The 56,006-nt window shown below is 64.4% G+C and carries 56 protein-coding genes (1 of these 56 only partly in view); 27 read left to right on the top strand and 29 right to left on the bottom strand.

Going from position 1 to position 56,006, the window contains the following annotated elements:
* On the top strand, nt 1-266 hold the 3' portion of the coding sequence (locus IVB31_RS18170; protein WP_247324722.1) for a hypothetical protein. It extends 289 nt beyond the left edge of the window; the window shows 266 of its 555 coding nt (coding positions 290-555); its start codon lies off the left edge, out of view; it ends in the stop codon at nt 264-266.
* Nucleotides 267-275: 9 nt separating this feature from the next.
* On the opposite strand, the gene IVB31_RS18165 is transcribed toward IVB31_RS18170, so the two are convergent.
* Together IVB31_RS18165 and pcaB are read right to left on the bottom strand one after the other, a co-directional pair.
* The gene (locus tag IVB31_RS18165; RefSeq protein ID WP_247324721.1) at nt 276-1,532 is read right to left on the bottom strand and encodes an aminopeptidase; all 1,257 of its coding nucleotides are present in this window, start codon (nt 1,530-1,532) and stop codon (nt 276-278) included.
* Between the two features lie 111 nt (nt 1,533-1,643).
* Nucleotides 1,644-3,005, bottom strand: a complete 1,362-nt coding sequence (gene pcaB, locus IVB31_RS18160; RefSeq protein ID WP_247324720.1) for a 3-carboxy-cis,cis-muconate cycloisomerase — start codon at nt 3,003-3,005, stop codon at nt 1,644-1,646.
* A gap of 366 nt (nt 3,006-3,371) precedes the next feature.
* Here pcaB and IVB31_RS18155 point away from each other — a divergent pair, with 366 nt between their 5' ends.
* A complete protein-coding gene (locus tag IVB31_RS18155; protein WP_247324719.1) occupies nt 3,372-4,931 on the top strand; it encodes a winged helix-turn-helix domain-containing protein in 1,560 nt (519 codons plus the stop codon).
* A gap of 47 nt (nt 4,932-4,978) precedes the next feature.
* On the opposite strand, the gene IVB31_RS18150 is transcribed toward IVB31_RS18155, so the two are convergent.
* Entirely contained in the window at nt 4,979-5,401 is a 423-nt protein-coding gene (locus tag IVB31_RS18150; RefSeq protein WP_247324718.1) for a GFA family protein, read from the bottom strand.
* Between the two features lie 229 nt (nt 5,402-5,630).
* A complete protein-coding gene (gene mddA, locus IVB31_RS18145) occupies nt 5,631-6,416 on the bottom strand; it encodes a methanethiol S-methyltransferase (RefSeq protein WP_247324716.1) in 786 nt (261 codons plus the stop codon).
* 134 nt (nt 6,417-6,550) lie between these two features.
* Between mddA and IVB31_RS18140 the strand changes: the two genes are divergently transcribed.
* The 7 genes from IVB31_RS18140 (at nt 6,551) to IVB31_RS18110 (ending at nt 14,322) form a co-directional block, all read left to right on the top strand.
* Entirely contained in the window at nt 6,551-8,101 is a 1,551-nt protein-coding gene (locus IVB31_RS18140; RefSeq protein ID WP_247324714.1) for a winged helix-turn-helix domain-containing tetratricopeptide repeat protein, read from the top strand.
* 415 nt (nt 8,102-8,516) lie between these two features.
* On the top strand, nt 8,517-10,067 hold the full coding sequence (locus IVB31_RS18135; protein ID WP_247324712.1) for an ABC transporter substrate-binding protein: 1,551 nt from the start codon (nt 8,517-8,519) through the stop codon (nt 10,065-10,067).
* 267 nt (nt 10,068-10,334) lie between these two features.
* The gene (locus IVB31_RS18130) at nt 10,335-11,306 is read left to right on the top strand and encodes an ABC transporter permease (RefSeq protein WP_247324710.1); all 972 of its coding nucleotides are present in this window, start codon (nt 10,335-10,337) and stop codon (nt 11,304-11,306) included.
* On the top strand, nt 11,303-12,142 hold the full coding sequence (locus IVB31_RS18125) for an ABC transporter permease (protein WP_247324708.1): 840 nt from the start codon (nt 11,303-11,305) through the stop codon (nt 12,140-12,142). The genes IVB31_RS18130 and IVB31_RS18125 overlap by 4 nt, the downstream gene beginning before the upstream one ends.
* Nucleotides 12,143-12,145: 3 nt before the next feature.
* Nucleotides 12,146-13,765 carry an ABC transporter ATP-binding protein gene (locus IVB31_RS18120; RefSeq protein WP_247324826.1) on the top strand — a complete coding sequence of 540 codons (1,620 nt, stop codon included), beginning with the start codon at nt 12,146-12,148 and terminating at the stop codon, nt 13,763-13,765.
* Nucleotides 13,766-13,951: 186 nt separating this feature from the next.
* Nucleotides 13,952-14,116 carry a hypothetical protein gene (locus IVB31_RS18115; protein WP_247324706.1) on the top strand — a complete coding sequence of 55 codons (165 nt, stop codon included), beginning with the start codon at nt 13,952-13,954 and terminating at the stop codon, nt 14,114-14,116.
* Complete coding sequence (locus IVB31_RS18110) at nt 14,113-14,322, top strand: hypothetical protein (protein ID WP_247324704.1); 210 nt, start codon at nt 14,113-14,115, stop codon at nt 14,320-14,322. Before IVB31_RS18115 ends, IVB31_RS18110 begins: the two co-directional genes overlap by 4 nt.
* Before the next feature lie 16 nt (nt 14,323-14,338).
* On the opposite strand, the gene IVB31_RS18105 is transcribed toward IVB31_RS18110, so the two are convergent.
* The gene (locus IVB31_RS18105; RefSeq protein ID WP_247324702.1) at nt 14,339-14,629 is read right to left on the bottom strand and encodes a hypothetical protein; all 291 of its coding nucleotides are present in this window, start codon (nt 14,627-14,629) and stop codon (nt 14,339-14,341) included.
* Nucleotides 14,630-14,772: 143 nt separating this feature from the next.
* Complete coding sequence (locus tag IVB31_RS18100; protein WP_247324700.1) at nt 14,773-15,114, bottom strand: hypothetical protein; 342 nt, start codon at nt 15,112-15,114, stop codon at nt 14,773-14,775.
* A 238-nt stretch (nt 15,115-15,352) separates the two neighbouring features.
* Between IVB31_RS18100 and IVB31_RS18095 the strand changes: the two genes are divergently transcribed.
* Both IVB31_RS18095 and IVB31_RS18090 read left to right on the top strand, forming a co-directional pair.
* Nucleotides 15,353-17,581, top strand: a complete 2,229-nt coding sequence (locus tag IVB31_RS18095; RefSeq protein ID WP_247324699.1) for a fused MFS/spermidine synthase — start codon at nt 15,353-15,355, stop codon at nt 17,579-17,581.
* A gap of 101 nt (nt 17,582-17,682) precedes the next feature.
* Entirely contained in the window at nt 17,683-17,826 is a 144-nt protein-coding gene (locus IVB31_RS18090) for a hypothetical protein (protein WP_247324698.1), read from the top strand.
* A 212-nt stretch (nt 17,827-18,038) separates the two neighbouring features.
* On the opposite strand, the gene IVB31_RS18085 is transcribed toward IVB31_RS18090, so the two are convergent.
* Together IVB31_RS18085 and IVB31_RS18080 are read right to left on the bottom strand one after the other, a co-directional pair.
* Nucleotides 18,039-18,329, bottom strand: a complete 291-nt coding sequence (locus IVB31_RS18085) for a hypothetical protein (protein WP_247324697.1) — start codon at nt 18,327-18,329, stop codon at nt 18,039-18,041.
* Between the two features lie 39 nt (nt 18,330-18,368).
* The gene (locus IVB31_RS18080; protein ID WP_247324696.1) at nt 18,369-19,076 is read right to left on the bottom strand and encodes a helix-turn-helix domain-containing protein; all 708 of its coding nucleotides are present in this window, start codon (nt 19,074-19,076) and stop codon (nt 18,369-18,371) included.
* 177 nt (nt 19,077-19,253) lie between these two features.
* Here IVB31_RS18080 and IVB31_RS18075 point away from each other — a divergent pair, with 177 nt between their 5' ends.
* The 8 genes from IVB31_RS18075 to IVB31_RS18040 all read left to right on the top strand — a co-directional run bounded on the left by IVB31_RS18075 (nt 19,254) and on the right by IVB31_RS18040 (nt 30,266).
* Complete coding sequence (locus IVB31_RS18075) at nt 19,254-19,658, top strand: Rid family hydrolase (RefSeq protein ID WP_247324693.1); 405 nt, start codon at nt 19,254-19,256, stop codon at nt 19,656-19,658.
* A gap of 85 nt (nt 19,659-19,743) precedes the next feature.
* Complete coding sequence (locus IVB31_RS18070) at nt 19,744-20,064, top strand: hypothetical protein (protein ID WP_247324691.1); 321 nt, start codon at nt 19,744-19,746, stop codon at nt 20,062-20,064.
* Between the two features lie 223 nt (nt 20,065-20,287).
* Complete coding sequence (locus tag IVB31_RS18065) at nt 20,288-21,013, top strand: outer membrane protein (protein ID WP_247324689.1); 726 nt, start codon at nt 20,288-20,290, stop codon at nt 21,011-21,013.
* 164 nt (nt 21,014-21,177) lie between these two features.
* The gene (locus tag IVB31_RS18060; RefSeq protein WP_247324687.1) at nt 21,178-23,331 is read left to right on the top strand and encodes a methyl-accepting chemotaxis protein; all 2,154 of its coding nucleotides are present in this window, start codon (nt 21,178-21,180) and stop codon (nt 23,329-23,331) included.
* A 120-nt stretch (nt 23,332-23,451) separates the two neighbouring features.
* Nucleotides 23,452-24,513 (top strand): MBL fold metallo-hydrolase, encoded by a 1,062-nt coding sequence (locus IVB31_RS18055; RefSeq protein WP_247324685.1) that lies wholly within the window; start codon nt 23,452-23,454, stop codon nt 24,511-24,513.
* A gap of 16 nt (nt 24,514-24,529) precedes the next feature.
* Nucleotides 24,530-25,147: a HEAT repeat domain-containing protein gene (locus IVB31_RS18050; RefSeq protein ID WP_247324677.1), complete on the top strand. Its 618-nt coding sequence runs from the start codon at nt 24,530-24,532 to the stop codon at nt 25,145-25,147.
* Between the two features lie 190 nt (nt 25,148-25,337).
* Nucleotides 25,338-26,567, top strand: coding sequence for a 5-aminolevulinate synthase (gene hemA, locus IVB31_RS18045; protein WP_247324675.1), 1,230 nt, complete (start codon nt 25,338-25,340; stop codon nt 26,565-26,567).
* A gap of 186 nt (nt 26,568-26,753) precedes the next feature.
* Nucleotides 26,754-30,266 (top strand): PAS domain-containing hybrid sensor histidine kinase/response regulator, encoded by a 3,513-nt coding sequence (locus tag IVB31_RS18040; protein ID WP_247324672.1) that lies wholly within the window; start codon nt 26,754-26,756, stop codon nt 30,264-30,266.
* A 22-nt stretch (nt 30,267-30,288) separates the two neighbouring features.
* Here IVB31_RS18040 and IVB31_RS18035 read toward each other — a convergent pair whose 3' ends face one another.
* From IVB31_RS18035 to IVB31_RS18020, 4 genes are all read right to left on the bottom strand, one after another.
* Complete coding sequence (locus IVB31_RS18035) at nt 30,289-31,317, bottom strand: alpha/beta hydrolase (RefSeq protein ID WP_247324670.1); 1,029 nt, start codon at nt 31,315-31,317, stop codon at nt 30,289-30,291.
* Nucleotides 31,318-31,347: 30 nt separating this feature from the next.
* Entirely contained in the window at nt 31,348-31,488 is a 141-nt protein-coding gene (locus IVB31_RS18030; RefSeq protein WP_247324668.1) for a hypothetical protein, read from the bottom strand.
* A 1,032-nt stretch (nt 31,489-32,520) separates the two neighbouring features.
* Nucleotides 32,521-33,237, bottom strand: coding sequence for a hypothetical protein (locus tag IVB31_RS18025; RefSeq protein WP_247324666.1), 717 nt, complete (start codon nt 33,235-33,237; stop codon nt 32,521-32,523).
* 216 nt (nt 33,238-33,453) lie between these two features.
* Entirely contained in the window at nt 33,454-34,125 is a 672-nt protein-coding gene (locus IVB31_RS18020) for a response regulator transcription factor (RefSeq protein WP_247324663.1), read from the bottom strand.
* A gap of 301 nt (nt 34,126-34,426) precedes the next feature.
* Between IVB31_RS18020 and IVB31_RS18015 the strand changes: the two genes are divergently transcribed.
* The gene (locus IVB31_RS18015) at nt 34,427-36,091 is read left to right on the top strand and encodes an MFS transporter (RefSeq protein WP_247324661.1); all 1,665 of its coding nucleotides are present in this window, start codon (nt 34,427-34,429) and stop codon (nt 36,089-36,091) included.
* A gap of 65 nt (nt 36,092-36,156) precedes the next feature.
* On the opposite strand, the gene IVB31_RS18010 is transcribed toward IVB31_RS18015, so the two are convergent.
* Together IVB31_RS18010 and IVB31_RS18005 are read right to left on the bottom strand one after the other, a co-directional pair.
* Nucleotides 36,157-36,630, bottom strand: a complete 474-nt coding sequence (locus IVB31_RS18010) for a secondary thiamine-phosphate synthase enzyme YjbQ (protein ID WP_247324824.1) — start codon at nt 36,628-36,630, stop codon at nt 36,157-36,159.
* A gap of 146 nt (nt 36,631-36,776) precedes the next feature.
* Nucleotides 36,777-37,313: a hypothetical protein gene (locus tag IVB31_RS18005; protein ID WP_247324660.1), complete on the bottom strand. Its 537-nt coding sequence runs from the start codon at nt 37,311-37,313 to the stop codon at nt 36,777-36,779.
* A 361-nt stretch (nt 37,314-37,674) separates the two neighbouring features.
* Here IVB31_RS18005 and IVB31_RS18000 point away from each other — a divergent pair, with 361 nt between their 5' ends.
* From IVB31_RS18000 to IVB31_RS17980, 5 genes are all read left to right on the top strand, one after another.
* Entirely contained in the window at nt 37,675-38,049 is a 375-nt protein-coding gene (locus IVB31_RS18000) for an AtpZ/AtpI family protein (protein WP_247324657.1), read from the top strand.
* A gap of 113 nt (nt 38,050-38,162) precedes the next feature.
* Nucleotides 38,163-38,912 (top strand): F0F1 ATP synthase subunit A, encoded by a 750-nt coding sequence (locus IVB31_RS17995; RefSeq protein ID WP_247324656.1) that lies wholly within the window; start codon nt 38,163-38,165, stop codon nt 38,910-38,912.
* A 53-nt stretch (nt 38,913-38,965) separates the two neighbouring features.
* Nucleotides 38,966-39,196 (top strand): F0F1 ATP synthase subunit C, encoded by a 231-nt coding sequence (locus IVB31_RS17990; protein WP_007599451.1) that lies wholly within the window; start codon nt 38,966-38,968, stop codon nt 39,194-39,196.
* Between the two features lie 60 nt (nt 39,197-39,256).
* The gene (locus IVB31_RS17985; RefSeq protein ID WP_247324654.1) at nt 39,257-39,820 is read left to right on the top strand and encodes a F0F1 ATP synthase subunit B'; all 564 of its coding nucleotides are present in this window, start codon (nt 39,257-39,259) and stop codon (nt 39,818-39,820) included.
* 5 nt (nt 39,821-39,825) lie between these two features.
* The gene (locus IVB31_RS17980) at nt 39,826-40,311 is read left to right on the top strand and encodes an ATP F0F1 synthase subunit B (protein ID WP_247324653.1); all 486 of its coding nucleotides are present in this window, start codon (nt 39,826-39,828) and stop codon (nt 40,309-40,311) included.
* Between the two features lie 211 nt (nt 40,312-40,522).
* Here IVB31_RS17980 and IVB31_RS17975 read toward each other — a convergent pair whose 3' ends face one another.
* The 5 genes from IVB31_RS17975 to IVB31_RS17955 all read right to left on the bottom strand — a co-directional run bounded on the left by IVB31_RS17975 (nt 40,523) and on the right by IVB31_RS17955 (nt 45,938).
* Nucleotides 40,523-41,176 (bottom strand): hypothetical protein, encoded by a 654-nt coding sequence (locus tag IVB31_RS17975; RefSeq protein WP_247324648.1) that lies wholly within the window; start codon nt 41,174-41,176, stop codon nt 40,523-40,525.
* Nucleotides 41,177-41,348: 172 nt separating this feature from the next.
* Complete coding sequence (locus IVB31_RS17970) at nt 41,349-41,936, bottom strand: GNAT family protein (RefSeq protein WP_247324647.1); 588 nt, start codon at nt 41,934-41,936, stop codon at nt 41,349-41,351.
* A gap of 39 nt (nt 41,937-41,975) precedes the next feature.
* Nucleotides 41,976-43,265: a pitrilysin family protein gene (locus IVB31_RS17965; RefSeq protein ID WP_247324646.1), complete on the bottom strand. Its 1,290-nt coding sequence runs from the start codon at nt 43,263-43,265 to the stop codon at nt 41,976-41,978.
* Nucleotides 43,262-44,680, bottom strand: a complete 1,419-nt coding sequence (gene thrC, locus IVB31_RS17960) for a threonine synthase (RefSeq protein WP_247324645.1) — start codon at nt 44,678-44,680, stop codon at nt 43,262-43,264. The genes IVB31_RS17965 and thrC overlap by 4 nt, the downstream gene beginning before the upstream one ends.
* Before the next feature lie 613 nt (nt 44,681-45,293).
* Nucleotides 45,294-45,938: a response regulator transcription factor gene (locus IVB31_RS17955; protein ID WP_247324644.1), complete on the bottom strand. Its 645-nt coding sequence runs from the start codon at nt 45,936-45,938 to the stop codon at nt 45,294-45,296.
* Between the two features lie 85 nt (nt 45,939-46,023).
* Here IVB31_RS17955 and IVB31_RS17950 point away from each other — a divergent pair, with 85 nt between their 5' ends.
* Entirely contained in the window at nt 46,024-47,367 is a 1,344-nt protein-coding gene (locus IVB31_RS17950) for a histidine kinase (protein WP_247324643.1), read from the top strand.
* Here the strand turns inward: IVB31_RS17950 and IVB31_RS17945 are convergent.
* From IVB31_RS17945 to coxB, 9 genes are all read right to left on the bottom strand, one after another.
* A complete protein-coding gene (locus IVB31_RS17945; RefSeq protein WP_247324642.1) occupies nt 47,364-47,729 on the bottom strand; it encodes a nuclear transport factor 2 family protein in 366 nt (121 codons plus the stop codon). The genes IVB31_RS17950 and IVB31_RS17945 overlap by 4 nt on opposite strands.
* Before the next feature lie 115 nt (nt 47,730-47,844).
* The gene (locus tag IVB31_RS17940; RefSeq protein ID WP_247324640.1) at nt 47,845-48,597 is read right to left on the bottom strand and encodes an SURF1 family protein; all 753 of its coding nucleotides are present in this window, start codon (nt 48,595-48,597) and stop codon (nt 47,845-47,847) included.
* The gene (locus tag IVB31_RS17935; RefSeq protein ID WP_247324638.1) at nt 48,594-48,995 is read right to left on the bottom strand and encodes a DUF983 domain-containing protein; all 402 of its coding nucleotides are present in this window, start codon (nt 48,993-48,995) and stop codon (nt 48,594-48,596) included. Before IVB31_RS17935 ends, IVB31_RS17940 begins: the two co-directional genes overlap by 4 nt.
* 99 nt (nt 48,996-49,094) lie before the next feature.
* Nucleotides 49,095-49,952 (bottom strand): cytochrome c oxidase subunit 3, encoded by an 858-nt coding sequence (locus tag IVB31_RS17930; protein ID WP_247324636.1) that lies wholly within the window; start codon nt 49,950-49,952, stop codon nt 49,095-49,097.
* 79 nt (nt 49,953-50,031) lie between these two features.
* Nucleotides 50,032-50,682: a cytochrome c oxidase assembly protein gene (locus tag IVB31_RS17925; RefSeq protein ID WP_247324634.1), complete on the bottom strand. Its 651-nt coding sequence runs from the start codon at nt 50,680-50,682 to the stop codon at nt 50,032-50,034.
* A gap of 5 nt (nt 50,683-50,687) precedes the next feature.
* Nucleotides 50,688-50,864: a CoxF protein gene (locus IVB31_RS17920; protein WP_247324632.1), complete on the bottom strand. Its 177-nt coding sequence runs from the start codon at nt 50,862-50,864 to the stop codon at nt 50,688-50,690.
* Nucleotides 50,861-51,805 (bottom strand): heme o synthase, encoded by a 945-nt coding sequence (locus IVB31_RS17915; RefSeq protein WP_247324630.1) that lies wholly within the window; start codon nt 51,803-51,805, stop codon nt 50,861-50,863. The genes IVB31_RS17920 and IVB31_RS17915 overlap by 4 nt, the downstream gene beginning before the upstream one ends.
* A gap of 60 nt (nt 51,806-51,865) precedes the next feature.
* On the bottom strand, nt 51,866-53,491 hold the full coding sequence (ctaD, locus tag IVB31_RS17910; RefSeq protein WP_247324629.1) for a cytochrome c oxidase subunit I: 1,626 nt from the start codon (nt 53,489-53,491) through the stop codon (nt 51,866-51,868).
* Nucleotides 53,492-53,578: 87 nt separating this feature from the next.
* Complete coding sequence (coxB, locus tag IVB31_RS17905) at nt 53,579-54,421, bottom strand: cytochrome c oxidase subunit II (RefSeq protein ID WP_247324628.1); 843 nt, start codon at nt 54,419-54,421, stop codon at nt 53,579-53,581.
* Between the two features lie 440 nt (nt 54,422-54,861).
* Between coxB and IVB31_RS17900 the strand changes: the two genes are divergently transcribed.
* Nucleotides 54,862-55,419: an invasion associated locus B family protein gene (locus IVB31_RS17900; RefSeq protein WP_247324627.1), complete on the top strand. Its 558-nt coding sequence runs from the start codon at nt 54,862-54,864 to the stop codon at nt 55,417-55,419.
* A 60-nt stretch (nt 55,420-55,479) separates the two neighbouring features.
* On the opposite strand, the gene IVB31_RS17895 is transcribed toward IVB31_RS17900, so the two are convergent.
* The gene (locus tag IVB31_RS17895) at nt 55,480-55,968 is read right to left on the bottom strand and encodes a GNAT family N-acetyltransferase (RefSeq protein WP_247324618.1); all 489 of its coding nucleotides are present in this window, start codon (nt 55,966-55,968) and stop codon (nt 55,480-55,482) included.
* Between the last annotated feature and the right edge of the window lie 38 nt (nt 55,969-56,006).

Genomic DNA, 56,006 nt, shown 5'->3' with positions numbered 1-56,006 from the left:
CCGCCGGCGGTGACCTCGAGGAGATGCGGCGCGCGGCCGATGCGCTGGAGGCGACGCTCGACGACGAGGACGACATCAACGAGGCCCGCGAGGAAATCCGCAGGGGCCTCGCCTTGCCCGAGGCGAACGATCCCGTCGGCGCGCTCTACGACGCGGTCGCGGCTTCCGACGCCATCGTGCGGGCCACCGACGGCAGCCCGTTCACGACGCTGTTCAACCGCTTCAGCATCGACAGCAGCCCGATGCTGCGCAACGCGGCGGCGTGAGAAAAAATCCTACTTCGCCCACTCGCCCTTGCGGAATACCGGCACCTTGCTGCCGTCGGCGAGAATACCGTCGATGTCGGTCTCGGCGGACCCGATCATCCAGTCGATATGGATCAGGCTCTGGTTGCCGCCTTGCGCGGCGATCTGCTGCGGCGTGAGCTGCGCGCCGTTGACGAAGCACTTCGAATAGCACTGGCCGAGCGCGATGTGCGAGGCCGCGTTCTCGTCGAACAGCGTGTTGTAGAACAACAGCCCGCTCTGCGAGATCGGCGAGGAATGCGGCACCAGCGCGACTTCGCCGAGACGGCGCGCGCCCTCGTCGGTGTCGAGCACCTTGTTCAGCACCTCCGCGCCGCGCGAGGCCTTGGCGTCGACGATCCTGCCGTCCTCGAAGCGCACCGCGATGTTGTCGATCAGCGTGCCCTGGTAGGACAGGGGCTTCGAGCTCACGACATGACCGTAGACCCGCCGGCAATGCGGCGTGGTGAAGACCTCTTCGGTCGGGATGTTGGCGTTGCAGCTGATGCCGTTCTTGGAGAGCGAGGCGCCGCCTTCCCATTCATGGCCGTCGGCAAGTCCGATGGTGAGATCGATGCCGGGACCGGAATATTGCAGCGCGCGAAAACGCTGGCCGTTGAGCCAGTTGGTGCGCTCGCGCAGCACCGCATTGTGGCTCGCCCAATTGGCCGGCGCGTCCTCGCGATCGACGCGGGACGCCGCGAAGATCGCGTCCGCAAGCTTACCGATCGCGACGTCCTCGGAATCGTTCGGAAACACCAGCTTCGCCCAAGCTGCGCTCGGATAGGCAATGATGTTCCAGTTGGTGTCGAAATTGACAATCTTTTCCAACGCCGGCTGATAGGCGATGGAATTGGCCTTGCTGGCGCGCGCGACCTTGGACGCATCTTCGCCCGACAACAGCATCGGGTTGTCGCCGACGATGGCAAGCCGCGCGGTATTCTCCGAGAACGCCTTGGCCATGCCCTCATAGAGCCAGTTGGCGGCGCGATCGAAGCTGCTGTCGTGACCGTGGCGATAGCGCGCCAGCGTCATCTCTTCGTCGGAGAGTATAGGCGTCACGATGCCGGCACCGGCCTTGTAGGCATGCACGGCGATCCGCCGCACCAGCGGCAACGCGATCGCAGGCGCCGTCAGGAGCAGATCCTGTCCCGGCCGCAAGCCCAGGCCCACCTTCACCGCCACCTCGGCCAGCCGGTCGAGCTTCACGGGATCGATGGGGGTGGAGGTGATGCGTTGATCAGTCATGCCAGATCCTCTGCAGAACGTCTTTCGCTTCATCTAAGTCTAGCATCGCGAGACACAAGTGTGCGAGTGCCTTGCGACACGGGAGATACGCAGTTTCGCGCATTTTGGTTTTCAACGCGTTGCCGATTTCAGCACCCGATCGACCATGGCGGGAGCAAGGCCGAGGTAATTTTTCGGTGATGTGAGCGCCTCGATCGTGGCACGGTCGATTCTGGCAGAGACGCGGGCGTCGGACGAGAGCGCGTCCGCCAGGCTCAGACCTTTCTCATTGGCGAGCCGGCAGGCGTCATAGACCACGTCATGCGCCTCCTGCCGCCCGATCTCGGGCGCCAGCCCCATCATGACCGCCTCGGCCACGATCAAACCGCGGCTGAGGGCCAGATTGTCGTTCATCTTCGCTTCGTCCACGATGAGGCCGGCGAGCGCGAACTTCGCCTGGTGCAAGGCGCCGGCGGTCAGCGCGAAGCTTTCGGGGATCGCCATCCATTCGGCGTGCCAGGGACCGGTGGCGCGCTCGAAATCCTGCACCATGGCATCCAGCATGAGGCCGGCGTGCTGGCGCACCGCCTTGGACGCCGCGAGCATCAGTTCCGAGGAGATCGGGTTGCGCTTCTGCGGCATGGTCGAGGAAGCGCCGCGCCCCTTGACGAAGGGCTCGTAGACCTCGGCGAATTCGGTCGAGGCCATGATCATGATGTCGAGCGCGATCTTGCCAAGCGAGCCGGTGACAAGCGCAAGGAAATTCACGGTCTCGGCAAAGCCGTCGCGTGCGACGTGCCAGGTCGAGGCGGGGACGCCGAGCTTCAGTTCAGCGCAGAGCGCTTCCTGCACCTCAAACCCCTTGTCGCCGAGCGACGCCAGCGTGCCGGCCGCGCCGGCGAACTGGCCGACCAGGACGCGCGGCTTCAATTGTGCCAGACGTTCGGCGTGGCGGTCGAACATCGCAAGCCAGATCGCGGTCTTGTAGCCGAAGGTGACCGGCAGCGCCTGCTGGAGATGGGTGCGGCCCGCCATCGGCGTGTCGCGATGGCGCTTCGAGAGGTCGGCGAGGATTTTACGCAGCGCGGCGATGTCGTGTTCGACGATCTCGAGCCCGGCGCGCAGTTGCAGCACCACAGCGGTGTCCATGATGTCCTGCGTGGTCGCGCCCCAATGCACGTAGCGGCCGGCCTCGCCGCATTGCTTCACCATCTGATGCACCAGGGGCAGGATCGGATAGCCGACGACATCGGTCTCCAGCCGCAACAGATCGAAATCGAGCGCGGCAACATCGGTCCGCGCCGCGATCTGGTCGGCAGCCTGCTGCGGGATCACCCCGCACTTCGCTTCCGCCTTCGCCAGCGCTACCTCGACCTCGGCATAGCGCCCGAGCGTCGCGACGTCGGAAAACACCTCGCGCATCGCAGGTGTGCCGAAAGCATCGCGGAACAACATGGAATCGAGCACGGTGGTCGAGGCATGAAAAGCGGGCATGGACGTTTCTTTATGGTTGGCGTTTGGTATGGAGGGCAGCTTACGCAGGGGGCGCGGTTCGGCAATGGGCATTCGGGCGTCCAACGTCGTCATTGCAAGGAGCTTTTGCGACGGAGCAATCCAGACTATCTCCCTGGCGGGATTCTGGATTGCTTCGCTGCGCTCGCAATGACGGGAGGACGCCGCAACAATCCGGCCGAAACCGCCTTTTTCTAACCCAGGCTGCATTCCCACTCGAAAACCGCATGGCTGCCATCACGCGATCGTGGTGAACCGGTTCGACCGTTCGGCGGACTCACAGACTTCAGTCGAAATCCGTTTTGATTTTATCATTGCCGATGTTGTCGTGAGGTCTGAGTTTTCCACGTGCGGTTTCTGTTCCGGGATCACCTGCTCGATACCGACTTGCGCGAGCTGAGCCGCGAGCAGGTTCCTGTTGCCGTGGAGCCGCAGGTCTTCGATCTCGTTGTCCACCTCATGGAGAACCGTGACCGGGTGGTCAGCAAGGACGAGCTCATCGACAAGATCTGGCACGGGCGCAGCGTCTCCGAATCCACACTGACCAGCCGGATCAATGCGGCACGCAAGGCGGTCGGCGACAGCGGCGCGAGCCAGGCGCTGATCCGGACCATCGCGCGCAAGGGTTTTCGTTTCGTCGGCGACGTCGAGACCAAGCGCGGGGCGACCGCGCCGGAACCCGGCTTCGGCACGAAGGTTCTGCAGGCTCCGCTCGCACTGCCGGACCGACCGGCGATTGCGGTGCTGCCCTTCACCAACATGAGCGGTGACCGCGAGCAGGATTATTTCTCCGACGGCATCAGCGAGGACATCATCACCGCGCTTTCGAAGCTGCGCTGGTTCTTCGTCGTCGCGCGCAACTCCTCCTTCGTCTACAAGGGCCGCGCCGTGCACATGCACGAGATCGCACGCGAACTCGGCGTGCGCTACGTGATCGAAGGCAGCGTACGGCGGAGCGGTGATCGCGTGCGTATCTCCGCGCAGCTCAACGACGTCTCCACCGGCAGCCACCTCTGGGCCGAACGCTACGACCGCGAGCTTGCCGACATCTTCGCCGTGCAGGACGAGATCACCGAGGCGATCGTCGCCGCGATCGAGCCGCAGCTCTATACCGCCGAGAATTTTCGCGCCCAGCAGAAGCCGCCGGGAAGCCTGGATGCCTGGGACCTCGTGATGCGCGCATTGTCGCATTACTGGCGCATCACCCGCGAGGACAACGCGGCCGCGCAAGGACTACTCGAAAAGGCCGTCGCGCTCGATCCCGCCTATGGCAAGGCGCTCGGCCTGCTCGCGACCAGCCACATCTTCGGCGCGCATATGGGCTGGGCCGACATGGCTGCGACCGTGCCGGTCGCCGAACGCGCGGCGCTCGCCGCGGTGGAGGCCGATCGTGAAGATGCCTGGGCCCATCACGGCCTCGCCTATACTTATCTATTCCGCCGCCGCTTCGACGACGCGCTGGCTGAGTTCGAACTGACGCTGAACCTCAATCCGAACTTTGCGATGGCGCACGCCTTCTACGGCGTGACGCTGTGCTACGCCGGGAGTTGGCAGGACGGCGATGCTGCCGCGCGCCGTGCGCTGCGGCTCAGCCCGCGCGACCCGCTCGCGGCGATCTATTGCGGCGTCGCCGCCTATGCCCGGTTCATCGGCCGCGACTACGAAGGAGCCGTGCAGATGGCGCGGGAGTCGATGCGGCAGCGCGCCGATTTCGTCGGCGCGCATCGCGTACTGACGGCCGCCGCCGGCATGTCGGGAGATCCCGCGCGCGCGGCGTCCGCCCTGGAAGGCTTGCGCCGCGCCCAACCCGGCATCTCGCTCGCCTGGATCACGCGCGAACTGCCGATGCTGCGGGAAGAGGATCGCGAGCATTACCTGGAAGGATTGCGGCGCGCGGGGATGGGGTAGCGAATAGGTCCTTCTCCCCGCAAGCGGGGAGAAGGGAAGAACCGCCGCTACTCCTGCATCATCTCGCCGCTGCCGCCAAACTCGGCCGGAAAGTCCTTCAGCTTGGGCAGGCCGTCGCGCATGGGCAGCACCGTCTCGGAATAGTTGACGTGGACACCGGGCGCGAACGCCAGCGTGGGGATGGTGGCGGTGAAGACGTCGACCAGGTCGAGCGGCGGGTGGTTGGTCATGAGATGGCCGCCGCACTTCTTGCAGAACTTGCGCTGGCTGAGCGGCGTCTTGGCAAAGGTCTCGACGTTCTCTGCGCCTTCGGTGATGCGCACCGCTTCCGGCTTCCACAGGCTGAAGGCATTCACCGGACCGCCCGACCACGAGCGGCAGGAGCGGCAATGGCAATAGCCCATCGCCTCCGGCGCGCCCGTGACCTCGACCGTGACCGCGCCACAGAAGCAATTTCCGACATATTTCATTTGGTCGTCTCCGTTGATGATTGTTTAGATTCCTATCCCCGCTCCTGTTTGCCGATAACTCGGCAAAAACGAATGCGGGGGTCGCGACGAGCTTCGATCGCGCAGGTAACGTGGACGTGAGGGGGATCACCCCGAGAAGCGTTGAAGGTTGCGTCCGGCAAGATCCGTTACGCGCCTCTGCGCCGCCGCGCGTCCTCCTTTCGGCGGACGCGGCCGAACGACGCGCAAGCTATACCGACTTGCGCCAGGGAATAAGCATCGAGACCCGTTGTTTGTACTGCCGGTACTCGTCGCCGAAGAGATCGATGAGGTCGTGCTCCTCCAGCGCGATGCCGACGAAGATGTAGAGCGTGGTCACGGCGGCGAACAGCAGATGGCCCGCGGTCATGACCGGCGCCGCCCAGAACGCGATGATGAAACCGAGATAGATCGGATGACGGACGAATTTATAGAGCAGCGGCGTCTTGAATCGCGGCGGCGACGCCTCCTTGCCGATGAGATGATTGGTCACCTGATGCAATCCAAACAACTCGAAGTGATTGATGATGAAGGTCGAGGTGAACACCAAAATCCAGCCCACCAGCGACAGCGTGACGATCGTCACAGCAAGATCCGGGTTCGCAACGTCCCATATGACCGCGGGAAGCGGACGCCACTGCCAGAACAGGAGGAGCAATGACAGGCTCGCAAACAGCACATAGGTGCTGCGCTCGACCGGCTTGGGGACGTACTGCGTCCACCAGGCCTTGAATTGCCGGCGCGCCATCACGCTGTGCTGGACCGCAAACACGGCCATCACGAGCAGATTGATGATGACGGCCTCGGCCACGGGCGTGTCGGTCCCGGTGTCGATGGTCTTCGGCACCACCAGCCCCATGACGAAGCCGATGGCGTAGAGAATGGTGGCGAAAAACACGAGATACGCCGCAATTCCGTACAGAAAGGCGATGAACTTGAAAATGCGTGAGCCCGCAACCGGGCCGATAGGATCAACCTGATGATCAATTTGGGTCATAAACAGCTCCGTTGTGCCAAAACGCCGGCACTTCATTGGTCGCTGCACCATGCCGCATCCGACGTCCCCTGACTTTCGCGGACGGTTGATTTTCGCCTGAGACGACTTTGATTTTTGCTTGAGACGACAGAAACGTGCGATTTAGCTTTGAAAACAACGTGCTCGACGGCGATCTGCGGGAACTCACCTGCAGCGGAGCCGCCGTGCCGCTGCAGCCTCAGGTGTTCGATCTCCTGCTCTATCTGGTGGCGCAGCGCACCCGTGTGGTCAGCAAGGATGACCTGATCAGCCAGATCTGGAGCGATCGGATCGTCTCGGATTCCGCCCTGAACAGCCGGATCAACGCCGCGCGCAAGGCGCTTGGCGACGATGGCGCGAGCCAGCGGCTGATCAAGACCATTCCGCGCAAGGGTTTTCGTTTCGTCGGCGAAGTCCGGGAAGAAGTGGTAGCCGCGGCTGCGCCCGCGCAGTCCGTCGCTGCCCTGCCGCGCACCTTGGCCGACCGTCCGGCGATCGCGGTGCTCGCCTTTGAGAACATGAGCGGCGATCCTGCGCAGGACTATTTCGGCGACGGGATCAGCGAGGACATTCTCACCGCGCTGTCGAAGCAGCGCTGGTTCATGGTGATCGCCCGCAACTCGTCTTTCACCTATAAGGGACGCGCGGTCCACATCCGGCAGATCGCCGAGGAGCTCGGCGTCCGCTACATCGTCGAAGGCAGCGTGCGCAAGGCGGCCAACCGGGTGCGCATCACCGCGCAGCTCAACGACGCCACATCTGGCAGCCATCTCTGGGCCGAGCGCTACGACCGCGAGCTGGTCGATGTGTTCGCCGTGCAGGACGAGATCACCAACGCGATCGCCGCGGCGATCGAGCCGCAGATCCATGCGGCGGAGAGTTTTCGCGCCCACCGCAAGCCCCCCGCGAGCCTGGATGCCTGGGATCTCCTCATGCGGGCGCTGTCACATTACTGGCGCGTGACGCGACGCGATCACGAGACCGCGCGGACGCTGCTGGAACGCGCCGTCGAGATCGACCCCAACTACGGCCAGGCGCTGTCGGTGCTGGCGGCCAACCACATGTTCGCTGTGCATCTCGGCTGGGCCGAGCTTGCCGTGGTGGCGCCGGCGGCAGAAGCCGCCGCGCTCGCCGCGATGCGCTGCGACCACGAGGATGCCTGGGCGCATGCCGCGCTCGGCACCGTCTGCTTCTCGACGCGAAGGCTTGCGGACGCACTGTCCGCGTTCGAGCAGGCGCTCGCGCTCAATCCGAACTTCTCGCTGGCGCAGGGCTATTACGCGCTGGCGCTGTCCTATGCCGGGCGACCGAAGGATGCGTTCGAGGCGGCGCAAAAAGCGATCCGGCTCTCGCCGCGCGACCCGTCGCTGGCGATCTATCACGGTATCGCCGGCTATGCGCGCTTCACCGAGCGGAACTATGACGATGCGATCGCGCTGGCGCGCGAGGCGATCCGCCACCGCGGCGACCTCACCGGCGCCTATCGCGTCCTCGCGGTTTCTGCCGGCATGACCGGCGACGGCGTGCTCGCGGAGATGGCGCTGGGCGAGCTCCGTCGCACCCAGCCCAACATCTCGCTGCACTGGATCGCGACGCAATTGCCGTGGGCCAATGCGGCCGATCGCGAGCACTATCTGGAAGGATTCCGGCGGGCGGGATTGAGGTAGAAGACCGTCCGGCCCGGGCTACATCGCCGCTTCCTGTGGAGATGGATCAGGACGTCGAGCCGCTTGATCTCGTGGCCGGGAAGCCCTTCGGGCACTTTGGTGAAACCAGGCAGTCGGCGACGTCGGCGGCCTGATGCATTTGTTCGCAGGCCCAGGCTCGTGCAATCACCATCGCATCCCCACGACTTAAGCAAGGCGGGCTGATTGCAAGCCGATCCGCTGTTACGAAAGGCCCGCTAAAACAGGACGCGCTGTACATTTTTTGTGCGAACACTGTCGAGACTTTCATCTTGCGGCGCCGAATGGGACTATGTGAGCCTCGATAACGGATGGGGACTGGGATGGGCCGGCCGTAGCTTTGCGCGCCACGACGTGCGAAGCGTTTGCGGCTGGTCTCGCTTGAGAAAGATACGACATGCCAAAACGAGTGTTGCTTGGACTCCTCCTGGCTTGCGGCCTCACGGCCCCTGGACTGGCACAAGAGCCGAAAACGGGGGGTGCGATCAATGTCGTGATCCAGCCCGAGCCGCCCGGCCTGATGTTGGCGATGGTCCAGAACGGCCCGGTGCAGATGGTGTCGGGCAATATTTTCGAAGGCCTGCTTCGCTACAGCCCCAAGCTCGAACCGCTGCCGGAGCTCGCCGAGAGCTGGAGCGTCAGCGAGGACGCAAAAACCTACAGCTTCAAGCTCAGGAAGGGCGTGACCTGGCATGACGGCAAGCCCTTCACCGCCGCCGACGTGCTGTTCTCGATCGAGATGCTGAAGCAGACCCACGCGCGTGCCCGCAACAACCTCGCGCAGGTCGACAAGGTCGAGGCGCCCGACGACTACACGGTGGTTTTCACGCTGAAGCAGCCATTCGGCCCGTTCCTCGGCATCTTCGAAGTCGGCTCGATGCCGATGGTGCCGAAGCATCTCTATGAGGGCACCGACTGGAAGACCAATCCCTACAACAACGCCCCGGTCGGCACCGGCCCCTTCATGTTCAAGGAATGGCAGAAGGGCTCTTTCATCCGCCTGGTCAAGAACCCGAACTATTACGAGAAGGGCAAGCCCTATCTCGACGAGATCTATTGGCAGGTCATTCCCGATGCCGCGGCGCGCTCGGTGGCGTATGAGACCGGCAAGGTCGACGTGCTGCCCGGCGGCTCGGTCGAGAATTTCGACGTGCCACGACTGTCCAAGCTCAAGGACACCTGCGTCACCGGTGCCGGTTGGGAGTTCTTCTCGCCTCTCGCCTGGCTGTGGCTGAACAACCGCCAGGGTCCGCTCGCGGACAAGCGGGTGCGTCAGGCGGTCATGTTCGCGATCGACCGCGACTTCGCCAAGGACGTGATCTGGAACGGGCTCGGCAAGGTCGCCACCGGCCCGTCGGCCTCGACCATCAAGTTCTACACCGACGACGTGCCGAAATACCCTTACGATCCCGCCAAGGCCAAGGCGCTGCTGAAGGAAGCCGGCTACAAGGGCGAGAAGATCCGCCTTCTGCCGCTCGCCTATGGCGAGACCTGGCAGCGCTGGGGTGAGGCCGTGAAGCAGAATCTCCAGGACGTCGGCATGAACATCGAGACCATCGCCACCGACGTTGCCGGCGGCAACCAGAAGATCGGCGACTGGGACTACGACATCGCCTTCACCTATCTCTACCAGTACGGCGATCCCGCACTCGGCGTCGGCCGCAACTACGTCTCCAGCGCCATCGCCAAGGGCCAGGTGTTCAACAACGTCGAGGGCTATTCCAACCCGGAAATCGACAAGCTGTTCGCCGACGGCGCGGTCGCAACACCCGACTCCAAGCGCAAGGAGATCTACGAGAAGGCGCAGAAGATCCTGGTCGAGGACGTGCCGGTGGCCTGGATGCTCGAGCTGCAATTCCCGACCATCACCCGCTGCAAGGTCAAGAACCTGATCACCACGGGGATCGGGGTCAATGACGGCTTCAAGGACGCATGGCTCGACAAGTGAGGATGATACGCGCCTGATCTTCTGCTATGGCTCTCGCCAAATGATCTCCGATCGAGCCGCAAACTCGCTGCACCTCTCCCGCTTGCGGGGGAGGTCGACGCGCGCCCGGCGATGCGAAGCATCGTCCGAAGCGCTGCGGGTGGGGGTTCTCTCCACGCGAAGAGCCTCTCCGCAGAAGCACCCCCACCCCTGCCCTCCCCCGCAAGCGGGAGAGGGGGCGCACTGTCGCCGCGGTGACACTCACGTCAAACAAGCGTCGCTCTAACAATGCTCTCCTTCGTCGCCCAGCGTGCCGTGAAGGGCGTGATCGTCCTGCTCGCGATCGTCGTCCTCAATTTCTTCCTGATCCGGCTTGCGCCCGGCGATCCCGCGGTCGTGATGGCGGGCGAAGCCGGCGCCAGCGACCAGGTCTTCGTCAAGCAGCTCCGGGAGAAATTCGGCCTCGACAAGCCGCTTCCCGAGCAGCTCTTCATCTACGTCAAGGGCATCGTGACCCTCGACCTCGGCTTCTCCTTCCGCCAGCAGGAGCCGGTGGCAAAACTGATCCTGGAGCGGCTGCCGGCGACGCTGCTGCTGACGCTGACGGCGTTCGCGATCTCGCTGATGCTCGGTGTCCTCTTCGGCACCTTCGCAGCGCGCTTTGCCGGAACCTTTCTCGACACCGCCATCACCGTGTTCGCGCTGATCTTCTACGCCATGCCGATCTTCTGGGTGGCGTTGATGGGCATCCTGCTGTTCTCGGTGACCATGGATTGGCTGCCGAGCTTCGGCTACGAGACGGTTGGCGCCAACCTGACCGGCCTTGCCCATGTGATCGACGTCGCCAAGCATCTGGTCATGCCCGCCATGACGCTCGGCCTGTTCTTCATGGCGACCTACACCCGCATGACGCGGGCCTCGATGCTGGAGGTGCAGCGGCTCGACTTCGTCAAGACCGCGCGCGCGAAGGGCCTCTCCGATGCCGTGATCCAGCGCCGCCACGTGCTGCGCAACGCGCTGCTGCCCGTCGTGACGCTCGCGGGCGTGCATTCCGGCACGCTGATCGGCGGCGCCGTCATCACAGAGACCGTGTTCGCATGGCCCGGCATCGGACGGCTGATGTACGACGCATTGCTGCAGCGGGACTACAATCTGCTGCTCGGTGTCTTCGTGATCTGCTCCGCCATGGTCCTGACCTTCAACCTCATCACCGACCTGGTCTATCGCCTGGTCGACCCGCGCATCGAATTCACCACATGAAACAGTTCTGGAAATCGATGCTGAGGAGCCCGAGCGGCGTCATCGGGCTCATCATCCTGATCCTCGCGATCGGGATCGCGGTGTTCGGGCCGCTGCTGTTCCCGAATTCGCCCTGGCGCATGGTGCAGCGGCCGTTCCTGCCGCCGTTCACGCTCTCGACCGTGCCGCTGGGCACCGACGCGCTCGGCCGCGACGTGTTCGCCGGCATGATCTTTGGCGCACGCGTCTCGCTGCTGGTTGGCCTCGTCTCCACCCTGGTGGCGCTGGTCGTCGGCGTGCCGATCGGCGCCATGGCCGGCTATTTCGGCGGCAAGGTCGACGACGCCCTGATGCGCTTCACCGAGTTCTTCCAGACCATTCCGAGCTTCGCGCTCGCGATCGTGCTGGTCGCGATCCTGCAGCCCTCGATCTACTCGATCGTCGCCTCGATCGCCGTGGTGAGCTGGCCGCCGGTCGCGCGCCTGGTGCGGGGCGAGGTGTTGTCGCTGCGCACGCGCGAATACGTCCAGGCCGCCGTGGTCACGGGCCAGAGCAACACCTGGATCATCATGCGCGAGATCCTGCCGAACGCGCTGTCGCCGGTGATCGTGCTGGCCTCGCTGATGGTGGCGACCGCGATCCTGCTGGAATCCTCGCTGGCGTTCCTCGGACTAGGCGATCCCAATCTGATCTCCTGGGGCTACATGGTCGGCGCCGGCCGAACCGTGATCCGCCAGGCCTGGTGGATCACCGTGTTTCCCGGCGTCGCCATCCTGATCTCGGTGCTGGGGCTGAACCTGATCGGCGAAGGCCTCAACGACGCGCTCAATCCGCGCCTGTCGCGGGAGGGACGCTAGATGATGACCGCCCCGCCCGCCGTCTCCATCAAGAACCTGCGGATCGCGTTGCCCAAGGGCGCCGAGCGTCCCTTCGCCGTCGACGGCGTCTCGCTCGACTTACGGCCCGGCAAGATCGTCTGCGTTGTCGGCGAGTCCGGCTCCGGCAAATCGATGTGCGCGCATGCGCTGATGGGCCTGTTGCCGGACACCGTCTCCGTCACCTCCGGCGAGATCCAGTTCGAAGGCCGCGACCTGCTCAAGCTCGACGACGACGGCTGGCGCGATCTGCGCGGCCGCCGGCTCGCGATGATCTTTCAGGAGCCGATGACCGCGCTCAATCCGTTGATGCGGATCGGCGACCAGATGGCGGAGATGTTCGAAGCGCACGGCCTGCTCACGCCGAGGGAGCGGCGCGCAAGGGCACTGTCACTGGCGCGCGAGGTCGGCCTGCCCGACCCCGAGCGCATCGTGCGCGCCTATCCGCACCAGCTCTCCGGCGGCCAGCGCCAACGCGCCATGATCGCGATGGCGCTGGCGCTCGAGCCCGCTGTGCTGGTCGCGGACGAGCCGACCACCGCGCTCGACGTCACCACGCAGGCGCAGATCTTGAAACTGATCCGCAACCTCCAGCGCAACCGCAACATGGCGGTGATGTTCATCACCCATGATTTCGGCGTGGTCGCCGACATCGCCGATCAGGTCGTGGTGCTCCGCCACGGCAAGGTCGTCGAGGAAGGCCCCGCCGCGACCGTCTTCAACGCGCCGCAGCACGACTACACCAAGGCGCTGCTCGCCGCCGTGCCGTCGATGGACCCGCCGGCGCGCACGCCACTCGATGACCAGGCCAGGGCCGTCGAAGTGATCGGGCTGGACAAGACCTATGTCACGTCGGGAGGCTGGTTTCGCGAAGATCGCCGGGTCGATGCCGCGCGCGAGGTCAATTTCAACATCCTCAAGGGCGAGACGCTCGGCCTCGTCGGCGAATCCGGCTCCGGCAAGTCGTCGGTGGCGCGCCTGGTGATGCGGCTGATCGAAGCCGACCGCGGCACGGTGCGGATCGGCGAGACCGATCTCACCTCACTCTCGGGCAGGGCGCTGCGCGCCGAGCGCCATCGCATCCAGATGATCTTCCAGGATCCGTTCGCCTCGCTCAATCCACGCCGCAAGGTCGGTCACATCATCGCCGACGGCCCGATCGCCGCCGGCACCGATCCGAAAGTGGCATTCGATCGCGCCCGCGATCTCCTCAGGATGGTCGGCTTGGACGCCGGCGCGCTGGAGCGCTATCCGCATGAATTCTCCGGCGGCCAGCGCCAGCGCATCGGCATTGCGCGCGCGCTCGCGCTCGAACCCGAGATCATCGTCGCGGACGAAGCCGTCTCCGCGCTCGACGTCTCCGTACAGGCGCAGGTATTGAGGCTGCTCGAGGACCTCAAGGCACGCCTCGGCCTCTCGATGCTGTTCATCACCCACGATCTGCGCGTCGCAGCCCAGATCTGCGACCGCATCGCGGTGATGCAGCGCGGCGCCATCGTCGAGCTGAAGCCGACCGCACAGCTCTTCGCCGCACCTGAGCACGCCTATACGCGCGAGCTGCTGGCGGCGGTGCCGGGCCGCAAGGAGCGTGCGCCGGCTGCGTGAGGCGAGCGGTATCCGGTTCTGCGCCCGCCACCGGTATTCGGCCGATTCCGCGAGGAACAGGGCAGTCACGCGCTTGTTATTGCTTCATCAGCACTGCTCCGGCTTCAAAGCGGCGAGCGGAGCCCTACATGCATGACATGATGCACGTCATCTCATGATGACGTGACGACCAAATTTGGAGCGATCATGGGTGAAGTCATTCAGTTTGTCTCGAAATCGGAGCGCGAGCGAGAGCGCCTCATTCGCGAAGCACGCGCGATCTACGACAGCATCTTCCCGTCGGCTGTTCCGGCGAGCGAGCAGCAGGCCGGCGCCGGTGTTCGCCGCAGCGACGGGGGCAATTTCGCGTGATCAAGATCATCGCCGTGCTCTGCAACCTCGCCTCCCCGGCCAATTGCCACGAGCAGATCGTCACGACGTCGGACTTCGCCGACGTCTCGATGCAGTCCTGCATGATGGGCGCGCCGCAGCTTGCCGAATGGATGAGCCAGCATCCGGCCGAGCGCCTCGCCGGATGGCGCTGCGTGATCGGCCAGCAGGGCGGCCGGGGCGCCTGATGTTTGAGGCCGCCTCCTACCTGGCAGGCGGATTGGTATTGCTCCAAGTGGGGACCGAATTGGTCACGCCGACCGAGGGCCAATTATACGTGCCGACCGACGGCGCCGTGACAGTCCCGACCGTCTGTCCGGACGACCCGTAGGTCCTGGGCTGTGCCGCCGGCGCCCCGGCGCCGCTATAGGTCGGGGCCACTACGTTCGTGCTGTAATGTCGGCTCGACCGGTATTTCTTGGCTTCAGTCGCAAACGGCGTGGCAAGCAGGCCAGTCATGATGAGTGCGGCAATGGCGAGTCTCATGCTTGTCATGATGGTTCCCTGCACTCGCTGCGAGCCCCATTCGCTGCCAGGCCATTGTGCCAGCTGTTCATTCGTCGGGAAATTTCCATAGGCCCACGTTCATAACTTCGTGCGCGGACGAATGTGCCCGCCCCCGGGGCAGCGCGCCGCGGTCACCGCCGCTTCGGGCGGCACGCCCTACGGCCATGCCGCTCCTTCACGGTCGCGACCGAGTGCATCAGTTCCTTGAAGGCGGCGATCGCCTTGTCGTCAGCGAACGCGTGGTCCGGCCGTGCCTCCAGATGTTCGATCACGGCCAGCAACGCGTCCGCGATCTGTCCGATCTGCTTGCCGTAGCCGGCGACATCCGACAGCACGTCCTTCTCGACATCAGGCGCGGAGGATTGTCCCACCGTGATGTTGACGAGGCCGAACTGGCCGCCGGTAGGGCTGAAGAACGACGGATAGATGGACTGGACGACATCCCCCGACAGGGGCAGCTTGAACACGGGCATACGATTCCCCTCGCTGACGCTCGACCGGCGGCGGGAACACTACCACGCCGCTCCCGCGCGACTGCCGACGGAACCTGATCACCGGTCCTGTCCCGAAATGGACCTCACATTGGCATTCGTTTAACCCTGACGCCGCGACGCTAGCGGCGGACCGGCACATTCGGACATATTACGCAACTGCCCGTAACCTTTGCTTACCTTTCTTCCCTAGGTTGTCGTCAAAACCGGGAAGCCAGAGATGACGACAATCGATCTGCCTGCGGCATCGCCGCCTCATGCTGCGGCTCCAGCGCGTATCCGTACTCTCTGCATTCTCTTCTTTTTCTCCGGCTTCCCCGCGCTGATCTACCAGCTCACCTGGCAGCGCAGCCTGTTTAGAATCTTCGGCGTCAACACGGAATCGGTGACCATCGTCGTCACTGCCTTCATGCTGGGGCTCGGTTTGGGCAGCCTCGCCGGCGGTTGGCTTTCGAAGCGCGACAGCATAAAGCCAATGCTGCTGCTCGGGATCATCGAGCTTGCGACTGCCGCCTTCGGCCTAGTCTCGCTGGCGATTTTCGACCTGGTCGGCCGGCTCACCGCCGACATGTCCCTGCCTGCGATCGCCGTCATCAATCTGCTGCTGGTCCTGCTCCCCACGCTCATGATGGGCGCAACGCTTCCGATTCTGGTGTCGTATCTCGTCGGGATGTCCGGCCGGATCGGCAGCGCGGTCGGCACGCTCTATTTTGTCAACACGCTCGGCGCCGGCACCGCGTGCCTGGTTTCCGCCGTGCTGATCTTCCCCTTCATTGGCATGCAGGGCGCGATCATGATCGCAGCCGGCATCAACGTCGCGGTCGGCCTCGGCGCCATCGCAGCGCATGTCATCGGCCACGCGCCGGCCGCGGCGGCGCCGGAGGGAGCCGTCCATCGCACGGCGGCCCCCATCCTCAGCATGGGTTTCGTTACCGTACTTGCCGCTGCTGGCGGCTTCATCTCGCTGTCCTATGAGATCTACCTGTTCCGCACCATTTCCTTCGCCTCCGGCTCGAGTTCGCTCGCCTTTGCGATCACGCTGTGCAGCTTCCTGATCGGCATTGCCGTGGGCGCACGGCATGCCGGTCAGGTCTGTGAGACCCGGTCTGCCAGCGGCGCGATGGCAAGCGCGGCGATGGGCCTGGTCTGGGCCAATGTGTTCGCCGCGGCGCTCCTGCCGCTGATGACGCACATGGCCTCGAACGTCGTCAACATGATGGTCGTCGCCCTGATCACGACATACCTGATCGCTCGGCAATGGGGAGCCCTGCTGCCCTACCTCTCACAGTTCGGGATTGCTGCCGATGCCCGTGCGGGCCAACAGACGGCCCTGCTCTATTTCTCCAACATCGTCGGCTGCGCCACCGGCGCGGTGCTGACCGGCTTCGTGCTGACGGATTACTTTGGCCTGAGACAGATGGCCGTGCTGCTGCTCGTTGCCGGCACGCTGTGTGCCCTCGTGCTCGCCTTCGCATCCCGACCAACGGCGCGGGAGCGGCTGCGCTTCGGCGCCATCGCAGTCGCGGTGCTCGCCGCCGGAATTCTGGCGAACTCGCTGTTCGCGCAGCGGCTGCTCGAAAATCTGCAGAGCAAGTCGATCTCCGACCATGATTTCGCGCAGATCGTGGAGAACCACAGCGGCATCATCACCGTCGACACCGACGGCACCGTGTCCGGCAACGGCATGTACGACGGCCGCTTCAATACCGACCTGAAGCACGATCGCAACGGCATCGTCCGCCCCTACGCGCTCAGCCTGTTCCACGGCGCGCCGCGCGATGTACTTATGATCGGGCTCGCTTCCGGTTCCTGGGCACAGGTCATCGCCAACAACCCGGACGTCAGGTCGCTCACCATCGTCGAGATCAACCGCGGCTATCTTTCGATCGTCGCAGCGCAGAACGACGTGAAATCCATCCTGAGCAATCCCAAAGTCAGGATCGTCGAGGACGACGGACGCCGCTGGCTCAGCCATCATCCCGAGGCGCATTTCGACGTCATCGTCTCCAATACGACCTGGCACTTCCGTGCCAATGCCACCAACTTGCTATCGTCGGAGTTCCTGGGGCTCGTGGGGCAACACCTGAACCAGGGCGGCATCTATTTCTACAACACCACCAATTCACGCCGAGCCCAGCGCAGCGCCTGCATGGCGTTCCCCTACGGCGCCCGATTCCTCAACCACATGGTAGTGTCGCCGTCGCCGGTCGAGTGGAATTATGCGCGCTGGCGCAAGATCCTCGAGGCCTACAGCATCGACGGCAGGTCCGAGTTCTCCGCCGGCAACGAGACGGATCGCGCGATGCTCGACACCCTGATGGCCGACTACCGCAAGGATGGCCCGATGGTCGAGCAATGCCCGCAGCTTCTCGCCGCGACCAAAGGCAAGATGCCGATCACCGACGACAACATGGGCACCGAGTGGCGCTACTTCCTCGACCTGGAATGACGCCCGCTCCACAACGGACCACACGCTTGCTGTCATCGCCACATGGGTATCATTCCAACGCGATGTAGGGTGCTGGCCTCGGCGCGTGGGCGATCACGGGCTTGCCGATTCCGGCGCCCGCCGCAGCCTATCTGAAGATGATTGCCGCCGCGCTCACGCCCTGCGCGCTGTTGGCCATCGGACTAGGTCTGTCCGTCGAAGGTCTGCGATCCAACCTGAAGGCATCGTTCGCCTCGCCGCCGTGAAACTGGCGGCGATGCCGCTGCTCGTCTACGGACACTCTGCGGTCCTGAGCCTCAACCCGCTCTACACGGTCGCCGCCGTAGTCTGCGCGGCGGTGCCCCGTCTCGGTCACGACAATGCTGTCGGTCGCGACATTGCTGGTCGCGCTCTATCTTCTCTCTGGCCTGGCGACCGGCACACGGTGACCGGCATCGGCGCGCCGTGCAAACGCTCCCTACCTGACGGGCGGGTTGGTGTTGCTCCAGGTCGGAACCGTGTTGGTCACGCCAACCGACGGCGAATTATACGTGCCGATGGAGGGCGCCGTGACCGTCCCGACGGACTGTCCGGTCGATCCATAGGTCCTGGGCTGCGCGGCCGGCGATCCGGCGCTCCCATAGGCCGGCGCCACCACGCCGGTACTGTAGGATCGGGCCGACCGGTGTTTTTTGGCTTCAGCCGCGAACGGCGCGGCGAGCAGCCCGATGGTAACGAGCGCCGCTATGGCAGGTTTGATGCGTGTCATGGCCGATCCCTTCGTTCGCTTCAGCCCCTCGCCATCTGTTCATTCAGTGGAAGATGTCCATGGGCTCCCGCTCATAACTCCGTGTGCGGGCGAAGGTGCCAGAGCGGGACCGCGGTTGCCGCTCAGGCTTATGCCGAATGTCCTGCGCAAGCCGATTTGCCCGGCTGGCGTGACGTGCACGATCCGCGTGTCGCGGTCCCGCCTCAGCCAGCCGCGCTCGAGGCAGCAACGCTGAATCTCTGCGCCGACGTGACCGGCGACGTGAAAGCGACGCTCGCTCCAGTCCAGGCATGGACGGCAGAAGATTCGCCTGCTTCCGGATTTCGGCACCAGCACCACGCCGAACGCGGAGAGGAAATGCGTTCCGGACGCCGTCACTTCTCCGCCGTCATCGGTGAGGACGACGTGCGCTTTGGCGACGAGAGCGTCGGCGATGGCGACGCCGAGATAACCGGCCAGATGGTCATAGCAGGTACGCGCGAAACGAAGTTGGTCGTCGGCGATCGATCGCGGCTGGTGGCGCTGCGGAACCTCTATGGCGGCTACGGCCTTGATGCCCTCAAGCATCCTGGCGACCAGGGGCGAGGCAATGCGGTAGTAGCGATTGCGGCGCTTCTGCGTCACGGCCAGCAGCCGTGCGTCGACCAGCCTGCCGAGATGACCGCTTGCCGTCGATCTCGATATCCGCGCGCGCGACGCGAGCTCGCTTGCGGTCAGCGCCTGCCCGCCCATCAGCGCCGCCAGCATCGTGGCCCGCGCGGTATCGCCGACCAGCGCCGCTACCTCGACCATGTTTGCCGCTGCGACCATGAGAAAGCGTATCCCGACAGCCCCGGCACGACAACAATGATGGTTTGGCCGCGGCCGAACCATTGGGCGCGGAGCGCGCTCTACCGTGGCGCCGACACAATCCGGAGACGCCGCATGAAACGCATCCGCGTGGAGCCGATATCGACCTATCTCGAGCGTCGCCGCAAAGGCCCGATCTATCCGGTGGTCGTCACCGAAGGCCTCGTCTATCTATCCGGCCTGCCGCCATTCGACCCCGAAACTGGCGACGTCAGGGAGCTACCGTTCGAGCGACAGGCCGAGATCGTACTCGACCAGATGAAATGCTGCCTGGAAGCAGCGGGGTCATCGCTGGCGGAGGTGATCAAGTGCAATGTCTATTGCACACCAGACCCCGCGTATTTCGCCACGTTCAACGAGGTGTACGCCCGCTACTTCCAGGACCAATCACCAGCAAGGATTTTCGTGCACGTTCCGTCGTGGCCCGGGCCATTTGACGTCGAGGTCGATTGCGTTGCGCTGGCGCGGCGACATGAATGACACCAGGGGCGGACCGCCTCGCCTTCGGATGGACCCGAATCAGCGTTAGTGCATTGACCTCATCGACTTCGCGTATTGAGGCAGCATGACCGGCCCTGAACTGAAGCAACTCCGCAACGACCTTTCCGATGCCCTCGCGCGCAAGCTCACCGCGGCCGACATGGCAAAGTTGTGCGGACTGCCGGAGAAGGGCGGCGCCGACACCATCCGGCGCTGGGAGGTCAGCGGTCCGACGCCGCCCGCGACCAAGGTGCTGCGCGTCCTCGCGATGGCGAGCGAGCGCTATCCGATCTTGGAGAAATTCGACGTCTTCGATCGTCATGACGTGCGCGAGGAAGACCGGCCCGCAAAGCGCGCTGCATTCCGCGAGCAGATGCGGGATGAGGCGCGGCGGCGTCTTGGTTAACGAAACGGGCGCGCGGGTTACCCGTGGCCCGCAACGTTAAGCCTTCCTTCAGCATTTCTTAAGCGGCCATTAAGCACGAAAATCGTTTGCGGCCCAATAAGTTAGGTTGGCTACCGTTGTGCCATGGATGTGACAGCATTTTCGTCAAAAGCGAGCTATCTGCAAAACCAACGCGGCGCGGAAAGCGCGCCTGCCGGGGACATGAGTGTTGGAGTTCAAGACGATGAAGAAGATTCTGTTTGCAACCGTTGCGCTGCTCGTGGTGGGCGCTGCTGCGCCGGCGATCGGTGCCGATCTCGGCAACCGCAACTATTACAAGGCGCCCGCGCCCGCCTATGCCGCGCCGATCTACAACTGGACCGGCTTCTACATTGGCGGCCATGTCGGCGGCGCGTTCTCCAGCGACAACAATTTCAGCGGCCTCTCCACCGGCAATAACGGCAATGGCCGTTTCCTCGGCGGCTTGCAGGCTGGTGCGGACTGGCAGTTCAACCCGAACTTCGTTGTCGGCGTCGAAGGCCAGTATTCCTGGCTCTCCGGCAGCGTCGGCGCGGTGTTCCCCGGCGGCATCGCCTACACCAACGACCAGCGCGGTCTCGGCTCGATCACCGGCCGCGTCGGCTACACCTGGGGTCCGGGCCTGCTCTATGTGAAGGGTGGCTACGCCTATTCGGACAACAACGAGAAGGTGACCGTCGGCGGCGTGCCGACCGGCTTCATCATCACCGGCGACCACCGCAACGGCTACACCGTCGGCGCCGGCCTCGAATACATGTTCGCCCCGAACTGGTCGGCCAAGGCCGAGTACCAGTACTACAATTTCGGCGACGCGCACTTCACTGCGGGCCCGCTGGCGGGGACCGGCAACTTCACCACCGACGACCACACCATCAAGGCGGGCGTCAACTACCGCTTCAACTGGGCCAACTCCGCGGTCGCGCGCTACTGAACAGTTACCAAGTTCTTATCGTGATGAAGGGCCGGCATCGATGCCGGCCCTTCTTTTTTCGCTGTGCGGAACGTGCGCAACCAATTGAGCAACTTGCGATTTTTTAACCTGCCCCGAGGATACTCCGCGGCGAAAACATAAAGATCACGCGTGGGGGAATTTCGATGGCGATCCGTCTGGGCCTTGGCCGTTTGCTTGGTCGTATCCGGCCTCGGTTCAAAATGCCGACATGGGGCGTGCGCGGCAGCCTGTTCACGGCCTTCGCGGTCATCGCGGGCATGGGCCTCGTGATTGCAGCCGGCGCCGGCTTCGTCTTCAACCATCTCGGCAGCACCATGATGGACCTGAGCGGTCGCGACATCCCGCGCCTCTCCGCGAGCCTTCAACTCGCATCGCAAAGCGCAACGCTCGCGGCACAGGGGCCTGGCCTCCTGGCGTCGCCGTCCGACGAGGCGCTGAACGAACGCACCAAGAAGGTGCAGGAGATCCAGCAGCTCGCCATGGCCAAGCTCGGCGAGATCATCGAGCTCGGCGCCGACAAGCAGATCGCAACCGCGTTGCGCGACACCGCCAAGAGCATCGACGAGGCGACCCAGAGCCTGGTGTCGGCTGCGCGCGAGCGGCTCGATACCGGCGCGCTGCATGACAAGCAGTATGAAGCACTCCGCAAGGCGCAGCTCACCTTCGTCGGTGCGGCCGGTCCCGCGATGCTGGATGCGCAAACGCGCCTGAACGCGATCCTCGGCGCGGCGGAGGTCTCTGCCGATGACGCCACCGAAGCCGCCCGCACGGTCTCCCAGGTCGCGACCATCTCCGCCAACGGCAATCTGATGGCCGCCGACATGATGGCGGCGCTGTCGGCCAACAACAGCGACACGCTGGAGGCGATCGAGAAGGAGTTCAAGGCAACGCGCGACCGCGTCAAGTCGAACCTCGAGGATCTGCCGAACATGGCCTCGATGCAGACGGTGCGCGACACCGTGCAAAAACTGTTCGCCTTCGGCGAAGGAAAGTCCGGCGTGTTCAAGATCCGCCAGAAGGAGCTCGACGCGATCGACTACGGCCAGACCATCCTGGACGAGACCCGCAAGCTCAATGTCGGCCTCGGCATCAGCGTGCAGCAACTGGTCGAGGGTGTTCAGAAGGAGACCAACGCGTCGACCTTCCAGGCGCGGCAGGAGATCTCGCTGGCGACGACCGCGATGCTGGCACTCGGCGCTCTGACGCTGGTCGGCTCGGCGCTGTTCGTCTGGCTCTATGTCGGCCGCAACATCCTGCGCCGCATTCGCGAGCTTCAACGCGCCATGCAGTTGCTCTCGGCCGGCGACCTCGACACCGAGATCGTCCGCTCCCGGCAGAACGACGAGATCGGCGCGATGAAGGAAACGCTGACGGTGTTCCGCGACAGCATGATCGAAGCCCGGGCGCTTGCGAGCGAGCAGGACAGGGATCGCGTCGCCAAAGCCGAGCGTGCGGCGCAGATGGAGGCGAAGATCGCCAATTTCGAGAGTACGGTGCGCTCCGCACTCGACAATCTCGCGCAGTCAGCCAATTCGATGCAATCGACCGCGCAGAGCATGTCGAACACGGCAGACCAGTCCAATGCGCTGGTGAACGCGGTTGCCTCCGCAGCCGAAGAGACCTCGGTCAACGTGCAGACAGTGTCGTCCGGCACCGAGCAACTGTCGTCCTCGATCGAGGAGATCAGCAAGCAGGTGGTGACCTCGGCTGCGATCGCCAGGAAGGCGGTCGATGAGGCCGGCGCCACCGACACCACGATGCAGAGTCTCGCCGACAGCGCGAGCCGCATCAGCGTCGTCGTCGACCTGATCCAGACGATTGCGTCACAGACCAATCTGCTGGCGCTCAACGCCACCATCGAGGCGGCGCGCGCGGGTGAAGCCGGTCGTGGCTTCGCGGTGGTCGCCTCCGAGGTGAAGAGCCTCGCGAGCCAGACCGCGAAAGCCACGGAGGAGATCCGTAGCCAGATCGCCAGCATGCAGTCAGTGACGACTTCGGCCGTCGGCGCCATCCAGGGCATCGGCCGGATCATCGGCGAGATCAACGACGTCACCACCACGATCGCCGCCGCGGTCGAGGAACAGGGCGCGGCCACACGCGAGATCGCCCGCAACATCCAGCATGCGGCCGGCGGCACCAGCGAGGTCTCCAGCAACATCGTCGGCGTCTCCACGGCTTCGGCGGAAGCCGGCGCGGCAGCGAACGAAGTGCTGGGCGCCTCCGACGCGCTCCGCCGCGAAGCCGACATGCTGCGCGGAGAGATCGACGCGTTCCTCAACAACATGCGGGCGGCGTAAAATCGCCGGCCGTTGGCTTCATCCGGGATACGGAAAACGACCGGAATGACGGCCATGCGACGGCCGCCTCGCGTCCTTTTTCGGCTGGCGCGCCGCAGCCAGTGGGTTTAAGTCGGTAGCATGAACGCAAAAACCGACACCGCACAGTCCTCCGCCGAGACGCTGCGTTACCCCTGGGACCAGCATCCCGGCCCCGAAGAGGTCGTGGAGGTCAGGCCCGGCGTGTTGTGGGCGCGGCTGAAACTGCCGTTCCGCCTCAACCATGTGAACATCTACCTGCTCGCCGACGGCGACGGCTATGCCATGATCGATGCCGGCTTCGGCAATGAGGAGACGATCGAAGCCTGGACGAAGCTGTTCGACGGGCCGCTGAAGGGCGTCAACATCACGCGCCTGATCGTGACCCATTCCCATCCCGATCATGTCGGTCTGGCCGGGTGGATCGTCGAGCGGTTCAACTGCCCGCTGGTGATGTCGCAGGTCGAATATCTGCAATCGGTCTATCACCAGAACCGCGGCACCGCGGAGCGGCAGGAAGCGCAGCGGCTGTTCTTCCGCCGCCACGGCATGGACGAGTCGCTCACCGAAAAACTGCTCGGCCGCGGCCAGGACTATCTCAAGCGCGTCTCGGTGCTGCCGCCGTCCTACCGCCGCGTCTCGCATGGCGATGACGTCGTGATCGGCACGCGCCGCTTCAAGGTGATCACCGGCGGCGGCCACGCGCTCGACCAGGTGATGCTCTATTGCGCCGACGACAAGCTGTTCCTCTCGGCCGACCAGGTGCTGAGCAAGATCTCGCCGAACGTCAGCGTGTGGGCGGTCGAACCCGACCAGAACTCGCTCGGCGAATATCTGGCCTCGCTCGCCAGCCTCACCACGACGCTGCCCTATGACATGCTGGTGCTGCCGGGCCACGGCGTGCCGTTCTACGGGCTCAAGACCCGCATCAAGCAGCTCGCCGACCACCACGAGGAGCGCTGCCGCCTGATCGCGGAAGCCTGCCGCGAGGTGCCGCAGACCTCGCGCGCATTGGTGCCCGTCGTGTTCAACAAGCACGTGCTCGACGAACACCAGATGGGTTTTGCCGCCGGCGAGCTGGTCGCCCACGTCAACTACATGATCGTCGAGGGCCGGCTGACGGCGGAGACGAAGGACGGCGTGCTGCAGTTCAGGACGACTTGAGTTTCAGGGGCCGCCGATGACCCATGAGGCCATCCGCAACCTGCTAGCACGGGACGACGACGAAGCGCTGGGCGAGCTTCGGACACTGTCAACGGCGAGCGATGCCTTTGTGCGGCGAACCGCAATCGAGGTCATCGGACAACACAAGCGGGGGCATGAACTCCGCACGAGCATTGCCGCTGCCTTTTCCGACACGTCGGATTACGTCAGGCGCACCGCCTGCGGCATCGTCGAGCAATGGAAGCTTGCCGAAGCTCATGATCTCGTGCTGCCCCTTCTGAGGGCGCCCGAAGCATCGACGCGGGAGTGCGCGCTTCGCGCCCTTGCTGAGATTTGGCATGAGGCGGATTTCCATTCGATCTTCAATCTCTACAGGCGCGATCCGGAAATCGGAGTTCGGAAGGAAGCCGCGTGGACCTTGCGGCGCGGCGCCGCTGCGGGCAATTGGCGGCTGCTGTTCGATGCTTTTTCCAGGGATGAGCTTCCCCGGCATAGATTGTGGGCCTGCGAGATCGCCAACACTTTCGGCGATCCGGACGTCCTGCCTGCGCTGACCCCGCTGCTGAACGATGACGACGGACATGTGCGCAAGTCCGCCGCGCAGGCCCATCAGGCGATCGGGGCGCGCATTTAGCCCGGGCGCAATGGTGCAGAGCAACATTGAGCCTCGCGCGAACTTGATCCGGATCAAGTTTCAAATCGCACGATAGGGCATTTTGCCCAAATGCCCCGCAGGTCCAAGTGTGGGATAGCGCATAGACATTGGAGCCGGAAAAGCTCTAAAAAGATGCGGCCCTTTGGTCGGTTCCGTTGCAGGTTTGACGATGGATTACAGCCAGTTCTTCAATTCCGCCCTCGACCGTCTCCACACCGAGCGGCGCTACCGCGTGTTCGCCGATCTCGAACGCATCGCCGGCCGGTTCCCGCATGCGCTCTGGCATTCGCCCAAGGGCAAGCGCGACGTCGTGATCTGGTGCTCCAACGATTATCTCGGCATGGGCCAGCACCCGAAGGTGGTCGGCGCCATGGTCGAGACCGCGACCCGGGTCGGCACCGGCGCCGGCGGTACCCGCAATATCGCCGGCACGCATCATCCGCTGGTGCAGCTCGAGGCCGAGCTCGCCGATCTCCACGGCAAGGAAGCCTCGCTGCTGTTCACCTCCGGTTACGTCTCGAACCAGACCGGCATTGCGACCATCGCCAAGCTCATTCCGAACTGCCTGATCCTGTCGGACGAGCTCAACCACAATTCGATGATCGAGGGCATCCGCCAGTCCGGCTGCGAGCGGCTCGTGTTCCGCCACAACGACCTCGCCGATCTCGAAGCGCTGTTGAAGGCTGCGGGCCCGAGCCGGCCGAAGCTGATCGCCTGCGAGAGCCTTTATTCCATGGACGGCGACGTCGCGCCGCTGGCAAAAATCTGCGACCTCGCCGAGACGTACGGCGCGATGACCTATGTCGATGAGGTCCACGCCGTCGGCATGTACGGCCCGCGCGGCGGCGGCATCGCCGAGCGTGACGGCGTCATGCATCGCATCGACATTCTCGAGGGCACGCTGGCGAAGGCGTTCGGCTGCCTCGGCGGCTACATCGCCGCCAACGGCCAGATCATCGACGCCGTGCGCTCTTACGCGCCGGGCTTCATCTTCACCACCGCGCTGCCCCCGGCAATCTGCTCGGCCGCGACCGCCGCGATCAAGCATCTGAAGAGTTCGAGCTGGGAGCGCGAGCGCCACCAGGACCGCGCCGCGCGGGTCAAGGCCATCCTCAACGCCGCCGGACTGCCGGTGATGTCGAACGAGACTCACATCGTGCCGCTCTTCATCGGCGATGCCGAGAAGTGCAAGCAGGCCTCCGACCTCTTGCTCGAACAGCACGGCATCTACATCCAGCCGATCAACTATCCGACCGTGGCCAAGGGCACCGAGCGCCTGCGCATCACGCCCTCGCCCTATCACGACGACGGCCTGATCGATCAGCTCGCAGAAGCGCTGCTGCAGGTGTGGGATCGCCTGGGTCTGCCGCTCCGCGAGAAGTCGCTGGCGGCGGAGTAGGTTCAGTCGTCCTGGCGAAAGCCAGGACGACGTTAGGGCTGGCGCCCTGCCTCACCGCTTAACGACAACCCCGGTTCCCGGCCCCACCGGGCATTTCGCTGTCGCCTGCGCCGGTCCAACGCGCTAGATTTGCAGGGAAAATGCGATCGGGCGCCGCCTGCGCCCCGGGGGAGAAGCACGCTCGCCATGCTGCACGATTGGGGCGTGATTGCCGCCGCCTTCGGCTATATCGGCTTTCTGTTCCTGGTGGCGAGCCATGGCGACCGCCGCTCGCCGGCCGGGCGCGGTCGCGCCTCGGGGCTGATCTATCCGCTGTCGCTGGCGATCTACTGCACCTCCTGGACCTTCTTCGGCTCCGTGGGCTTTGCCACCCGCACGTCGACCGACTTCCTGGCGATCTATGTCGGCCCGATGCTGATGATCGGACTCGGCGCGGGCGTGCTGCGCCGCGTGATCCAGCTCGCGAAAGCCCACAACATCACCTCGATCGCCGACTTCATCGGCGCGCGTTACGGCAAGAGCCAGGCGGTGGCGGCGACCGTCGCGCTGATCGCGATCATCGGCTCGGTGCCCTACATCGCGCTCCAGCTCAAGGCGGTGGCGTCCTCGCTCGAAACGATTCTGAGCGAGGACCAGGCCTTTTCCCACATCCCGATCGTCGGCGACATGGCGCTGATGGTGACGCTGGCGATGGCGGCCTTCGCCGTGCTGTTCGGCACACGGCAGACGGACGCCACCGAGCACCAGCACGGCCTGATGCTGGCGGTCGCGACCGAATCCATCATCAAGCTGGTCGCCTTCCTCGCCGCCGGCATCTTCGTCACCTTCTGGATGTTCTCGCCGCACGAACTGATCGAGCGCGCGATGAAGACGCCGGAGGCGGTGCGCGCCATCAACTATTCGCCGTCGATCGGCAACTTCCTGACCATGACGCTGCTGTCGCTGTGCGCGATCATGCTGCTGCCGCGCCAGTTCCACGTCAGCGTGGTGGAGAATTCCTCGGACGCCGAGGTCGGCCGCGCGCGCTGGCTGTTTCCGCTCTATCTGGTCGCCATCAATCTGTTCGTGATCCCGATCGCGCTCGCCGGCCTCGTCAGCTTCCCGTTCGGCGCCGCCGATCCGGACATGTACGTGCTGGCGCTGCCGATGGAGGGCGGCGCGGATCTGCTCAGCGTCGCAATCTTCGTCGGCGGCCTGTCGGCGGCGACCGCGATGGTGATCGTCGAATGCGTGGCGCTCTCCATCATGGTCTCGAACGACCTCGTGGTGCCCCTGGTGCTGCAACGTCGGCCGGAAGGACGCACCGGCGGCGCCGATTTCAGCGACTTCCTGTTGCGCGCGCGCCGGCTCGCGATCTTCGCCATCATGGTGATGGCCTATTTCTACTACCGTGCGCTCGGCAACACCCAGCTCGCGGCGATCGGCCTGCTTTCTTTCGCCGCCATCGCCCAGCTCGCGCCGAGCTTCTTCGGCGGGCTGCTGTGGCGGCGCGCGACCGCGCGCGGCGCCATCGGCGGCATGCTGGTCGGTTTCGCGGTGTGGCTCTACACGCTGTTCATGCCGAGCTTCGTGGATTCCTCGACGGCGGGCATCCTGTGGCTCCAGCACGGCCCGTTCGGAATCGAGGCGCTGCGGCCGCAGGCGTTGTTCGGCGCCGACCTGCCGCCGCTGATGCACGGCGTCATCTGGTCGCTGTCGCTCAACATCCTCACCTATGTGCTGCTGTCGCTGGCGCGCCGTCCGTCGTCCATCGAGCTGGTGCAAGCCGATCTGTTCGTGCCCAACACGCTCGCGCCGATCGCCCCGAACTTCCGCCGCTGGCGCACCACCATCACGGTGCAGGACATCCAGACCACGGTGGCGCAATATCTCGGGCCAGATCGCGCGCGGCATTCGTTCGAGGCATTCTCCGCGCGGCGCAATGTGCGGCTGGAGACCGGCGCACCCGCCGATTTCGAGCTGTTGCAGCACGCCGAGCACCTGATCGCCTCCTCGATCGGCGCAGCCTCCTCGCGGCTCGTGATGTCGCTCTTGCTGCGCAAGCGGACGGTTTCTGCGAAAGCGGCACTCAAGCTGCTCGACGATTCCCATGCAGCACTGCATTTCAACCGCGAGATCCTGCAGACCGCGCTCAACCATGTGCGCCAGGGCATCGCGGTGTTCGATGCCGATCTGCAGCTGATCTGCTCCAACCGGCAGTTCGGCGATCTCCTCAACGTTCCCCCGCATTTCATCCAGTTCGGCACGCCGTTGCGTGAAATCCTGGAATTCATGGGTGTGAGCGAGCCGGACGATCCGGTCGAACGCGAAGCCATGCTGGAGCGCCGGCTCGCGGCCTACACCACCGACAGCGAGCCTTATCTCGAGCGCCTGCCCGACCGCCGCATGGTGATCGAGATCTTGACCAACCGCATGCCGGGCGGCGGCTTCGTCATCACATTCACCGACGTCACGCCGACCTTCGAGGCGGCCGAAGCGCTGGAGCGCGCCAATGCGACGCTGGAAAAGCGGGTGCGCGACCGTACCGAGGAGCTGACCCGGCTCAATTCCGAGCTGGCGCTGGCCAAGAGCGCGGCCGAGGACGCCAGCATCTCCAAGACGCGCTTCCTGGCCGCCGCCAGCCACGACATCCTCCAGCCGCTGAACGCGGCGCGGCTCTATGTCACGAGCCTGGTCGAGCGCCAGCACAGCGGCGAGGAGACGCGGCTGGTCGAGAACATCGACGAATCCCTGCAGGCGATCGAGGAGATCCTCGGCGCGCTGCTCGACATCTCCCGGCTCGACGCCGGCGCGATGACGACCTCGATCTCGAGCTTCAAGATGGCCGATCTGATGCGCTCGCTCGAGATCGAGTTTGCGCCGGTCGCACGCGCCAAGAACCTCGAGCTCGCCTTCGTGCCCTGCTCGCTGCCGGTCGAGTCGGACCGCTTGCTGCTGCGGCGGCTGCTGCAGAACCTGATCTCCAACGCGATCAAATACACCCCGCGCGGTCGCGTGCTGGTCGGCTGCCGCCGCCGCGGCGCCTCGCTCAAGATCTGCGTCTACGACACCGGCGTCGGCATCCCGCCGGTCAAGCGCGGCGAGATCTTCAAGGAATTTCACCGCCTCGAGCAGGGCGCACGGATCGCGCGCGGCCTCGGGCTCGGGCTGTCGATCGTCGAGCGGCTGGCGCGCGTGCTCAACCACGGCATCGCCATCGACTCCAATGTCGGCGGCGGCTCGGTGTTCTCCGTGACGGTGCCGACGGCGAAGGCGATCACCCACACCGCGGCCGTGACCAGCGCGACGCCATTGGCGCGCACGCCGATCTCGGGCGCCCTCATCGTCTGCATCGAGAACGACGCGGCGATCCTCGACGGCATGCGCACGCTGCTGAAGGCCTGGGACGCCGAAGTGATCGCGGTCGCCGATCCCGAAGGCGCGATCGCCGCGATCGAAACTGCCGGCGGCCGCGTCACCGGCCTGCTGGTCGACTATCATCTCGACCGCGGCAACGGCATCGCCGCGATCCGCGACATCCGCCGCCGCTTCGGCGACGGCATTCCCGCGATCCTGATCACCGCCGACCGCAGCCCCGCCGTGCAAATGGCTGCGCGGGATGAAAAGGTCGCGGTGCTCAACAAGCCGGTGAAGCCGGCGTCGCTCCGCGCCCTGCTCGGCCAGTGGCGCACGCAGCAGATGGTGACGGCGGCGGAGTGAGACCGCGGTGCTGCCAATATCCTCAAGCCGCGTCGGCGTCGAGGACCGACTTGGCAAAGGCTTGCGGCGCTTCCTGCGGCAGATTGTGGCCGATGCCGCCGGTGATCAGGCGATGCTCGTACCGGCCGGAGAACCTCTTGGCATAGGCGCTGGGGTTGGGATGCGGCGCGCCGTTGGCGTCGCCTTCCATCGTGATCGTCGGGACGCTGATCACGGGAGCCGCTGCGAGCTTTTTTTCAATCTCCTCGTATTTCGCTTCGCCCTGGGCGATCCCGAGCCGCCAGCGGTAATTGTGGATCGTGATCGCGACATGATTCTTGTTGTCCAGCGCCACCGCGCTCCGGTTGAACGTGGCGTCGTCGAAATTCCACTGCGGCGAGGCGAGCTTCCAGATCAGTTTTGCGAAATCGTGCGTGTGTTTCTCGTATCCGGCGCGGCCGCGCTCGGTCGCGAAATAGAATTGGTACCACCATTGCAGTTCGGCCGACGGCGGCAGCGGCGCGCTGCCTGCGGCCTGGCTGGAGATCAGGTAGCCGCTCACCGACACCAGTGCGCGGCAGCGATCCGGCCACAGCGCAGCGATGATGTCGGCCGTGCGCGCGCCCCAGTCAAAGCCGGCGATAACAGCCTTCTTGATGTCGAGCGCGTCCATCAGCGCGATGATGTCGGAGGCCAGCGCAGCCGGCTCGCCGTTGCGCGGTGTCTCGCTGGAGAGGAATTGCGTCGAGCCGTAACCGCGCAGGTGAGGGATGATGACGCGATAACCGGCCTTTGCCAGGATCGGCGCAACGTCGACGAAGGCGTGGATGTCGTAGGGCCAGCCATGCAGCAGGATCGCGACGGGACCGTCCGCAGGGCCAGCCTCCGCATAGCCGACGTTGAGAACGCCGGCATCGATCTGCTTGATCGCGGCGAACGACGCATTCGCTGCCGAGGAGCGCGGCGCTTCCGTTTCGGCGCGGGCGAGGCCGACCACGCCGAGGCCAGCGGCGACAGTTCCCGCGGCGACGCCGAAAAACTGGCGCCGGTGCTGGTCGATGATCTGTTTCATGGGGGCTACCTTGTTGATGGTGATCGAGCGTCAGATCAGCGCGACCTTGACGTCGATATTGCGGCGGAGTGCCCTGGAATACAGGCAGGTCTGGCGCGCCTCATCGATCATGCCGCGCGCGATCTCGGGATCGAGGCAGGGCAGGCTCGCAGCGAGGCGTCCAGCGAACAAGCGCCCTCGTCGGTGTGGGTCCGGGCCGTGCAGAGCAGTTTTGCCGCTTGCGTCATGAAGGCCTCCTTGCCGTCGCGCGACTGACTAGCAGCGGCTGCCGCGATACACCCGTTTGGACTTGTGAGAAGTTGTGAGGTCTCGGGCTCCGTTCGTCCGCCGCATCGATTTCGGCACTTCAAACGCCAGACACGCCTCTTTTTCCTCGCGGCGCATTTCGCCCGAGTTTTGCTTCGTCGCTCCACCCTCGCAAAGCCAAGAGGGCGCAGGGAAGGCCGGTGCCGGCTGGCACCCGCGGTCCGCTGCGCGAAAAGCACACGCAGGAAGAACCGCACAGCAGCATACAGGTGAAGCCCAACACACGGCCTTCCCTGCGCAGTGGTTGGACGGCTTATGCCGTGCTCTCCCGGGAGCCGAGTTCGTTCTGGCCTCCCTCGCCTCCGCGAAACTCACCGGCACCGCGCCGGTTGACGCGACTACCGCTTCCGCCAAGGCTTGACCGTAGCAACGACGGCCAGGACCACACGGTTTTGCCGTACGCACGGCTCGCCATTTCGCCGCAGTTTTCCCAGCCCTGTCGACGGAGCCGGGAACTTACAGACGAGACGAACCTAACAGCGCCGCTCGTCGGCACGAGGTTTTGGGCTCACGGAGAGCAATCCGCCCTGCCCACGCCTTTCGCGCCCGACGCTGCCGCGTCCACCGCAACCCGGCTCTCGATAGTCACGACACGAGATCGCCCCTCAAGACCAAGCCGGGATGGGGCGACACATACGCCGTTTCCGAATTTCGGTAAAGTGGAATATTTTTGCAGATGCCGATTGACAGAAGGGCGACACAGGCCGGCCGCGTAGCCCGGGTCGAGGCTCGCTATAGCTCGCGGGATGGGTTGGCCAAACCCATCATGCTTCGTCACTAGCGGGGAAATCGACGGGCTTCGGGGCTCCGGATGTCCGCTAAGCCTTCAACAGCGGCACAAAAACGGGGCGTTGTCGGACTTCCGGAATGGGCCAGGAGCAGACGTCGGCCGTGGCCCTAAGCTTGTAGCCGGGGACGCCCGGCGAAGCGGTGAACCAATTGGTGGACCCGGGAAACTACAGCCCGCACCTTCAGTAAAATTTTGATGAGCCAGTCTGGTGCGCCCAAGTAGCGCAGAGTTTCAACCGCGCCTTGCAGGTTACGCTGCTGAAAGCTCAGATCGGAGAAATGATCGTGATCGCTAGCGCACCACTCCAATATGAGCGCTCTCTCCTCCGACAATTCCTCACCGCCCGCTATCTTGGCTATGAAGTGTAGTTCTCGCCGAAGACAGACCGCTTCGATCCGAGAGCGTTTCTTTTCTTCGTAGCTGATACCCCATCGCTCCAGCCTTGCATGGGTCGCTTCATGGATTATTGTGCAAGCAATCTGTTCGAGCGTCGTTGTTTCAAGAAGAACATATCGCTCATCCAGCACGCAAGCCTTCAGTGCCGTGTCATAGCAAGCACGAGCAGTCGGAAGTATGCTCACCCATACCCGCTCTAAGTTATAAGTGACGCGAGAATAGTGAAGCGAGTCATGGCGTTTGATCAGTTGAAGCGCGTCCTCGACGCGGCGCAAGCCGGGGTGGCGCTTACTTTCCTGAGTCCCTACCCAAAGCCCGTCAATGTCGCTGCCCGTCGAGAACCAGAGGGCAGCCCTATCCACAGCGCCGATCTTGCGATTTTGCTTTTTTACCGGGCCTAAGAGCGCGGCTTTGCAGATAAGGCTCACGTTTGGGCTCAATTCTGACTGTCGAGCAAGATTTCCGATACTAAGAACCTCTTTGGGTTGCGAAACAGCAGGCAATCAACCGTGACCACGGCTGATGCTCAATTTTCCATGAACAGAGGTAGGCTGCTTCGGGTCAAAACCAGCAAACCTCTCAACTACCGAATCATTCCGCTCTGTCCTCAAGACCGGACATCGGCGAGCGAACGAGCAAACGCCTCACCCCGTCGGGGTACCCTGCTTCCACTGGCCGCCGGCGATCTTGGCGGCGGCAATGACGGCCTGGGTGCGGCTCTCGACGCCGAGCTTTTGCAGGATGGCGGAGACATGCGCCTTGATGGTGGCCTCGGAGACGCCGAGCTCATAGGCGATCTGCTTGTTGAGCAATCCCTCCGACAGCATCATCAGGACCCGGACCTGTTGCGGCGTTAGCGTCACCAGGCGGTCGCGCAGCTTTGTCATGTCAGGGTCGGCGGCGGCCGAGAGGTCGGTGTCGGCGGGAACCCAGACGTCGCCCTCCATCACCTTGAGGATGGCATCGCGCAGCGTCTCGACGCCGAAACGCTTCGGAATGAAACCCGAGGCACCGAAATCCAGCGAACGGCGGATCGTGGCGCTGTCGTCGGAAGCCGAGACGATCACCACCGGGATCGCCGGATATTGTGCGCGCAGATAGATCAGGCCGGAAAAGCCGGAGATCCCGGGCATCGAGAGGTCGAGCAGGATCAGGTCGACGTCGGAGGTCTGTTCCAAAAGCGCGGTCAGATCCTCGAACGATCCGGCCTCGTCGATCCTGGCCGTGGTCAGGACGCCCGCCACCGCCTGCCGCAACGCGTCGCGGAACAGCGGATGGTCATCGGCAATGACGAGATGGGTCGAGGCAGCGTTCATTGTTCTCTTGCTGTCGTTTGCGCCGGGCGGCGAGTCGATGCCGCGACACCTCAATTCTTCCCCGAGCGGCCGTGGCATGCAAGTGCACATTATCCCTTTGCTGCAAAGGGGTTAATCCGGAGGCCCCGCGGCCCCGCGGCGGTGCCCGATTCCGGCCGTCAGCTGCGCGTCAGTGCGAAAGGCCGAAAGTCGTATTGGGGCGGCTTTCACGCCGATGTTACCTTGAAGCCAAGACCTGGGTCGATCCGGTACGACCGGACATCCGGGGCGCGAGGAAACGCATTTCGGGGAGCGACTCAACATGTCGACGATAGCTGTGTCTCAAGCACGCGCGGGAGGGATGACGAAGGACGAACGGTTCGTCATTCTCGCCTCCTCGCTCGGTACCGTCTTCGAGTGGTACGATTTCTATCTCTACGGGTCGCTGGCCAGCATCATCGGCGCGCAGTTCTTCTCCGCCTATCCGCCGGCCACCCGCGACATCTTCGCGCTGCTGGCGTTTGCCGCGGGCTTCCTGGTCCGCCCCTTCGGCGCGATCGTGTTCGGCCGCGTCGGCGACATCGTCGGCCGCAAATACACCTTCCTCGTCACCATCCTGATCATGGGTCTGTCGACCTTCATCGTCGGCCTGTTGCCGAACGCGGCGACCATCGGCATCGCGGCCCCGATCATCCTGATCGCGTTGCGCCTCGCCCAGGGCCTGGCGCTCGGCGGTGAATATGGCGGCGCGGCGACCTACGTCGCGGAGCATGCTCCGAACGGCAAGCGCGGCTACTACACCTCCTTCATCCAGACCACGGCGACGCTCGGCCTGTTCCTGTCGCTGCTGGTGATCCTGTTCACCCGCTCCGCCCTCGGTGAACCCGAGTTCGCGGCATGGGGCTGGCGCATTCCGTTCCTGGTCTCGGTGCTGCTGCTCGGCGTTTCGGTCTGGATCCGGCTTCGCCTCAACGAATCCCCGATCTTCCAGAAGATGAAGGACGAGGGGAAGAGTTCCAAGGCCCCGCTGACGGAAGCCTTCGGCAACTGGCAGAACGGCAAGCTCGTGCTGCTGGCGCTGCTTGGCGGCGTGATGGGCCAAGGCGTGGTCTGGTACACCGGCCAGTTCTACGCGCTGTTCTTCCTGCAATCGATCCTCAAGGTCGACGGCTACACTGCCAACCTGCTGATCGCCTGGTCGCTCCTGCTCGGCACCGGCTTCTTCATCGTGTTCGGCATGCTCTCCGACAGGATCGGCCGCAAGCCGATCATCCTCGGCGGCTGTCTGATCGCGGCGCTGACCTTCTTCCCGATCTTCAAGATGATCACCACCAACGCCAACCCGGCGCTGGAAAAAGCGATCGAGACGGTCAAGGTCGACGTAGTGGCGGATCCCGCAGGTTGCGGCGACCTGTTCAACCCGGTCGGCACCCGCGTCTTCACCTCGCCTTGCGACACCGCACGTGCCTATCTGTCGCAGTCGTCGGTCAAGTACTCGACCACGCCGGGTGCGGCAGGCTCCGGCGTGAAGGTGATGGTCAACGGCAAGGAAGTTGCCTACGCCAACGCCAAGGACGGCAACCCGGCAGTCCTCGCCGCCGTGCAGGGAGCCGGCTATCCGAAGCCCGGCGATGCGAGCATCGTGAAGATGGCGCATCCGTTCGATATCTTCCGTCCGCAGGTGGCCGCGGTCGTCGGACTGCTGTTCGTCCTGGTGCTCTTCGTCACCATGGTGTACGGCCCGATCGCCGCCATGCTGGTCGAATTGTTCCCGACCCGCATCCGCTACACCTCGATGTCACTGCCCTACCACATCGGCAACGGCTGGTTCGGTGGCCTCTTGCCAGCGACCGCCTTCGCCATCGTGGCCTCGACAGGCGATATCTATGCGGGCCTCTGGTATCCGGTCATCTTCGCATCGATTACCGTCGTGATCGGCTTGTTCTTCCTGCCCGAGACCAAGGACGTCGACATCAAGGCGACCTGATCGCAAGCACCGATCGACAACATCAACCGGCCGCGGATCGCTCCGCGGCCGGTTTTGTTTTATCCCTACTGATCGCCACCGATGAATTGCAGCACGACCTCACGCCGGTGCGGGCGCTTGCGGTGCTCGACCAGATAGATTGCCTGCCAGGTGCCGAGCGCGAGCTTGCCGTTCAGGACCGGCACCTGCAGCGAGGTTTGCGTCAACATGGTCTTGACGTGCGCCGGCATGTCGTCGGGTCCCTCGGTATCATGCGTCCAGCCGGCGTTCTCCGGCGCGAGCCGCGACAGCGCGGTGGTGAGATCGACGAGCACGGAGGGATCGGCGTTCTCCTGGATCGTCAGCGACGCCGAGGTGTGACGGATGAACAATGTCAACGCGCCATCTCGCGCGCCGGCCTCGGCGACGAACTTCGCGGCTTCGCTGGTGAGATCGGTGAAGCCGCGGCCCTGGGTCTGCACGGTCAGCAGCGATGATGCGATGGTGGTGGCCCGCACGGACGACGGCGCCGAGCGCGTGATGGATTTGCCTGATGTCATCAACATCCCTGGTTCGTCGTCCTGGCGAAAGCCAGGACCCATTGCCCCGAGCGCTTGTGATAGCGAAAAGTCGCAACGTGCATCGAGAAAAACAGGTGGCCGCGGCGTATGGGTCCGGGCTTTCGCCAGGACGACATTGTTGGTCCTCAGATCTTTCCCGACACGTCCTTCTGCACGCGGTTGGCCATGTCGATCAGCCGGCGCCAGGCCTTTTCCAGGAACGACATCACGCGATCGACGTCCTGGTCGCTCGGCAGCGGGATCTCGATCCTGCGGTCACCCTCGGCGACCTTTGGTTCGCGTGGTTGCGGCTCCGCCTTCTTCAGCGGATCGGATTTCGGCAAGGCTTCGTCGACCTTGCCTGAGACGGTCGGCCCTGCCGCGAGCTGTCCCTTCAGAGTCTCGATCTCAGCCTGGAGCCGGCCGATCTCGGCGTCGAGCGCGGAACGTTCATCGGGCACCGCATAGCAGGCCCAGCCGGCGCCGCTCCTGGTGCAGGTCGACATCGTGCCGGTGCGGGTGTCGAGCCGCAGCACGCCCTCGGGGATGGGGGTCATGCTGTAGCGGCCGTTTTCGCTGTCCGGCGCGGATTGCGCAGCGAGGCAGCCGCCGCTGATGGTCATCGCCGCGGCGAGCGCCGCCGCCGCGAGCCATGATGTTGTGGATGAATTCGCAGGTCTCATCGCGCTCTCCGCCACGACGCGAAAGGTGGCATTCTCGCAAATTCTACACCCCGGCGCGGCGATCCGCCGCCCAAAACGTGCCCCTGACATGAACGACCACGGCGCCCCCTTTGATCCCGGCGGACGGACGAAATGGCGACGGCATCCGCCGATCATGCGGAGAGCTGCTGCGGTGCGGCGTCACGCTGTGTGCGGCGCTGCCGCATGCGCCAATAACGTCAATTAAATCAGATACATAACAGAAATCGACACAATCGTGACTTGGCTTGACTTGATTATGGGCCATCAGTATGGTCCGCGCGGCTTTTGAGGGTGGCGGGCGTAATTTCCATTCAGCCGCGGCGTTTCGGGTCTTCGTTGCATGACACAGGGCACGGGACACGGCGGGAATGGAGATCGCGATAGATCATCCGAGGAAGCTGCGCTTTCCGAACGGCTCGGAAATCTTGACCAGCGGTTGTCCGAATTTCGCGGCCGCCACGTCAAGACCGAGCAACCCGCAGGTGACGGTGAAGACAGAGCGGCCAGAGCTTCGGCGATGGCGCTTGGTTTCCGGTTATCCTCCGAGTTGGTCGCCGGGGTCGTTGTCGGAGCGGGGATTGGCTGGGGATTCGACCGCTTGCTGTCGACGTCGCCTTTCGGATTTATCGTGTTCCTGCTGCTTGGCTTCGTGGCCGGCGTGGTGAATGTGGTGAGGACGGCGGGCGCGGGTCAGAACAGGCGCGGTGGTTCTTAAGCGATCCGCACAGGAGAGGAATGATCGTGCCAGCCTTGTGCCGGTACGGGCCGGCCCGGCCGGCAGACCGAGACCCGCCGGTATAGCCCGGCAGACCAAGAGATGCCGCGCTGATGAAAATCGATCCGATCCACCAGTTCAACATCGAGCCTCTCTTCACCCTGGGCCATATCGGTAACCACACGATCGCCTTCACCAATTCGTCGCTCTACATGCTGGTGGCGGTCGCGATCATCTCGATCCTGATGCTCGCCAGCGGCACGCAGCTGGTCCCCGGGCGCCTCCAGTCGGTCGCCGAGATCTCCTACGAGTTCGTGGCCTCGACCATCCGTTCGACGGCCGGTTCGGAAGGCATGAAGTTCTTCCCGCTGATCTTCTCGCTGTTCATGTTCATCTGCGTTTCGAACCTGGTCGGCATCATCCCCTACACCTTCACGATCTCGAGCCATCTGATCGTCACCGCGGCGCTCGCGCTGCTGGTCTTCTTCACGGTCCTGATCTACGGCGTCGCCAAGAACGGCCTGAAATTCTTCTCGATCTTCGTGCCCCACGGCGTCCCCGGCTACATCCTGCCGCTGGTGATGTTCATCGAGATCCTGTCGTTCTTCCTGCGGCCGGTCTCGCACAGCGTCCGTCTGTTCGCCAACATGCTGGCCGGCCACATCGCGCTGAAGGTGTTCGCGGGCTTCGTCGCCATGCTCGGCTTCTCGCTCGGCGCACTCGGCTGGGTCGGCGGCGTGCTGCCGCTGGCACTCACGGTCGCGCTGTACGCTCTCGAGATTCTGGTCGCGTTCCTGCAAGCCTATGTGTTTGCGATCCTGACCTGCATCTACCTCAACGACGCCATTCATCCGGGACACTGAGCGGTCCGGGGAATTTCCACCCACAACCCAATCTTTCTTCCAAGGAGTCTAAAATGGATCCGGCAGCAGCAAAACTTATCGGCGCGGGCATCGCATGCATCGGCATGGGCGGCGCGGGCGTCGGCGTGGGCGTGATCTTCGGCAACTACCTCGCCGCAGCCGTCCGCAACCCGTCGGCCGCTCAGGGCCAGTTCGGCAATTTGATCTTCGGCTTCGCCGTGACCGAAGCGCTCGGCATTTTCTCGCTGCTGATCGCGCTGCTGCTACTGTTCGTTCCGCTCTGAGGACGATGTTTCGCGCCGCTTCAACCGAAGCGGCGCGCATGACGGCAACAGGAGTAATCCATGGCTGAGAGTCATGGCGGGGCGAAAAGTCCGGCGGCGGGCGCCCACACCGAGTCCGAAGGCGGTCACGGTGGCGGTTTTCCGCCTTTCGAGAGCAGCACCTATGCTTCACAGCTGGTGTCACTCGCGATCTTCTTCGTCGCGCTTTACGTGATCGTGTCCAAGCTCGCTTTGCCGCGCGTCGGCGGTGCGATCGAGGCACGTCAGAACAAGATCGAAGGTGACCTCGCCGAAGCGCAGAGGCTGAAGGACCAGTCCGACGCGGCGCTGAAGGCCTATGAAGGTGAGCTTGCTTCGGCACGTTCGCGCGCGCAGGCGATCGGCAACGAATCCCGCGACAAGGCGAATGCGCAGGCGGACGCCGAGCGCAAGGTGCTGGAAGAGCAGCTGGCGGCCAAGCTCGCCGGGGCGGAAAAGACCATCGCCTCGACCCGTGCGACCGCCATGAGCAACGTCCGCGGCATCGCGGCCGATGCGGCAGGTTCGATCGTGCAGCAGCTTACGGGCGTGATACCGGACGCGGCGTCGGTCAATGCCGCCGTTGATGCGTCCTTGAAGGGTTAGTCGATATGTTCTTCGATCCTGAAACCTGGGTCGCCATCGCTTTCGTGATCCTGATGGTCGTGTTTGGCTATCTCGGGGTCTTCAAGAAGGCAATGACTGCGCTCGATCATCGCGCCGACCGCATCAAGGCCGAACTCGACGACGCGACCCGCCTCAAGCAGGAAGCCGCCAAGGTGCTCGCCGACTACAAGGCGCGCACCGCCTCGGCCGAACGCGAGGCTGCCGACATCATCGCCAACGCCAGGTCCGAAGCCGAGCGCATCGCGACCGAAGCCAAGGCGAAGATGGAAGACTTCGTCGCGCGCCGCACCAAGACCGCGGAGAGCAAGATCGCGCTCGCCGAGGCCCAGGCGGTGGCCGATGTCCGCGCCGCAGCCGCGGAAGCCGCCGTCCAGGCCGCCTCCACGATCCTGTCGCAGTCGGTCAAGGGCCAGGTCGCCGACGATCTGCTCGCCAAGGGCATCACCGAGGTCCGGCAGAAGCTGAACTGAGGGGTTTCGCTTTCACCAGTCGAAAAGCCGGCGCAATAAGCGCCGGCTTTTTTGTTGGCCACGAATTGCCATCACGAAACAGGTGTCATCACCCGCGAAGGCGGGTGATCCAGTACGCCGCGGCTTCTCGGCTCAAGCACTGCGGCCTCTGGAATACTGGATTGCCCGCCTTCGCGGGCAATGACGGTTGAGGTTGTCGCGCGACCTCGCCCTACTTCTTCTTCACCTTCGCCTTCGGCTCGGGCGAGAGCGCCTGCGGGTCGAAGCCGACATAGAAGATGTAGGAATCGGCGGTCGCGGCCGAGGGGGTCGGATAGGTCAGATCCTCGGCGACGAAGGTGAAGGGCACGCTGCCGCCCTCCGACATCTCGACCGTGGTCCGGTAGGCCTTCGAGGCGATCACCTTCTCGCCGACGCCGCCATGCACCACGGCGATACGCAACGGTACCTCGACGGTCGCGGGCGCACCGGCGGGACCGGCGATGACGCGGCCCTGAATGCCGATCCGGGCCGTGATATCGCCGCCGTTCCGGGCGCATTCACGCGCCATCTTGGTGATCGTCGCCTGGAAGCGGATCTCATTGCCGACGGCCGGCTTGCCGTTGGCGCCGACCGCGTAGGTCGAGGCCCCCGCACGCACCGTGACCTGCGGGCAGTCGAGGTCGTCATCCGCCGGCTGACCGGGCGCCGGCGCCGGCTTGGGCTGGGCCGGCTCGTCGGATTTGCCGCCGAACAGGCCCTTGAAACGGTCGGTCAGCGACTGCGCCGAGGCCGGCGAGACGACCGCAAGCGACACCGAGAGCGCCAGTACGATCACCGGACCCTGCCGCAGCACATTCCGCAATGATCGAAGCTCCTTCACCATCAACGCCCGTACTCCATGACAACATCGCGGCCGATCGCCGGCCGGCCTTGCGCCGTTATATCGTCAAAACCGGCGAACCCAAGGCAAGCAAAAAGGCGAGGAAAACGGCAAGAAAAACGACAGGCAAAACGGCACGCAAACAAGGAGGCTTCGGCCGCAGGGATGAACGGGCTCAGCCGCGGAAATCCTCGTGCAGCAGGCCGAACAGCAAATGGTCCTGCCAGACCCCGTTGATGCAGAGATAGCGGCGCGCCAGTCCCTCGCGGGAGAAGCCGCACTTCTCCAGCACCCGAATCGACGGCGCATTGGTCGGGATGCAGGCGGCCTCGACCCGGTGCAGATTGAGCTCGCCGAACAGCGTTGGCAGCAGCACCCGCAGCGCGGCCGTCATGTAGCCGCGCTGGGCGTGGGGCTTGCCGACCCAGTAGCCGATGGTGCCGGCCTGGACGATGCCGCGCCTGACGTTGGCGAGCGTGATGCCGCCGACCATGGCGCCGTCGAGCTCGCGGAAGACCAGAAAGGGATAGGAGCGGTCCGCCGAGATGTCCTCGGAATAGCGGCGCAGGCGACGACGGAAGCCGGAGCGGGTGAGATCGTCCGACGGCCAGATCGGCTCCCAGGGCGTCAGGTAATCGCGGCTGGACTCGCGTAGGTGCGCCCACTGCAAGAAGTCCGACATCTGCGGCGCACGCAGCAACAGGCCGTTGCCGCGCGGCGCGAGGGCGGCAGGTCCACTGGATGGCAGGCGAAAGAGGGCCATGGTGATGCTTCCCGGGGCGGGTCAGCCCGTGCGCGGCTCCTAATGCAGCCGCGCCTTGGCGCGTGCCCGGGTCAATCCTTCCGCAAAAGATACCGCCGTGTCCAGACCCCTGCCACTGCCCAATGCGACAACCGCAGGGCGGCTGCGCGAAAGCAGTGCACGCGCTGCATCCCGGGTCGATTCGACGCTGACGGCGTCGATCCGGGCCACCAGCTCCTCGGCGGTCTGGGGCCGGCCGTAGGCCAGCACATGCCGGGCGAGCTGCTCGGCGCGGGACGAGCAGCTCTCCAGCGCCATCAGCAGGCCCGCCTTCATCTGCGCCTTGGCCCGGGCGATCTCGACCTCGGTCAGGGTCTCCACCGAATCATTCATGATGTCGACCACGACCTCCATCATCTCGGGCGCGTCGGCCGGATCGGTGCCGGTGTAGAGACCGAAGAAGCCGGTGTCGGTATAGGGCGCGTGGAAGGAGTAGATCGAGTAGCAGAGGCCGCGCTTCTCGCGCACCTCCTGGAACAGCCGCGACGACATCCCGCCGCCGAGGATGTTGGTGAAAACTTGAAGCGAAAAAAGAGACAAGTCGCTCTGCGGCACGCCTTCCAGCGCCAGCGTCAGATGCGCCTGCTCGAGCTCGCGATGCACCACCTTGGTGCCGCCCTTGCCGAACTGTGCGGATTGCGGCTTGGGACCCGGCGTCGCCTCGAAACTGGCAAAGCGGTGCTCGACCTCGGCGACCACCTGCTTGTGATCGACGGCACCTGCCGCCGCCACCACCATGTCGGGCCCGCGATAATGCGTCGAGAGATAGTCGCGCAGCGAATCGCGGGTGAAGGCCCGCAAGGTCTTCGCAGTGCCGAGCAGCGAGCGGCCCATCGGCTGGTCGGGATAGCAGAGCTCGTTGAGGTGCTCGAACACGACGTCGTCGGGCGTGTCCTGCGCGGCGCCGATCTCCTGCACGATAACGTTCTTCTCGCGCTCGAGCTCGTCGGGCTCGAAAGCCGGATTAGCGAGGATGTCGGCGAGCACGTCGAGCGCGAGCGGCACGTCGGCCTTCAGCACCCGCGCATAATAGGACGTGGTCTCGGTCGAGGTGCCGGCATTGAGGTCGCCGCCAACCGCCTCGATCTCCTCCACGATCTCGCGCGAGGAGCGCTTCGTCGTGCCCTTGAACGCCATGTGTTCCAGGAGATGCGAGATGCCGTGCTCGTTGGGCTTCTCGTCGCGCCCGCCGACGCCGGCCCAGACGCCGAGCGCCGCAGTCTCGAGATGGGGCATCTTGTCAGTGACGACGGTCAGGCCGGAGGCAAGCTTGGAAATCTCGACGCTCATCCGGCAACTCCCTGTTTTGCGGCGCGGCTGACCGACAGCACGAACCGCTCGACCTCGGCCTGGTCGTTCTTCATCACCTTCATGTGTTCGGATTTGGTCATCAGACCGTCGAGCCAGGCCGGCAGTTGCGGCCGCTGGCCGCAGGCCGCCTCGACCGCGTCGGGGAATTTGGCCGGATGGGCGGTGGACAGCACGATGCTTGGGACCGTCGTGTCGGTGGTGTCGCGGTCGGCGACAGCAAGCGCGACCGCGGTGTGGGGATCGACCAGTTCGCCCGCCTCGCGCCAGGCAGCGCGGATCGCGGCCGCGGTCTCGGTCTCGTCGGCGCGGCCGGCGTCGAATTCCTCGCGGATCGCGGCGAGCGTCGCGTCGGGCAACACGAAGCGTCCCGACTGCTTCAGCTGGTCCATGAGACGGCGCACGCCGGCGGCATCGCGCCGGCCGGCCTCGAACAGCAGCCGCTCGAAATTCGACGAGATCTGGATGTCCATCGATGGCGACGCCGTCGCGTGCACCTCGCGCACCTCGTAGATCCCGGTCTTCAGCGTGCGCGCCAGGATGTCGTTGACATTGGCGGCGATGCTCAGGGTCCGCACCGGAAGGCCCATGCGCTTGGCGACATAGCCGGCAAAGATGTCGCCGAAATTGCCGGTCGGCACCACGAAGTCCACCGCGCGCGACGGTGCGCCGACCGCGACGGCAGAGGTGAAATAGTAGACCACCTGGGCGACGATACGCGCCCAATTGATGGAATTGACGCCGGACAGCGCCGTCGCATCGCGGAAGCGATGGTTGTTGAACATCCCCTTCACGAGCGCCTGGCAGTCGTCGAAATTGCCTTCGATGGCGAGCGCATGGACGTTGGCCGCGCCCGTCGTCGTCATCATCCGCCGCTGCACATCGGAGATGCGGCCGTGCGGAAACAGCACGATGAGATCGACATTCTCGAGCCCCGCGAAGGCATCGACCGCGGCACCGCCGGTGTCGCCGGAGGTCGCGACCACGATGGAGGTGCGCTGGCCCCGCTTGGCCAGCACATGGTCCATCAGCCGCGAGATCAGCTGCATCGCCACGTCCTTGAAGGCGAGCGTCGGACCGTGGAACAGCTCCAGCACGAACTGATGCGGCGCCATCTGGCGCAACGGCACCACCGCCGGATGGCGGAAAGTGGCGTAGGCCTCGTTCGCCATGCGGCCGAGCTCGGCGTCCGGGATCTCGCCGCCGACGAAGGGCCGGATCACGTCGACCGCGACCTCCCAATAGGGACGACCGGAGAAGCCGGCGATGGCCTCAGTCGAGAGTTGCGGCCAGATGGCCGGCACATACAGGCCGCCGTCGCGGGCAAGCCCGGTCAGCATCACGTCGCAGAAGCCGAGCTCAGGGGCTTCGCCCCGGGTCGAGATATAACGAGTCAAACTGCCCTCCAAAGGCCGGTCGAGCCTGGACTCGATCCGCAAGCCTTTGATTTTACGAAATTACTTGTTAACAGCCGGAGGCTTTGGGCCACCATAAAGTGTTTTGCGGCATCGGGAAACCGCTTCCCGTCTGGGACCATCCAACGAAAAAGGGCTGCGGCAATGCCGCAGCCCTTTCTCTTGGAAGGTCTGTCGTTGATGTGTGCAGACCGGTTTGCCTCGTCGGGGTCGCTGACCCGCTAAACTGTTCGCACAAGCTTTCATCGCCTGTCACGAAATCGTCAAGGGTGAAAACCGCGTCGGCAAAAAAATGTTCCTGTTTTTCCCGACACCTGCCGACTGCGGCCAACGCGCCCGTGCCATTACTCGCCACATATTGCCATGTTATCCCGAAACAAGCGGACAGCTGGGGAACCAATGCCAGCTCGACCCATTGTGTCGGCGGATGGTGTCGGCGCTCTCCATGCATTGCCCGGCTGGCGCAGAGACGGATCCGCCCCGCCGAACCGGCGGCATCCTGGAGCAGCCGGTTCGGCGCCTCGGGCGCCACTCCCCTGGCCCGCCAGTGTCTCGTCTCCGGGCCGCCAGTGCCCCGCCGCCAGTACCCCGGGTGTCAGTTCATCCCGATTTCCACCGCGATCCGGATCAGGTCGGAATGGTTCTTGGCGCCAAGCTTCTGCTTGAGCAGGGACGTGGTGTTGGCGACGGTCTTGTAGGAGATACCGAGCGCCTCGGCGACCTCGACGATCTTGTCGCCTCGACCCAGCAGGCGAAGAATCTCGAGCTCCCGCGGCGTCATCTGCGAGGCAGGATTGGCCTTGATCGCCGCGCCGGAGAATGTCACGGCTTCCGCGAGCTGCGGCGAGATGAAATTATCGCCCGCGACCACCTTGCGCACTGCCTTGAGCAGGATCCTGGGATCGTCGCCCTTGGAGACATAGCCCTGCGCCCCAAGCTCGACCGCCCGCACCACGAAGGCCGGATCGTCGTTCATGCTGAACATGATGATCTTGGCGTCGGGATCGTCCTTGCGAATGCGCCGCATCAGTTCAAAGCCGGACACATCGGGCAGGCTGATGTCGATCACGGTGACATCCGGCCGCTTGCTGACATAGGCGCGATGCCCGGATTTGGCGTCGCTGGCCTCGTCGATCCGGATCGAATGGTCGGATGCGAACAGGGTCCGGCAACCTGACAGCACCACGGGATGGTCGTCGACAATCAGGACTCTGGTTGCCGGCTTGGCAGTATCTTGCATTGCAGCTCTCTTGTTTTTCGACTCATAAACCGCCGGGAACAAATGGAAAGAGCAAAACCGGCCAATGCGCGTTAGAATTGACCTAATGTGGCAACGCCTCTCGTTCAGGACCCAATTGTTTCTGCCGCTCGGCATGAGCTTCCTCGCCGCGCTGATCATGGGCGGCGTGCTGCTCCAGACCTTCACAACCGACCAACTGGCCGACGAGAACGAGCCGGCGCGGCGTTTGACCCGAACGGTGGCCGCGGCGCTCAACGACACCCTGCGCAGCTCGAACAATCCGCAGCAGACCCTCGAGGCCTTTGTCCACTCTCTGGACATCTCCTCCGATATCCAATTCCGGGCTGTGGCAGGGGGTCCTAAGCCCTCAGCGAGGGACGGCCTGCGCAGGCCGCATGGCGTGCCGCGATGGTTTGTCGATCGGCTCACCATTCCGGATATGGGCGTGGCAGTTCCGGTCATGATCGACGACCAGCGGGTCGGCGATCTCGTCTTTCTGCCGGACCTGTCGGCCGATCTGTTCGAGAAGTGGATCGGCTTTCTAGCGCTCACCAGCCTCATCGCAATGCTGATGGTGCTCACCGGCACCATTGCCTATGTGTTCGCGGGATCGGCCCTGCGTCCGCTGCAATATCTCGCCGAAGGGCTGACGCGGTTACGGGGCGGCGACTACGCAACGCCGATCCCGGTCGCCGGACCGCCGGAAATCCGGCAAAGCTGCGAGGAGGCCAATGCGCTGGCCGCGACGCTGGCGCAATTGAGCCAGGACAATCGCGACCTGCTGCACCGCCTGGTGTCGCTCCAGGACGACGAGCGGCGCGATCTCGCGCGCGAACTGCACGACGAGCTCGGCCCGCTGCTGTTCGGCATCCGCGCCGGCACGATCGCGTTGGTCGAGGCCTCGCCTTCGGCAGGAGATCTGGGCAGTTCGGCTCAGGAGGTGTTGCAATCAGTCGAGGCGCTGCAGCAGACCAACCGCCGTATCCTCGACCGGTTGCGGCCACTCTACATCGAGGAACTGGGCCTGGAGACCAGCGTGCAGACGCTACTCCGTAACTTTCGCAGGCAGGCACCGCATATCGGCCTGACGGACACGATCGATCCTGCGCTGAACGAGATCGACGGACCGCTGGCCCAGACCGTCTATCGCCTGATTCAGGAGGCGCTGACCAACGTGCTGCGCCATGCCGGAGCCAGCAACGCCCATGTGCAGGCGACAATTGCCGGCGAGGTGCTCACCATCGAGATCTCCGACAACGGTAGCGGCTTTCCCGAGGACAACGTCTTCGGCCGCGGCCTGACCGGCATGCATGAGCGCGTGCGCGCGCTCAGCGGATCGCTGTCACTGCTGCGCGCGGACGAACGAACCTATGTGCGCTGCCGCCTTCCCGCCGAACCGGCACGCGAGGCGCCAGTCGCGGCTAGCTAGCACGCGCAGCCGCTGTGCGCGTTCTGTCGCGCCGGCTCGCACAATGTGCTGTAGATCTTGCCTTCGGAGCTGAAGCAAAACGAGGCGCGAATGCGCAGCGCGCCGGCGACGGAATATTCGAGATCGACGCCGTGGGCCACGGGATTGATCTCTTCCAGGCCGAAGCCTGCCGACGAGAAGGTGCTGAGCCGCGGTCCCCAATAGGCTTCGAGCTCGCCCCGGCCGCGATAATGCTGCGTGCCATTGCACGTGCATTCGACCTGGGCGTCGTCTGCATAGAGGTCGAGCAGCGTCGCGAGGTCGCCATTGCGGCAGGCGTCCACCCAGTCGACGACAATTCCCATCTGGTCGAAATCGCTCACGCCAAAATCCTGACTGCCGCGAAAATTTCCTGCGGCTTAGGGCCACACTCGTGAATATGCGCTGAATAATAAACCCCGGGCGATACCGGGTTCCCTCCGGAAACCTACGGATATTTCAAGCCGGGCGCCGTCCCCTCACCCAGACGCCGAACGCGATCAGCACCGCGCCCGCGAGCGCGAACCAGGTGATGGCGTATTGCAGATGATCGTCCTTGAGATGCACGTCGAGCGGCCCAGGACGCGGGATGCCATTCTCCGGCGCGGGGTGTTCCAGATCGATGTAGAACGGCGCAACCGCGCCCCAGCCGAGCGCACTTGCGATCGCCAGATGATCGCGCACGAACCACAGCCGCTTGTCGCGATTCTCGGCGGGCGTCATCCAGCTCGGCGGCTCTGGAAAGCGAAGATAGCCGGTGAGCATGACAGGCGCGCCGGTCACGAGCTTCTTCACCGCGCGATCCTCGACGCTGCGGTCCTGCATGGTGTTCTCGACGAAGCCCGCATCGATCACGACCACCTCGCCGGTTGGAAGCCGCGCCGGCAGGAACGCCCAGGTGCCGGGGCTCGAGGCGTCCTTGCGCACGGCGGATCCGGAGGAATAGACCATCGCATCGGGCAGGGCTGCGTAAGTCGCAGTCAAGCTGACGCGGCGGAATTCGTCGCGCGCGGGCTTGAGCGCGGCCCATTGCGCCGGTGGCGGCAGCGCGACCGGTGCCTCCGCAAGGCGCTCGGTGAGTGCGGCAACGAGGTCGTGCTTGGCGGTCCGGCGCTGCAATTGCCAGAGGCCGAGCGCGACGCAGATCGCGGCCAGGAAGAGCGTGAACAGCGCGAAGCCGGCCACGCGGGGCTTGCGCGCGGTCTCGTTCATTTCGCGCGGTCGACCAGCCGGCCCGGCGCCGCCTTGTGATGGAATTGCAGCGCGATCAGCAGCGACTTCATCGCGCGCAGCGGCAATAGCGTGGTGGCGAGGATCAGCGGCAGCCACAGCACCGCGTGCAGCCAGTACGGCGGCTGATACTTGACCTCGACGACGAGCGCGCAGCCGACCACGATCGCACCGGCCAGCATGATGATGAAGATCGCCGGACCGTCGCCGGTGTCGATGAAGGCATAGTCGAGGCCGCAACGGTCGCAGGAAGGCGCGAGCGTCAGGAAGCCCGCATAGAGCTTGCCCTGGCCGCAACGCGGACATTTGCAGGCAAGCCCGCGCAGCGCGCTTTGCAGGACGGTGGTCTCAGGCTCGGACGGGCCGGCAGTGTCGTTCATGATGGCGGACTCTATCACAGTTTCTGCCGCCGCCCGCGGCAGCAGGAAAGCAAAAGGGCGGCCCTGCGGCCGCCCTCGCTCGATCCGATTTCGGCTTGCTCAATGCGCGCCGTGGGCCATGGTCTCGGCGCCGTGTCCCCAGACATAGATGCAGAGGAACAGGAACAGCCAGACCACGTCGACGAAGTGCCAGTACCAGGCGGCGAACTCGAAGCCGAGATGCTGCGTCGGCGAGAAATGGCCGGCATAGGCGCGGAACAGGCAGACCAGCAGGAAGATGGTGCCGACCAGCACGTGGAAACCGTGGAAGCCGGTCGCCATGAAGAAAGTTGCGCCGTAGACGTTGCCGCCGAACGAGAATGCCGCGTGGCTGTACTCATAGGCCTGCACGCAGGTGAAGAGCGCGCCGAGCACGACGGTGAGGATCAGGCCATATTTCAGGCCCTGGCGATCGTTCTCGAGCAGCGCATGGTGGGCCCAGGTCACCGTGGTGCCTGATGTCAGCAGGATCAGCGTGTTCAGAAGCGGCAGATGCCAGGGATCGAAGGTCTCGATGCCCTTCGGCGGCCATACGCCGCCGAACAGGGCTTCGCGGGTCGCATGAACGGCATCGGCCGGGAACAGCGCCGCGTTGAAATAGGCCCAGAACCAGGCGACGAAGAACATCACCTCGGAGGCGATGAACAGGATCATGCCGTAGCGGTGGCTGATCTGTACCACGCGGGTGTGGTCGCCCTTGTACTGGGCTTCCCTGATGACGTCGCCCCACCAGCTCGCCATGGTGTAGAGCACGCCGACGGTGCCGACGCCGAAGATGATCGGCGCAGCCGAGAACATGTGGTGCATCCAGGTGATCGCGCCGACCGCCATGATGAAGGCCGAGATCGAGCCGACGACGGGCCACGGGGAGGGATCGACCAGATGGTAGTCGTGATGCTTGGTGTGCGCCGTTGCCATTTGCGGTCTCGCTCCTCAATCCCGTGCCTGTCCGGCACTTATCCCCTTGTTTCCAACCCCGCGGGCGTGCGCCCGGCGATCAGAGATTTCCCTTGCGTTTGTCGTCTTCACTGGCTGCGACCGGCTTCACCACCGGATCGCGCACCGGATAGAACGTGTAGGACAGCGTGATGGTGTTGAGCCCGTCGTTCTCGTGGTCGTCGGCGATCGACGGATCGACGTAGAACACGACGGGCATCTCGCGCGTCTCGCCGGGCGCCATGGTCTGCTCGGTGAAGCAGAAGCAGTTGATCTTCTGGAAATAGGATCCGACCGTCAGCGGCGCGACATTGTAGGCGGCCTGGCCTGCGGTGGTCCGCGCGGCCTGATTGGTCACGGTGTAAAAGACAGTCACGACCTGGCCGATATTGACCTCGATCTCGCTCTGCTCCGGCTCGAACTTCCAGGGCAGGCCGGGCGCGACGTTGGAATCGAAGCGCACCGCGATCTTTCGCGCGATGGGACCGCTGGCCGGCGCCGAGATCGCCACCTGGGTCGTGCCGTTGAAGCCGGTGGCGCGGCAGAACCAGTTGTAGAACGGCACCGCCGCGTAGGAGGCGCCGACCATCAGCGCGACCACGCCGCCGCAGATCGAGGCGACCAGCACATCGCGGCCAAGACCCCCAAAAGGCCCACGCCCCTTTTTGGCCGTCCGGCTCTGATCCCGCGATATGGTGGGCTCTCGGTCCATCTTCCCTACATCGGCCGGATGAGCACGGCCGGTCCCTTGACCATGGTGACGGCGAAGAACAGCACCACGAGCACGCCGAGCGCCAAAGCAATGGCGATGGAGCGCTGACGACGGCTCTTCTTCTGCGCCTCGGTGAGGACGATTCCGTCTATCTCGGGTTTGTCGGCCATCCCTGTGATCATGCGCCCCCTGCCATCGGAGCAAGCGCCCGGAACACGACCTCGGCCAGCAGGGTCGCGAACAGCGCGAACAGGTAAAGAATGGAGAACGCAAACAGCTTTCGCGTCGCGCGCAGCGATTGGCTGCGCTCGCGGCGGATATAGACGTTGATGGCGAACGCCAGCATGCCGGCGCCGAGGATCAGCGAGACGATGCCGTAGACGGCGTCGAAATATCCGAGCGCCCAGGGCGCAGCGGCGACCGCGATCAGCACGATGGTGTAGAGCAGGATCTGAAGCCGCGTCGCGTCGGGGCCGGCGACATTGGGCAGCATCGGAATGCCGGCGCGCGCGTAATCGTCGGAGCGGAACAGCGCCAGCGCCCAGAAGTGCGGCGGCGTCCAGAAGAAGATGATGGCGAACAGCAGCAGCGGCTCGACATCGACCGTGCCCGTCACCGCGGCCCAGGCCACCACCGGCGGCAGCGCCCCGGCGGCACCGCCGATCACGATGTTTTGCGCGGTCCAGCGCTTCAGGCCGATCGTGTAGATCACGACGTAGAAGAAGATGGTGAAGGCGAGCAGCGCGCCCGCGATCCAGTTGACGAGGATGCCGAGCGTCATCACCGAGAAGAAGGCGAGCGTCATGCCGAAGGCCATCGCCTCGGGACGGGTGATGCGGCCGCGTGGAATCGGCCGGTTCGCCGTGCGCGACATCTTGGCGTCGATGTCGCCTTCGAGCGCCATGTTGAGCGCCCCGGAGGCGCCGGCACCGACGGCGATGCAGAGCAGCGAGGTGATCGCCAGCACCCAGTGGAAATGCCCGGGCGCCATCGCCATTCCGACCAGCGCGGTAAAGATCACCAGCGACATCACGCGCGGTTTCAGGAGCGCGATGTAGTCGCCAACCTCCGCTTCGGAGATGCGGGGATTGATGTCGACGGCGTTGTGGTCGAGGACGGACACTAATTTAACTCGCTTTGTTGTAGAGCCGCGGCGCCCGTCACGGGCGCCGCGGGAGTTGGCTTACTGCACGCGGGGCAGCACTTCGAACTGGTGGAAGGGCGGCGGCGAGGGCAGCGTCCATTCCAGCGTGGTCGCACCCGCGCCCCACGGATTGTCGCCTGCCGGCACCTTCTTCGCGAAGGCGTCGATCACGCAATAGAGGAAGATCAGCACGCCGAAGCCGGAGATGTAGGAACCGAGCGACGAGATCAGGTTCCAGCCGGCGAAGGCATCGGGATAGTCGACATAGCGGCGCGGCATGCCCGACAGGCCGAGGAAGTGCTGCGGGAAGAACACCAAATTGACGCCGATGAAGGTGACCCAGAAGTGCGCCTTGGCCAGCGTCTCGCTGTACATATAGCCCGACATCTTCGGGAACCAGTAGTACCAGCCGGCAAAGATCCCGAACACCGCGCCGAGCGACAGCACGTAGTGGAAGTGCGCGACGACATAGTAGGTTTCCTGCAGCACGCGATCGACGCCCGCGTTCGCCAGCACGACGCCGGTGACGCCGCCGACCGTGAACAGGAAGATGAAGCCCACGGCCCAGATCATCGGGGCGCGGAACTCGATCGAGCCGCCCCACATCGTGGCGATCCACGAAAAGATCTTCACGCCGGTCGGAACGGCGATGACCATCGTCGCCGCGACGAAATAGGCCTGCGTCGCCGAGGACATGCCGACCGTGTACATGTGGTGCGCCCACACCACGAAGCCGATGCCGCCGATCGCGACCATGGCGTAGGCCATGCCGAGATAGCCGAATACGGGCTTGCGCGAGAAGGTCGAGACGATCTGGCTGACCATGCCGAAAGCCGGCAGGATCAGGATGTACACTTCGGGGTGGCCGAAGAACCAGAACAGATGCTGGAACAGCACGGGGTCGCCGCCGCCCTCCGGCGCGAAGAACGTCGTGCCGAAATTGCGGTCGGTGAGCAGCATGGTGATCGCGCCGGCGAGCACCGGCAGCGACAACAGCAGCAGGAACACCGTCACCAGGATCGACCACACGAACAGCGGCATCTTGTGCAGGGTCATTCCCGGCGCGCGCATGTTGAAGATGGTGGTGATGAAGTTGATGGCGCCGAGGATCGACGAGGCGCCCGCCAGATGCAGCGACAGGATCGCGAAGTCGACGGCCGGGCCCGGATGACCGGAGCTCGATAGCGGCACGTACATGGTCCAGCCGGCGCCGACACCGTTGGCACCCGGCTCACCCTCGACGAAGGTCGACATCAGCAGCAGCGCGAAGGAGGCCGGCAGCAACCAGAACGAGATGTTGTTCATGCGCGGGAACGCCATGTCGGGCGCGCCGATCATCAGCGGAACGAACCAGTTGCCGAAGCCGCCGATCATCGCCGGCATGACCATGAAGAAGATCATGATCAGGCCGTGAGAGGTCACGAACACATTGTAGGTGTGCGTCTCGTGGAAGATCTGCACGCCCGGATACATCAGCTCGGCCCGGATCGCGATCGACATCGCGGCACCGATGACGCCGGCGATGACCGCGAAGATCAGGTACATCGTGCCGATGTCCTTGTGGTTGGTCGAATAGACGTAGCGGCGCCATCCGGTCGGATGGGCGTGCTCGTCATGTCCGTGGTCTTGCGCGTGATCGCCGTGTGCCGCTGCGCTCGTTGCCATTTTCAAATCCTGCCTTGCGTCCCGTTCGGACCTTTGAAGGTCCCGCCCTTTATGTCGCTTCAGTCTCCGCGAGCCTTCGCCCGGCGCCTACTGCGTCGGGCCGGCCGCGGAGGCGAAAGTGCCGGTGCCGCCGCTCGCATATTTCTTCTTCGCCGTCTCAACCCAGGAGGCGAACTCCTGATCTTCCACGACGCGGATCGCGATCGGCATGAAGGCGTGGTCCTTGCCGCAGAGCTCCGAGCACTGGCCGTAGAACATGCCGGTCTTGGTGGCCTTGAACCAGGTCTCGTTCAGCCGGCCCGGGATGGCGTCGATCTTGACGCCGAAAGCCGGCAGCGCGAAGGCGTGGATGACGTCGGCGCCGGTGACCTGGACGCGAACCACCTTGTTGACGGGCACCACCATCTCGTTGTCGACGCCGAGCAGACGGGGCTGCTTGTCCTGGGCCATCAGCGAGTCGAACTCGAACTTGCCGTTGTCCGGGTAGGCGTAGGACCAGTACCACTGCTTGCCGGTCGCCTTGATGGTAATATCCGCCTTCGGCACGTCGAGCTCGAGGAACAGCAGGCGGAACGACGGCACCGAGATACCGACCAGAATCAGCACCGGAACCAGCGTCCACGCCACCTCGATCAGCGTGTTGTGGGTGGTCCGCGACGGCACCGGATTGGCCTTCGCGTTGAACTTGACGACCACGACCACGAGCAGCGCCAGGACGAACAGCGTGATCAGCGTGATCAGCACGAACAGGAAATTGTGGAACCAGACGATGTTGTCCATCACCGGGGACGCGGATTGCTGAAGCGTCCACTCCCACGGCGCCGGTTGCCCGAGCTCCGCGGCAAATGCCGCACCGCCCGCGGCCCACGTCAGACCCGCCACGGCCAATCCCAGCAAGTGCCGGCCCACCGGGCCCATCGACATCTTCATGCCGTTCGCGCTCCCCTTACGAAATCCCCAAGTGCATTCCCCTATTTCCGGGAAATGCTTATTCGATCCGCCCCTCTGACAAACCGCCACGCAAGAATACCTCTAAGAGGAATTGGGGCCAGATCGCGAGAACGCCGAAATCAAGCCTCTCAAACCATAATTCTCGATCTATCGCAATGCAGTCTTGAGCCTGCCTGCCAGCCATCACCCGCAAGATATTTCCCAGTAACATCAGACAAAAATACCGTTTCCCGGGATGCCGTGGCTTGACAGCGGAATTGCCCGCGATAGGCACTGGCAGACAGCCGCACAGGAACCTGATTCGTGCGGGCGACAGCGGCCGTGGCGGCGTGGAATTTGCTTGCGAATCGCCTTCAAGACGCCGTCATTCCCGTATCAGTCCGCCAAATGCGACCCAGGCGAGCAAAGGGACCGACCCGATGGGGTTTTCGAGATGGATGGCAAGGGTGGCTACGAGGCAGGCTAGCGGCCTCACGATGCCGGCTGCCCTGCTGGCGGCGGCCGTTATGGCGGTTTTCGTCCTGGCGCTCCCTGACCTTGCCCATGCGCAGGGCGCGGTGCGCTCCGTCCATGGCGACTGGCAGATCCGCTGCGATACCCCGCCGGGCGCCCAGAGCGAGCAATGCGCCCTGATCCAGAGCGTGGTCGCCGAAGACCGCTCCAATGCCGGCCTGACCGTGATCGTGCTCAAGACCGCCGACCAGAAGAGCCGCCTGATGCGGGTGGTCGCCCCGCTCGGCGTCCTCCTGCCCTCCGGCCTCGGACTGAAGCTCGACAACCAGGACGTCGGCCGCGCCGGCTTCGTCCGCTGCCTGCCCAATGGCTGCGTCGCCGAAGTCGTCATGGACGACAAGCTGCTCGGCCAGCTCCGCACCGCCAAGACCGCGACCTTCATCATCTTCGAGACCCCCGAAGAAGGCATCGGCTTCCCGCTCAGCCTGAACGGGCTCGGCGAGGGCTATGACAAACTGCCGTAGCAGTTTGCAGCCACACTCTCTTCCGACTGGCATCAATGCCGCGGCACATGGCCGATCGCGCTAAAACAACCGCGCCATCAGGACCACATTCCCGTACACGCCGTCGATCCTGTCGGCGTTGCGCTGCAAGCCCTCGATGACGAAGCCGACCTTTTCATAGAGAGCGATCGCATGTGTGTTGCCTTCGCGAACGGACAGTTCGACCCGCGACAGGCCCGCGGCGCGCGCGGCTGCCAGCGTCTGCTCAATCAGCCAGGTTCCCAGACCCTGGCCTCGAAATGGCTGCAAAAGGCCCATGCCGAGGCTGCCGGCATGGGCATGAATCGGGCGCGAGAACCGCTGGACATCACACCAGCCGACGACGACAGCGCCGGAGAGGGCGACGAATTGCGGATTTCGCTGCGCAATCATGTTGAGGACGAAGCTGCGCGTCGCCTCCAGCGGCGGCGCTTCCAGAAAGGCGAGATAGCGCCGTTCCCGCGCCACCGTATCCAGCGCCTGATGATAGCTTTCGATATGCGCTCCCGATATTGCAATGATTTCAATCATGTTGTTTCCGTAATGTGACAGCCCGCCCCTCGCGGAAC

Source organism: Bradyrhizobium sp. 21, from assembly GCF_023073335.1.
GTDB lineage: Bacteria > Pseudomonadota > Alphaproteobacteria > Rhizobiales > Xanthobacteraceae > Bradyrhizobium.
This window is presented reverse-complemented; position numbering and strand designations above follow the sequence as displayed.

Bases quoted from the DNA above. Each gene is read 5' to 3' on its own strand.
- IVB31_RS18165 (WP_247324721.1), bottom strand. From the start codon at position 1,532: ATGACTGATCAACGCATCACCTCCACCCCCATCGATCCCGTGAAGCTC.
- pcaB (WP_247324720.1), bottom strand. From the start codon at position 3,005: ATGCCCGCTTTTCATGCCTCGACCACCGTGCTCGATTCCATGTTGTTC.
- IVB31_RS18150 (WP_247324718.1), bottom strand. From the start codon at position 5,401: ATGAAATATGTCGGAAATTGCTTCTGTGGCGCGGTCACGGTCGAGGTC.
- mddA (WP_247324716.1), bottom strand. From the start codon at position 6,416: ATGACCCAAATTGATCATCAGGTTGATCCTATCGGCCCGGTTGCGGGC.
- IVB31_RS18135 (WP_247324712.1), top strand. From the start codon at position 8,517: ATGCCAAAACGAGTGTTGCTTGGACTCCTCCTGGCTTGCGGCCTCACG.
- IVB31_RS18130 (WP_247324710.1), top strand. From the start codon at position 10,335: ATGCTCTCCTTCGTCGCCCAGCGTGCCGTGAAGGGCGTGATCGTCCTG.
- IVB31_RS18125 (WP_247324708.1), top strand. From the start codon at position 11,303: ATGAAACAGTTCTGGAAATCGATGCTGAGGAGCCCGAGCGGCGTCATC.
- IVB31_RS18120 (WP_247324826.1), top strand. From the start codon at position 12,146: ATGACCGCCCCGCCCGCCGTCTCCATCAAGAACCTGCGGATCGCGTTG.
- IVB31_RS18115 (WP_247324706.1), top strand. From the start codon at position 13,952: ATGGGTGAAGTCATTCAGTTTGTCTCGAAATCGGAGCGCGAGCGAGAG.
- IVB31_RS18105 (WP_247324702.1), bottom strand. From the start codon at position 14,629: ATGACAAGCATGAGACTCGCCATTGCCGCACTCATCATGACTGGCCTG.
- IVB31_RS18100 (WP_247324700.1), bottom strand. From the start codon at position 15,114: ATGCCCGTGTTCAAGCTGCCCCTGTCGGGGGATGTCGTCCAGTCCATC.
- IVB31_RS18095 (WP_247324699.1), top strand. From the start codon at position 15,353: ATGACGACAATCGATCTGCCTGCGGCATCGCCGCCTCATGCTGCGGCT.
- IVB31_RS18085 (WP_247324697.1), bottom strand. From the start codon at position 18,329: ATGACACGCATCAAACCTGCCATAGCGGCGCTCGTTACCATCGGGCTG.
- IVB31_RS18080 (WP_247324696.1), bottom strand. From the start codon at position 19,076: ATGCTGGCGGCGCTGATGGGCGGGCAGGCGCTGACCGCAAGCGAGCTC.
- IVB31_RS18075 (WP_247324693.1), top strand. From the start codon at position 19,254: ATGAAACGCATCCGCGTGGAGCCGATATCGACCTATCTCGAGCGTCGC.
- IVB31_RS18070 (WP_247324691.1), top strand. From the start codon at position 19,744: ATGACCGGCCCTGAACTGAAGCAACTCCGCAACGACCTTTCCGATGCC.
- IVB31_RS18065 (WP_247324689.1), top strand. From the start codon at position 20,288: ATGAAGAAGATTCTGTTTGCAACCGTTGCGCTGCTCGTGGTGGGCGCT.
- IVB31_RS18060 (WP_247324687.1), top strand. From the start codon at position 21,178: ATGGCGATCCGTCTGGGCCTTGGCCGTTTGCTTGGTCGTATCCGGCCT.
- IVB31_RS18055 (WP_247324685.1), top strand. From the start codon at position 23,452: ATGAACGCAAAAACCGACACCGCACAGTCCTCCGCCGAGACGCTGCGT.
- IVB31_RS18050 (WP_247324677.1), top strand. From the start codon at position 24,530: ATGACCCATGAGGCCATCCGCAACCTGCTAGCACGGGACGACGACGAA.
- hemA (WP_247324675.1), top strand. From the start codon at position 25,338: ATGGATTACAGCCAGTTCTTCAATTCCGCCCTCGACCGTCTCCACACC.
- IVB31_RS18040 (WP_247324672.1), top strand. From the start codon at position 26,754: ATGCTGCACGATTGGGGCGTGATTGCCGCCGCCTTCGGCTATATCGGC.
- IVB31_RS18035 (WP_247324670.1), bottom strand. From the start codon at position 31,317: ATGAAACAGATCATCGACCAGCACCGGCGCCAGTTTTTCGGCGTCGCC.
- IVB31_RS18020 (WP_247324663.1), bottom strand. From the start codon at position 34,125: ATGAACGCTGCCTCGACCCATCTCGTCATTGCCGATGACCATCCGCTG.
- IVB31_RS18015 (WP_247324661.1), top strand. From the start codon at position 34,427: ATGTCGACGATAGCTGTGTCTCAAGCACGCGCGGGAGGGATGACGAAG.
- IVB31_RS18010 (WP_247324824.1), bottom strand. From the start codon at position 36,630: ATGACATCAGGCAAATCCATCACGCGCTCGGCGCCGTCGTCCGTGCGG.
- IVB31_RS18005 (WP_247324660.1), bottom strand. From the start codon at position 37,313: ATGAGACCTGCGAATTCATCCACAACATCATGGCTCGCGGCGGCGGCG.
- IVB31_RS18000 (WP_247324657.1), top strand. From the start codon at position 37,675: ATGACACAGGGCACGGGACACGGCGGGAATGGAGATCGCGATAGATCA.
- IVB31_RS17995 (WP_247324656.1), top strand. From the start codon at position 38,163: ATGAAAATCGATCCGATCCACCAGTTCAACATCGAGCCTCTCTTCACC.
- IVB31_RS17990 (WP_007599451.1), top strand. From the start codon at position 38,966: ATGGATCCGGCAGCAGCAAAACTTATCGGCGCGGGCATCGCATGCATC.
- IVB31_RS17985 (WP_247324654.1), top strand. From the start codon at position 39,257: ATGGCTGAGAGTCATGGCGGGGCGAAAAGTCCGGCGGCGGGCGCCCAC.
- IVB31_RS17980 (WP_247324653.1), top strand. From the start codon at position 39,826: ATGTTCTTCGATCCTGAAACCTGGGTCGCCATCGCTTTCGTGATCCTG.
- IVB31_RS17975 (WP_247324648.1), bottom strand. From the start codon at position 41,176: ATGGTGAAGGAGCTTCGATCATTGCGGAATGTGCTGCGGCAGGGTCCG.
- IVB31_RS17970 (WP_247324647.1), bottom strand. From the start codon at position 41,936: ATGGCCCTCTTTCGCCTGCCATCCAGTGGACCTGCCGCCCTCGCGCCG.
- IVB31_RS17965 (WP_247324646.1), bottom strand. From the start codon at position 43,265: ATGAGCGTCGAGATTTCCAAGCTTGCCTCCGGCCTGACCGTCGTCACT.
- IVB31_RS17955 (WP_247324644.1), bottom strand. From the start codon at position 45,938: ATGCAAGATACTGCCAAGCCGGCAACCAGAGTCCTGATTGTCGACGAC.
- IVB31_RS17950 (WP_247324643.1), top strand. From the start codon at position 46,024: ATGTGGCAACGCCTCTCGTTCAGGACCCAATTGTTTCTGCCGCTCGGC.
- IVB31_RS17940 (WP_247324640.1), bottom strand. From the start codon at position 48,597: ATGAACGAGACCGCGCGCAAGCCCCGCGTGGCCGGCTTCGCGCTGTTC.
- IVB31_RS17935 (WP_247324638.1), bottom strand. From the start codon at position 48,995: ATGAACGACACTGCCGGCCCGTCCGAGCCTGAGACCACCGTCCTGCAA.
- IVB31_RS17930 (WP_247324636.1), bottom strand. From the start codon at position 49,952: ATGGCAACGGCGCACACCAAGCATCACGACTACCATCTGGTCGATCCC.
- IVB31_RS17925 (WP_247324634.1), bottom strand. From the start codon at position 50,682: ATGGACCGAGAGCCCACCATATCGCGGGATCAGAGCCGGACGGCCAAA.
- IVB31_RS17920 (WP_247324632.1), bottom strand. From the start codon at position 50,864: ATGATCACAGGGATGGCCGACAAACCCGAGATAGACGGAATCGTCCTC.
- ctaD (WP_247324629.1), bottom strand. From the start codon at position 53,491: ATGGCAACGAGCGCAGCGGCACACGGCGATCACGCGCAAGACCACGGA.
- coxB (WP_247324628.1), bottom strand. From the start codon at position 54,421: ATGAAGATGTCGATGGGCCCGGTGGGCCGGCACTTGCTGGGATTGGCC.
- IVB31_RS17900 (WP_247324627.1), top strand. From the start codon at position 54,862: ATGGGGTTTTCGAGATGGATGGCAAGGGTGGCTACGAGGCAGGCTAGC.
- IVB31_RS17895 (WP_247324618.1), bottom strand. From the start codon at position 55,968: ATGATTGAAATCATTGCAATATCGGGAGCGCATATCGAAAGCTATCAT.